Consider the following 57,039-nt stretch of genomic DNA (forward strand, 5'->3'; position numbering starts at 1 on the left):
CCTGGCGTTCGGCGGCCTGCTGGGTCGCCAGTTGCTGGGCGGCCTGCTGCTGTTGCTGCTGCTGTTGAGTCTGGCGCTGCTTCTCCACCTCGGCCTGCTTCTTGAGCTGCTCTTCGGCGGTCAGCTTTTCCTGCTCGGCGCGCTTGGCCAGGGCCTCCTGCGAAGTGCCGATGCTGGCCTTCAGGCGGGCGACCGCCGGATGCTGCGGATCGGCGCGTTCGATCAGCGCGGCCAGGCGCTGGGCTTCGGCGAAGTCCTCGCGGCCCACGCTCTGTTCGGTCGCGATGACCGTCATCGGCAGCAGGTCGGTCAGCGCGCTCGAGGCCACGGCGTCGGCCGGGGCTTTCTCGCGCAGGGCGAGGTAGTACTCGACGGCGTTGTCCTCGGCCGGCGCGTACAGGCGGTTCTCCACATAGGCCTTGCGGGCGGCCTCGCGCAGCTGCTCGACCGACAAGGCCGAGACCTTGGCCGATACGGCGGTCTGCGCCGTCACCGCGGGAGCGGTGGCCGCGGTCGCGGGCGCCGCGTCCGTGGCGGGCGCGGCGTCTTCCTTCTTTCCGCAGGCCGCCAGCGCGCATCCCAGCGCGATCACGGCGGAGACCTGCATTACAGCGGACAGCCGGCTGTTACGCCGGTCATTGTTAGCGACGATCATTGGCAAAAACTCCCCTGAAGTACGCGAGACCCGTCCGATACGGGGCCGGGCGCACGCCCGATAGGACGCGCTACGGAGCCGCGTTTGTCAAGCGTTCAGGTTGGCTGGGGGCCCCGGGATAGGCGTCAGACATGGAGTGTGCCACCCATCGCGGCCCGGACCGATACCGGGTGTGTCGGTTCGCGCCCCTGGCGCGACGAATTGCACAAATTTCGTCACCCGGCGGCGCCCCGGCCGAGGCGACGTCGCGGCGATGCAACATCGTGCGCGGCGCGGGGTTGCGCGGGCCCGGCCGGGACACGGGCAGGCGGTCGCATCGCGTCCACCTTGCCCTCCCCCCGTGCGGCCCCGGTACGGTCCGAACCCGACCCACCGGCCGGGCCCGCCGACCGTCGCTGACCTCACATCGGTCTGCTCCGGATCGGTCTGCTCCGGATCGGCTTGCCCTGGATCGGTCTGCTCTAAAGCGGCCTGCTCTAAACCAGCCTGCTCTAAACCAGCGTGTTCTAGAATCGCCGCACCACAGGCAGGGAGCGGGACATGAGCATTCTGGGTTTCATCAAGGGCGAGCTGCTGGAGATCATCGAGTGGACCGATGATTCGCGCGACACCCTGTCGTTCCGCTACCCGGACGACGACAAGGAGATCAAGAACGGCGCCCAGCTGATCGTGCGCGAGTCGCAGCAGGTGCAGTTCGTCGCCGCCGGCCAGTACGCCGACCTGTTCGGACCCGGCAAGCACACCCTCAAGACCGAGAACATCCCGGTCCTGTCGACCATCCTGGGCTGGAAGTACGGCTTCAACTCGCCGTTCAAGTGCGACGTCTACTTCCTCAACACCCGCCTGTTCACCGGCAACAAGTGGGGCACCTCCAACCCGGTGATGATGCGCGACGCCGACTTCGGCGTGGTCCGCCTGCGCGCCTTCGGCACCTACGATTTCCGCATCGTCGACGCACCCAAGTTCCTCAGGGAAGTGGCCGGCACCGACCAGAATTTCCGCCTCGACGAATTCGCCGACACCATGCGTTCGCGCATCGTCAGCGTGTTCACCGAGGCCCTGGCGACCGCCAACGTGCCGGCGCTCGACGTGGCCTCGCGCTACGGCGAACTCGGCGACGCGCTGCTGCCGATCATCAACCCGGCCATGACCGGCAAGTACGGCATCGAGATCACCGCCTTCGTGCTCGAGAACGTGTCCGTGCCGCCGGAAGTCGAGAAGGCCATCGACGCGCGCTCGAGCATGGGCGTGGTCGGCAACCTCAACGACTACGTGAAGTTCCAGATGGGCCACGCCATGGGCCAGGGCGGCGAAGCCGGCGCGGCTGCCGCGGTGCCGGCGCAGATGGCGGTCGGCTTCGGCATCGCCCAGGAAATGATGCGCAGCATGCAGAGCGGGCAGGCGCAGGCCCCCGCCGGCGCGACTCCGCCGCCGGTGCCGGGGGCGGCCAACGCGCTTGAGGTGCTGACGCCCGAGCAGGCCGCCGCCGCGCTCGGCGTCTCGGTCGAGGACGTCATGGCCGCGATCGCCGCAGGCGAGCTCAAGGCCCGCAAGATCGGCAGCGCCACCCGCATCGCCAAGGCCGCACTCGAAGAATTCCTGCGCGGCTGATGGACAACGCCACCGTCGGCAAGCATCCCTGCCCGGAGTGCGGCGGGGATCTGCAATGGAATGCGGCCAAGCAGTCCCTGGCCTGCCCCTACTGCGGCACGATCGTGCCGTGGTCGCCTGCGCAAGAAGCGCTGGGCGAGCAGGTCGTGGAACTGGATCTGGTCAGCGCGCTCGCCCAGCACCCCAGCGACCAGCGCGGCTACGGCGGCGGCGGCGAACGCCGCGAAGTGCAATGCCAAAGCTGCAAGGCGATCTCGGTGTTCGTCGACGGCAAGGTCGCGCAGCGCTGCGAATTCTGCGGCTCGCCGGCGGTGATCGACCACGAATCGCTCGGCGATGCGATCACCCCGCAGAGCCTGCTGCCGTTCAAGATCAGCGACGGCCAGGTGCGCGACATCATCCGCAAGTGGTACGGCACGCGCTGGTTCGCGCCGAACCGGCTCAAGCACGCCGCCCTGACCGACACCCTCAAGGGCGTATACCTGCCGTACTGGACCTTCGACGCCCACGTCTCGGCGGACTGGACCGCCGAGGCGGGTCATTACTACTACGAGACCGAGAGCTACACCGAAAACGGCCAGCACAAGACCCGCCAGGTGCGCCACACCCGCTGGGAACCGGCGGCCGGCTCGTTGCAGCACTTCTTCGACGACGACCTGGTGCCCGGTACGGTCGGCGTGCACGCGAACCTGCTCGAACAGATCGGCCAGTTCCCGACCACCAGCGACCTCAAGCCGTATTCGCCCGAGTTCGTGCGCGGCTGGATCGTCGAGCGCTACCAGATCGACCTGCGCGCCGCCTCGGTGCTCAGCGAAAGCTCGATGCAGGAACAGACCCGCAGCCTGTGCTCGGCCGAAGTCCCCGGCGACACCCAACGCAACCTGCAGGTCGACGCCACGTATCGCGGCCGCACCTTCAAACACATCCTGGTGCCGGTCTGGCTGGTCAGCTACACCTACGGCTCGCGCAGCTTCCAGGTGTTGGCCAACGGCTACACCGGGCAACTCGCCGGCGAGCGGCCCTACAGCTGGGTCAAGATTTTCCTCGCGGTGGTGGCGGCGTTGATCGCGGCGGTGGTGGTGTTCGGGGTGTTGGGGCGCTGATCGCGCCGGCAACCGGACTCGCGCTGTCGTCGCTGGGTTCGACCGCATCAGAATGAGATCTGTCCTTCCCGTGTAGGAGCGGCGTGAGCCGCGACCACGGGACGCGGTGAGTCGACAAGGCAGATGTCGCCTGTCGAAGCAACGCACTTTCGCCAGGGTAGGAGCGGCGCGAGCCGCGACCGCGCCGTAACAGTCTCGCTGCGTATCGCTCAAGCAAGATCTAGGTCTAGGTCTAGATCAAACGCCAAGAGCTTCCGCCACTAAAGCGGCGGGTTACTTTCTTTTGTCTAAAGCAACAAAAGAAAGGTAACCAAAGAAGTTGCTTTTCTTTGAATCACAGGCCCGCACGAGCGGTGCATCCGCGGGGCTTTTTCATACGGGACATCCCTGTCCCGATGAAAAACAGCGCGCATCCCTGCGCGCCGCCCTCCGGGTCTTCGTTTGCCTTCGCTAGTGCGAATCGGCGCACAGCGACAGCAACCGCTACGACGGCTTGTTCGGGGCTTTGGGGTAGGAGCGGCGCAAGCCGCGACCGCGAATTCGCGGCTGCCGGCGCGGGCAGTCGTGGTCGCGGCTTGCGCCGCTCTTACCCTTAGAGCGAGATTCGCCGTTGCCGTTGCCGAGATGTTGATCTGCTTTGCCGCTTTACCGGTCAAGTAGAGACCCGGAGGGCGGCGCACAAGACGTGCGCCGTTTTCCGATAAGACAGGGACGTCTTATCGGAAAATCCCCGCGACAGCATCGCACTCGTGGCCTGTGCCCTTGCAAGGAAAGCCCTTTTCTTTGGTTACCTTTGACCGAAGGGAATCCAGACGGACTTTTGGGCTTAGCAAAAGAAAGTAACCCGGCCGCGTCAGCGGACGGAAGCTCTAGATGTTGCTTCAACGCTTTGCGGTAAGAAATACAGCACCGGCCAGTTTCGCGGTCGCGACTTGCGTCGCTCCTACCCCTTGCGGCTCCGAGAGCGACGAGGCGAGATCGAGGCAATGCGGTCGCGGCTTGTGACCGAAGGAAATCCAGTAGGACGCCGCTCCTACCCTGGAGCGATGGAAAGCGACGACGAGAACTCAAGCAACGCGATCGGCGGCGACCGGTTCCATGCGCACGCTATTTGCCGATACAAAAACTCGAGAAGATATGCCCCAGCAGATCATCGGCGCGCACCCGCCCGGTGATTTCGCCGAGCGCCTCGTGCGCCTGCCGCAAGGCCTCCGCGGCCAGGTCGAGCATCTCGTGATCGAGCTGCACGCGCGCATCGTCGAGCTCTTCGCGCGCGCGCAGCAAGGCGTCGACATGACGCGCGCGCGCGGTGAAGGCGCCTTCGGAGGATTCGGCGGCGTCGCCCTGCGCCATGGCGCGCAGGCGCGCATGCAGGCCGTCGAGCCCGGCGCCGCTGCGGGCGGAGACGAATACACGGTCTTCGCCGCCGATATCGACCGGCGTCGGCGAGCCGTAATCGGATTCGATCAGGTCGATCTTGTTGTAGACGTACAACCGCGCCGGCACTTCGGCGATCGCCTCGGCGACCGCCTGCAGACCGGTTTCGGGATCGCTGGCGTCGAGCACCACGATGGCCAAGTCGGCGCGACCGAGTTCGCCGCGCGCGCGGCGCATGCCTTCGCGCTCGATCGCATCGCCGCCGTCGCGCAGGCCGGCGGTGTCGACCAGGGTCAGTTCGACGCCGTCGAGCTTGACTGTCTCGTGCAGCAGGTCGCGGGTGGTGCCGGCGATGTCGGTGACGATGGCGCGGTCGCTGCCGGCCAGCGCGTTCAATAAGGAGCTCTTGCCGGCGTTCGGCGGGCCCACGATCACCGCATGCAGGCCATCGCGCAGGCGGCGGCCGCGTTCGGCGGCGGCGAGCAGGTCGTCGAGTTTCGCTGAGGCGGCAGCGAAGCGCGCGAGCAGCGCCGAGCCGCCCAGGGTGTCGAGCGGTTCGTCGGCGAAGTCGATCGCGGCTTCGACGTGGACGCGGATGGCGAGCAGATCGCCGGCCAAGGCCTCGACCCGGCGCGAGAACTCGCCGTCGAGGGCGCGCCGTGCGGCACGCGCGGCGCGGCCATCGGCGGCGGCGATCAGGTCGGCCACCGCTTCGGCCTGGGCGAGGTCGAGGCGGCCTTCGAGAAACGCGCGTTCGCTGAATTCGCCGGGGCGCGCGCGCCGCGCGCCGAGGGCGCAGGCGCGTGCGAGCAGGGTTTCGAGCAAGGCCGGGCCGCCGTGCGCCTGCAGTTCGACCACGTCTTCGCCGGTGTAGCTGGCCGGCGCGGCGAAGTACAGGGCGATGCCGTCGTCGATGGTCTCGTCGCGCTCATCGCGGAAGCGTACGTAATGCGCATGGCGCGGCCGCAGCGCGCGCGCCGCGACGGTCTCGGCGATCGCCAGCGAACGCGGACCGGACAGGCGGACGATGCCGACCCCGCCGGCGCCGGGCGCGGTCGCGATGGCGGCGATGGTGTCGCGGGCGGGGGCGTCGGTCATGGGCGACATGATAGTGGTCCCTCCGTCGTCGTCACGAAAGTAACGCGGTCCGGCTTGTAGGAGCGGCGTCCTACTGGGATTCGCCTGTCGCTGCGATGAGCTTGCGCCGGCCTTTGCGGGACCGCACCCGCGGCTTGTGACCGAAGGAAATCCAGTAGGACGCGGTTGCTCCCCGGCACACCCCACAAGCACGAAGCCCGCCTGGCGGCGGGCTTCGTCGATCGGTTCAGGACGCGAACCGGATCGTCATTCCTTGCCGGTCGCCGGCGTCGCTTCGGCGTAGCGCTTGGTGGTCAGGTACTGCTGCAGCAGGCCGAGGCCGCCGTTGGCCACTTGGTACAGCACCAGGCCGGCCGGCAGGAAGGCCAGGATCACGCCGAAGATCAGCGGCATGAACTGCATCATCTTGGCCTGAGCCGGGTCCATGCCGGTCATCGGCGTGAGCTTCTGGGTCGCCCACATGATCGCGATGTTGATCAGCGGCAGCACGAAGAAGGGATCGCGCGCGGTCAGATCCTGGATCCAGCCGAACCACGGCGCATGACGCAGCTCGACCGACTCGGCGAGCATCCAGTACAAGGTCATGAAGATGATCATCTGCGGCAGCAGCGGCAGGCAGCCGCCGACCGGATTGATCTTCTCCTTCTTGTACAGCTCCATCAGCGCCATCTGGAACTTCTGCTTGTCGTCGCCGTAACGCTCCTTGAGCTGCGCGACGCGCGGCTGGAACTTGCGCATCTTCGCCGCCGACTTGTACTGCGCCGCCGACAGCGGGTACAGGGCGAGCTTGAGCAGCACCACCAGGCCGACGATGGCCCAGCCCCAGTTGCCGAACAGGTTGTGCATTTTCTCCAGCAGCCAGAACAGGCCGTTGGCGAGGGTCGCGAAGATGCTGTAGCTGCTGAAGTCGACGGCGCGGTCGAGGCCGGCCACGTCCTGGGCTTCGATCGCCTTGACCAGCTTCGGGCCGACCCACAGGCGAGCTTCCGTCACGGCCTTGGCGCCCGGGGCGACGTTGACGCCGGGGCCCATGTCGCGGATCAAGTACTGCGGCGCGGCGCCGGCGCTGAGTTCTTCGAGCGAGAACTGGCCCGCGTCCTTCGCGCCCGGGATCCAGGCGGCGAAGAAGTGGTGCTGCAGCATCGCGATCCAGCCGCCGTTGACCTGCTTGTCGAGCTTGCCGTCGTCGCTGAAGTCCTCGAACTTGCGCTTCTCGTACTTGTCGGTCGGGCTGTACCACGCCGCGCCCTGGAAGCTGTACTGCTCGGGGCTGAAGGGCCCCTTGTGGGCGAGCTCGCGCGGCACCCGGCTGAGCTGGCGGTAGACGTAGCCCTGCCACGGCGAGGTGCTGGCGTTGACGACTTCGTCGCGCACGCGCACGGCGTAGTCGCCGCGGCGGAAGGTGTAGGTGCGCTGGATGCTGACGCCGTTCGGGCCGGTCCAGGTGAACGGCACGGCGAGCTCGTTGACGCCCGCGGCCAGGACCAGGTTGCGCTGGTCGCCGGCGTAGCGGAAACCCGACTCGTGGGTCGGCGCGGCGTTGCCCTGGCTGACCCAACCGCTCTGGGCGACGAAGTACAGGGTCGAGTCGCTCGCCAGCAAACGCATCGGCGGGCTGTTCGGCTCGGAGGTCATCGGGTATTTGAGCAGGTCGGCTTCGCTGAGCTCGCCCCCGCGCAGGTTGACCTTGAGCACGTCGGTGGTCACCACGACCAGGGCCTCGCCGGCGGTCGCGCCGGCGGTGGTCACCGTCGAGGCGGGGGCCGGGGTGTTCGGCACCGCGGCGGTGTTCGGAGCGCCCGGCACGCCGGCGGCAACCGCGGGCGCCGCCGTGGGCACGCTGCTGGCCGGTGCGACGGCGGCCGCAATCGGAGCCGGCGGCGCCGACTTCTCCTTGCCCCACTCCATCCACAACAAAGTCGCCACCATCAGCCAGGCGAGGATCAGAAAAGCACGGGTCTGGTTCATGGGCAGCAGGCAGGCTCAGCCGGGACCGGGGTCCGGCAGGGGGTCGGAGGGGGAAGCGGCCGGCATTGTGCCGGGCGCAGGAGTCAGGGGCAATGCAGGCGCAGGCCGGGTACCGGCGCGCTTGAGCAGACTGTGGAAAGCGGTGCGGAGTTCCTCGCCGCTGCAGCGCGAGGCGCCGGGGCGGGCGACGATCACATAGTCGCCCGGCGCCAGTTCGTCCCGGGCATGGCGGAAGGCGTCGCGCAACACGCGCTTGATGCGGTTGCGGCCGACCGCATGCGGATCGACCTTGCGCGACACGGCCAGACCCAGTCGCGGGGCGACGGCCTGATCGGCTTGGAAATGCAAAGCAAGCACGGGCAGCGCCACGCGCCGACCATGCTTGAAAATTCGATCGAAGTCGGAGCGCGCGCGTACCCGCGCGGTGCGCGGGAAGCGGGTCGAATTCATCGTATGCGTACGGCCGCGCGACGCTGGGTCAGCGCAGGCGGCCGAATCGACGCTTAGGCGCAGAGACGCTTGCGGCCCTTGGCGCGACGACGGGCGAGAATCTTGCGGCCGTCGGCGGTCGCCATGCGGGCACGGAAACCGTGGTCGCGCTTGCGCTTGAGGTTGCTGGGCTGGTAGGTGCGCTTGGTGGCCATGATCCGGCTCGATGTAACGACGTAATAGGACCGCCGATTCTAGAGGTCGCCCAGAGTCCGGGTCAAGCCCTTGTTTACTTTGACGTTTGGACCGGCCCATCGACGGCGCCGTCGTGCGCGTTGGCGCGACGCGCGCAGCCTGTGCATGAACCTGTGGATTAGTCCTGTTCCGGACTGGGTCCCGATGGTAGTCTGACCGACCCCCGGCCCTGTCCGCCACGATGTTCGCATCGTGCGCTCGGCCGCTTTCGTCCGCTGCGCCGCCAGGCCTGCCGACCGAGTCAGTTACGCATAAGAAGACGCATTACAGATGGAAGCCTGGCCCCGCTGCCTCGAACGCCTCGAAGCCGAATTTCCGGTCGAGGATGTACATACCTGGTTGAAACCGCTGCAGGCGACGCGACGCGACGACGTCACCGTGCTGTATGCGCCGAACGCGTTCGTGGTCGAACACGTGCGCGAACGTTACCTGGGCCGTATTCGCGAGTTGCTGTCGTATTTCGCCGGCAGCGGCGAGGTCAGCCTCGAGATCGGTTCGCTGCCGCGGGCGGTGCCGGCGGTGGCGCGCGAATCGGAGATCGCGGTCAGCGCGCCGCGTCCGGTCGCGCCGCCCGAGCCGTTCCAGGGCAACCTCGACAATCACTACACCTTCGACAACTTCGTCGAAGGCCGCAGCAACCAGCTCGGCCGCGCCGCGGCCTGGCAGGCGGCGCAGAAACCCGGCGAACGCGCCCATAACCCGTTGCTGTTGTACGGCGGCACCGGCCTGGGCAAGACCCATCTGATGTTCGCCGCCGGCAACGCCATGCGCGACGCCAATCCGGCGATGCGGGTGATGTACCTGCGTTCGGAGCAGTTTTTCAGCGCGATGATGAAGGCGCTGCAGGACAAGACCATGGATGCGTTCAAGCGTCAGTTCCAGCGCGTCGACGCGCTGCTGATCGACGACATCCAGTTCTTCGCCGGCAAGGACCGTACCCAGGAAGAGTTCTTCCACACCTTCAATGCGCTGTTCGACGGCAAGCAGCAGATCATCCTGACCTGCGATCGCTATCCGCGCGAAGTCGAAGGCCTGGAGCCGCGGCTGAAGTCGCGCCTGGCCTGGGGCCTGTCGGTCGCGATCGAGCCGCCGGACTTCGAGACCCGCGCCCAGATCGTGATCTCCAAGGCCAAGGAACGCGGCGCCGCGGTGCCCGAGGAAGTCGCGTTCCTGCTGGCCAAGAAGATGCGCTCGAACGTGCGCGACCTGGAAGGCGCGCTCAACACGCTGACCGCCCGCGCCAACTTCACCGGCCGCGCGATCACTACCGAGTTCGCCCAGGAAACCCTGCGCGATCTGCTGCGTGCGCAGCAGCAGGCGATCGGCATCCCCAACATCCAGAAGACCGTGGCAGACTACTACGGCCTTCAGATCAAGGACTTGTTGTCGAAACGGCGTACGCGCTCGCTCGCTCGTCCACGTCAGGTCGCCATGGCGCTGACCAAGGAACTGACCGAGCACTCGTTGCCGGAGATCGGCGATGCCTTCGCCGGTCGCGACCACACGACCGTTTTGCATGCCTGCCGGCAGATCCGCACCTTGATGGAAACCGACGGCAAGCTGCGTGAGGATTGGGACAAGTTGATTCGCAAGCTCAGTGAGTGAGGCCACCCGGACCGCATCCGCGGTCCGCGCTCACCCGATGGGAACGCAACACCGCTCGATGGCGTCGTCGTAAACCGCGAGAGTTCGGTGCCGACGTTCGTGGTCCGGATGCCCGTCATCCGCCTCGTTCGCCGAAACCGGAACCCTGCCAGGCGGATGCCTGCCTGGAACGCTTGAGTTGTCGCCGCCGCCACCGCTTGCAAGACGGTCCGCGCTGCGACGAGACACAAGGTAATCGGTAAGTGTTTGTTGCGAAAGGCATAACTCGGGGGATGAAAGTCGTACAAACTGTGGACAAGTCAGTGGCCGCCAATCGGCGCCCTTTTTATCCACAGGATGTACCGTATGCCCAGGGCCAGTTCTACCCGCTTTTGAAGTACCGAAAACCGCTTGTAAATCAATTGCTTAAATGACTTCTCCAGCGTTTTTCGCTACACCATCACCACCAAGCTTTTGATTTATACATCTCTTTAGTAATGGGCTTAGGCCCACCGACGGGCAAGGGGTCCGCATGCGTTTCAGCCTGCAACGCGAAGTCTTTCTCAAGCCGTTGGCCCAAGTGGTCAACGTCGTCGAACGCCGGCAGACCTTGCCGGTCCTGGCCAACCTGCTCGTGCAGGTCAAGGACGGGCAGCTCTCGCTGACCGGTACCGATCTCGAAGTCGAAATGATTTCGCGGGTCGCGGTCGACGATGCGAAGGACGGCGAAACCACGATTCCGGCACGCAAGCTGTTCGAGATCATTCGAGCGCTTCCGGACGGCAGCAAGGTCACCGTTTCGCAGACGGCGGAGAAGGTCACGGTCCAGGCAGGACGGTCGCGCTTTACGCTCGCCAGCCTGCCGGCCAACGACTTCCCGTCGATCGACGAAGTCGAAGCCACCGAACGAGTCCGGGTACCGGAAGCCGCCCTCAAGGAGCTGATCGAACGCACCGCGTTCGCGATGGCCCAGCAGGACGTGCGCTATTACCTCAACGGCCTGTTGTTCGACCTGCGCGAGAACAGCCTGCGCTGCGTCGCCACCGACGGACACCGCCTCGCCCTGTGCGAAGCGCCGTACGAAGGCAATGCGCAGACCAAGCGCCAGATCATCGTGCCGCGCAAGGGCGTGCAGGAATTGCAGCGTCTGCTCGAAGGCGGCGATCGCGAAGTCGAGCTCGAGATGGGCCGCGGGCACATCCGGGTGAAGCGCGACGATGTCACCTTCACCAGCAAGCTCATCGACGGCCGTTTCCCGGATTACGAAGCGGTGATCCCGATCGGCGCCGATCGCGAGGTCAAGATCGAGCGCGAAATCCTGCGTGCGTCCCTGCAGCGTGCGGCGATTCTGTCGAACGAGAAGTACCGCGGCGTGCGCATCGAGGTCTCGCCGGGCCAGCTCAAGATCAGCGCGCATAACCCGGAACAGGAAGAAGCGCAGGAAGAAGTCGAAGCCGACACCAAGGTCGATGACCTGGCGGTGGGCTTCAACGTCAACTATCTGCTCGATGCCCTGACCGCATTGCGCGACGAGCACGTGATCCTGGCGCTGCGCGACGCGAACTCCTCGGCCCTGGTGCGCGAGGCTTCGAACGAACGTTGCCGCCATGTCGTGATGCCGCTGCGCCTGTAACGGCAAGCGCAGCGAAACCGGGCCAACCGCCCGGTTCCACGTGGAACATCACACGCCCGGCCAGTCCGGGCGTGTCCGTTTGTGGCTTTCGGATCGCCTGCCCGACTGCCGGCCCTCCCCTTCTGCGATCATCTGCCGATGCATGTCACCCGTCTGGAAGCCCGTGGATTCAGGCGTTTCGCCGAAGTCAGCCTGCTGCCGGCTCCCGGAATCAACCTGATTACCGGCGAGAACGGTGCGGGCAAGACCAGCCTGCTCGAAGCCCTGCACCTGATGGCTTACGGCCGCAGTTTCCGGGGCCGCGTGCGCGATGGCCTGATCCGGGCCGGCGACCCCGCGCTCGAGGTCTTCGTCGAATGGCAGGAGGCGCGGCGCGAGCAGCGCCGCAAGGCCGGACTGCGCCACAGCGGCCAGGAATGGGTCGGCCGCCTCGATGGCGCCTCGGTGTCCCAGCTCGGGGAACTGTGCGCGGCCTTGGCCGTGGTCAGTTTCGAGCCCGGCAGCCATTCCCTGATCACCGGAGCCGGCGAGATCCGCCGCCGCTACCTCGATTGGGGGTTGTTCCACGTGGAACCTGACTTCACTCCGCTATGGCGGCGCTATACCCGGGCATTGAAGCAGCGCAACGCCCTGCTCAAGGCGCGGGCCCGCGACGGCCAGCTCGATGCCTGGAACCACGAGCTCGCCGAGGCCGGCGAGCCCCTGACCCGGCGCCGCCACCAGTACCTCGACGAACTGCAGCCGAAGTTTTCGGCCCTGGCCGCCGAACTGGCGCCGGGGCTCGGCGCGGTGCGCCTGGATTACCTGCCGGGCTGGCGCCGCGACGAGTTTCCGCTCGCCGATGCCCTGCTGCTGGCCCGCGAACGCGACCAACTGGCCGGCTACACCTCGGTCGGGCCGCACCGGGCCGACTGGCGTATCGCCTTCGGCGGCCTACCCGGCCGCGAGGCTTTGTCGCGGGGCCAAGCCAAGCTCACCGCCTTGTGCGCCCTGCTCGCCCAGGCCGAGCACCATGCCGCGATCCGCGGCGAATGGCCGGTGGTGGCCCTGGACGACCTTGCCTCCGAGCTGGACCGGAATCATCAGCAACGGGTGCTGGAACGCCTGCTGGCGTCGAAGGCCCAGGTTTTCATCACCGGCACCGATCCGCCGCCGGCCCTGGCCTCGATGCAGGTCGAACTGACCAGGTTCCACGTGGAACATGGATTGCTCGGCGAGCTGCCGCAGTCGGGCTGAGCCACGGCGCTCGAAACGCCCCGAGAATCCCTATCGGGAGTCGGCGGACCGAGGCCTTCGACACAGAGGGCTCGTGGTTTCGGGCGACCGGGGCTTCGACCGCGCTGGCCCGGAAGTCCGGTGATTGAGGTGCGGCCTTGCTCGCGGCTGCCCGGACCCGGTCGTGCAACCATCGGCCGCTTCGCGTGGCCCCAGCCGAGAATGCTGCCACTTGCGGGGGAGCGGGCCTCCTATTCCCGACGGCCGCCCTCGCCCAACAAGGTCCGCCGAGCTAATACCGTGGCAGCGAAGCCGCTAACGACAAGCCTTGAGCGGCGCCAAAGCCGGTCCAGGACCCAAAACCTTCGTTTCAACCCATGTTCCACGTGAAACATGGGCCTCATCTCCCGCGCCGGCTTTAAAAACCCCGGCTTCGCCACCATCTCAGAGGCCTGGACGGCGCTGTAAGCGCCTCGGAGCCCGTTCCAGGGACGAGCGCCACCCACCCGGCGCTCCGGCGCCGCGTCCGTCGTAGCGCGGGGCCGTACGCCCCGCCTGCTATACTTCGATCACTTCTTTACTGTGTCTCGACGCGTCCGGCGCCCTCGCCGGCAGCGCGTCGTCGGAGCCTGTTGACGCAATGACCAACACCGAGCACGACCCCTCGCAAGATCCGACCTCCGCCCCGGCCCCGCAATCGCAGACCTACGACTCCAGCAAGATCACTGTCTTGCGCGGTCTCGAGGCCGTGCGCAAGCGCCCGGGCATGTACATCGGCGACGTCCATGACGGCACCGGCCTGCACCACATGGTCTTCGAGGTTGTCGACAACGCCATCGACGAAGCGCTGGCGGGTCATGCCGACGATGTGATCGTCACCTTGCACGAAGACGGTTCGGTTTCCTGCTACGACAACGGTCGCGGCATTCCGGTCGACATCCACAAGGAAGAAGGCGTGTCCGCGGCCGAGGTGATCCTCACCGTGCTGCATGCCGGCGGCAAGTTCGACGACAACAGCTACAAGGTGTCCGGCGGTCTGCACGGCGTCGGCGTGTCGGTGGTCAACGCCCTGTCCGAGCACCTGTGGCTGAACATCTGGCGCGACGGTCACCAGTACCAGCAGGAATACGCCCTCGGCGAGCCGATCTACCCGCTCAAGCAGCTCGAGGCCTCGAGCAAGCGCGGCACCCTGCTGCGCTTCAAGCCGGCCGTGGAGATCTTCACCGACGTCGAATTCCACTACGACATCCTGGCCAAGCGCCTGCGCGAGCTGTCGTTCCTGAATTCCGGGGTCAAGATCACCCTGGTCGACGAGCGCGGCGAAGGCCGCCGCGACCTGTTCCAGTACGAGGGCGGCATCCGTTCCTTCGTCGAGCATCTGGCCCAACTCAAGACGCCGTTGCACCCGAACGTGATCTCGGTGTCGGGCGAACAGAACGGCATCACCGTCGAGGTGGCGCTGCAGTGGACCGACTCCTACCAGGAGACGATGTTCTGCTTCACCAACAATATTCCGCAGAAGGACGGCGGCACCCACCTGATCGGGTTCCGCGCCGCCCTTACCCGCACCCTGACCAACTACATCGAACAGAGCGGCCTGGCCAAGCAGGCCAAGATCGCCCTGTCGGGCGACGACATGCGCGAAGGCATGATCGCGGTGCTGTCGGTCAAGGTGCCGGACCCGAGCTTTTCCTCGCAGACCAAGGAAAAACTCGTCAGTTCCGAGGTCCGCCCGGTCGTTGAGAGCACGTTCGGTGCACGTTTGGAGGAGTTCCTGCAGGAACACCCCAACGAGGCCCGTGCCATCACCGGCAAGATCATCGACGCCGCCCGCGCCCGCGAAGCCGCGCGCAAGGCGCGCGACCTGACCCGCCGCAAGGGCGCGCTCGACATCGCCGGCCTGCCCGGCAAGCTCGCCGACTGCCAGGAGAAGGACCCGGCGCTCAGCGAACTGTTCATCGTCGAGGGCGACTCCGCAGGCGGCTCGGCCAAGCAGGGCCGCAACCGCAAGACCCAGGCGATCCTCCCGCTCAAGGGCAAGATCCTCAACGTCGAGCGCGCGCGTTTCGACCGCATGCTCGGCAGCGCCGAAGTCGGCACCCTGATCACCGCGCTCGGCACCGGCATCGGCAAGGACGAGTACAACCCGGACAAGCTGCGCTATCACCGCATCATCCTGATGACCGACGCCGACGTCGACGGCTCGCACATCCGCACCTTGCTGCTGACGTTCTTCTACCGGCAGATGCCCGAGCTGATCGAGCGCGGCCACATCTACATCGGCCTGCCGCCGCTGTACAAGATCAAGCAGGGCAAGAACGAGCTCTACCTCAAGGACGATGCCGCGCTCGACGCTTACCTCGCCGGCAACGCGGTCGAAGGCGCCGGGCTGATTCCGGCCGCCGGCGAACCGCCGATCGAAGGCGCGGCGCTGGAGAAGTTGCTGCTGGCTTACGCCAGTGCGCGCGAAACCATCGCCCGCAACGCGCATCGCTACGATCCGAACGTGCTGCAGGCGCTGATCGATTTCACCCCGCTCGACACCGCGCATCTGCTGGCCAATGTCGACGAGCGCCACGAACTCGACCTGCTCGAAAAGCGTCTCAACCAGACCGGCCTGGGCAAGCCGCGTTACGCGCTGGAACTGCATCCGGCCAACGAAACCCGCCAGGCCGCATTGCTGGTCACGCGCAATCACATGGGCCAGCAGCTGATCCAGGTGTTGCCGTTGTCGGCGTTCGAAGGCGGCGAGCTGCGTTCGCTGCGCGAAGCGGCGTCGATGCTGCACGGCCTGGTGCGCGAAGGCGCGCAGATCGTGCGCGGCAACCGCGCGCAGGCGGTCACCAGCTTCGCCCAGGCCCAGGCCTGGTTGCTCGAAGAAGCCAAAAAAGGCCGCGCTATCCAGCGATTCAAGGGTCTGGGCGAAATGAACCCCGAGCAGCTGTGGGACACCACGGTCAATCCGGAAACGCGTCGCCTGCTGCAGGTGCGCATCGAAGACGCCGTCGCCGCCGATCAGATCTTCAGCACCCTGATGGGCGATGTGGTCGAACCGCGCCGCGAGTTCATCGAAGACAACGCGCTGAAGGTGGCCAATCTCGACGTCTGATCCGGCGGCGTCTGATCCGGTTGCGGATCCGATCCCCGCGTCGTCGCCCTCGCCGGCGACGACGCGCCGCGGATGGTTGGGCAGCGTCGCCGGATTCGCGATCGACTTGCTGCTGTCGGTGATGTTGCTCGCCGCGTTCGTCATGATCGGCGGTGTGCTGTGGGGACTGTTGCAAGGCTTGCGCGGCGTCCCGGTCGAAATGGACGCCGGCTCCGATGCGATGATCGCGATCACCCTGGTCGGCACCGGCCTGGGCGCATTGACGGTTTATCTTTTGCGTCGCCGGGCGACGCGCGAGGAATGCGCCGCCTCGTGGCGCGCCCTGTGGCGAAAATCGACCTGGCTCGCGATCCTGGTGGCCCTGCTCGCGACCACCGGTTTCAGCATGCTGGTCGGCCTGCTCGCGCAGCAGCTGCAGGTCGAGATGACGCCCAGCAACCTGGTGCTCAGCGAAGCGGTCGCCAAACATCCGTTTCTGTTGCTGATCTTCGCCGTGCTGATCGCGCCGGCCTACGAAGAATTGCTGTTCCGGCGGGTGCTGTTCGGCCGACTGTGGGCCGCGGGGCGGCCCGGGCTGGGCCTGACGCTGAGCTCGATCGCCTTCGCACTGGTCCATGAGCCGCCCGGGCTCGGCGCCAGCCAGGGCTGGAACATGCTGATGCTGTGGGCGGTGTACGCCTTCATGGGCGCGGTCTTCGCCGCCACCTACCGGCGCACCGGTACCCTGTGGGCGGCCTTTGCGGTGCATGCGCTCAACAACCTGGTGGCAGGTACGGCGCTTTTTGCAAGCCTTTGAGGCACCCTCGTTGACGAAGTATTAATCCAGGCGGCGCTACAAAGTTAGTTCGTTCTGGGGAATCGTCATGAAACGCATCCTGTTTGCGCTTTCGGTCGCCGCCGTGGTGACCGCCTGCGCCACCACGACTTCGCCGACCGGGCGTACCCAGCACATCGGTGCGGTGTCGCAGGAGCAGCTCAACCTGATGGGCGCCAAGGCCTTCGAAGAGGCCAAGAGCAAGCAGCGCCTGAGCACCGACCCGCGCCAGAATGCCTACGTGCGCTGCGTGGTCAACTCGATTACCCGGCAACTGCCGCAAGGCTGGCAGGCGAACTGGGATGTGGCCCTGTTCGCCGACAATTCGCCGAATGCCTTCGCCCTTCCGGGCGGCAAGGTCGGCGTCAACACCGGCATTTTCACGGTCGCCAAGAACCAGGACCAGCTCGCGGCGGTGATCGCCCACGAGATCGGCCACGTGGTCTCGCGCCATCACGACGAACGCATCACCCGGCAAATGAGCGCCCAGGTCGGCCTGGGCATCCTCGGCAGCCTGGTCGGCTCGCGCTACGGCGAGGGGGCGGTCAACGCCACCAACCAGCTCGGCGGCGCGGCCCTGCAGACGGCGTTCTTGCTGCCGGGCTCGCGCACCCAGGAAAGCGAGGCCGACGTGGTCGGCCAACGGCTGATGGCGCAGGCCGGCTACGACCCGCGCCAGGCCGTGAACCTGTGGCAGAACATGATCGCCGCGAGCGCTTCGCGGCCACCGCAATGGCTCTCTACCCACCCCGACCCGCAATCGCGCATCCAGGAGCTGAACGCTCGCGCCGGGGCCTTGATTCCCACCTTCGAGCAGGCCCGCGCCTCCGGCCGTACGCCGAAGTGTGGATGAAATCCAGGTGAAAATGGCTGTGTTAACCCGTATCGCGCGGCCCCAAGTTTCTGTTAGCGTGACGGCCCCTTGGCCATGCGCCGTTCCGCCACAAGGCCACCCGCCTGCGGCCGCTGAGTCTCTCTGAGGTGAGTACATGAACAAGCAACCCACCCGCCGTAGCACCCTGCTGGCCGCCGCGATGGGCGTGACGCTGGTCTTCGGCGCAGTCTCCCAGGTCAACGCGCAGAGCATGGCCGAGCGCAATGCGCAGCGCCGCGCCAACAAGGAAAGCAGCAAGGGCAGCACCACCAAGGCCGAGAACCAGTTCCCGAACGCGACGCGCACCGCGCCCGACGCGAAGGCTTCGTCGAAGGGCGGCGCCAAGCTGCAGAAGATGATGGAGTTCTACGACAAGGAAAAGGCTGCCGAAGCCCGCGCCGTCGCCGACGAAATCATCGCCAACACCGCCTTCAACGCTTACGAGCGTTCGTTCGCCGCGCAGATCGGCGCCCAGCTCGCCTACGACGGCGACGACAGCAAGGCCGCGATCGCCTATCTCAAGCAAGCGCTGGAATTCAACGGCCTCGACAACAACGGCCATTTCGGCGCGATGTTCATGATGGCCCAGCTGCAGCTGCAGGAAGACCAGTACGCCGATTCGCTGGCGACGGCCGATCGCTTCCTGGCGGAAACCAAGAGCACCAAGCCCGAGCACCTGATCGTGCGCGGCAACGCCTTGTACCGTCTGGAGCGTTATCCGGAAGCGGCCAAGGCGATCAAGCAAGCCATCGACGCCTCGCCCGAGCCGAAGGTCGAATGGCAGCAATTGCTGATGGCCAGCTACATTGAGAACAATCAGGGTGCCGACGCGGCCAAGATCGCCGAGGCGATCGCCGCCAAGACCCCGAACGACAAGCGCGCCCAGATGAATGTCGCCGCGGTGTACTCGCAGGCCGACATGCTCGACAAGGCCGCCGTCGTGCTGGAAAAGGTCCGCGCCGCCGGTCAGTTCACCGAAGACAAGGACTACCGCCAGCTCTACGCCACCTATCTGAATCTGGATGGCAAGGAGAAGGAAGCGGCCGGCGTGATCACCGAGGGCCTCGAGAAGGGCGTCCTCAAGCCGGACTACCAGGCCTACGTGGCGCTGGCCCAGTCCTATTACTTCTCCGATCAGACCGCGAAGTCGATCGACGCGTACAAGAAAGCGGCTCCTCTCGCACCGGATGGTGAGACGTACCTGAATCTCGCCCGTGTTCTGTGGCAAGAGGATCGCATTCCCGAGGCAAAGGAAGCCGCCAAGCAGGCGATAGCGAAGGGCGTTAAAAAGCCCGACGACGCCAACAAGATTCTCGCGCTGAAAGGCAAGTAATTCAGCAAAGAGATGCCCAACCGCGCTTGGAACCTGTGACGCGGTTTGGTATATGCTAGGAGGTTCCCGCGACTGGAAACGGTTGCAGGAACCGAACGATGGCCCGAGGCGCCCTGGCGTCCGGAAACACCTCCCGAGCTGACGGCATGACGCAAGACCTCGAACTCCAAGTTAGGAAAGATGACAACGACCGCGAAGGGTTGAACTGGGCACGTATTGCCGGTATCACCTGCGCGATCGCTGTGCATGCCGCGGCGCTCCTGTTGTTGCTGGCCCCAATGACGCCACCTGCCCAGCAGCAGGACGAAGAGCAGGTGACGATGGTCAACATCATCAAGCCTCCGCCGCCGCCCCCGCCGCCGCCGCCGCCGCCGCCGGAACCGCCCAAGGAGCTCAAGCAGCCTCCGAAGGAACTGTCCCCGCCGCGACCGACCCCGACTCCCCCGCCGCCGGACCAGCCGCCGGTCGAGAATCTGGACCCGAGTCCGATCGACCCGCCTGCGCCGCCGCCGGCTCCGCCTGCGCCGCCGACGGCCGCCAGCGACATCGGCTCCAGCGTCGATCCGTCCTCGCGTCGCCTGAATCCGCCGAAGTACCCGCCGACCGAAGCCCGTCAGGGCGTAGGCGGTACCGTAGTCCTGGTCATCAGCATCGACGCCCAGGGCAACGTCATGGACGTGCAGGTCGAAAAATCCAGCCGTAACCGCAATCTGGATCGCGCGGCCATGGACGCTGCCCGCAAGTGGCGCTTCAACCCTGAAGTGCGCAACGGTCAACCGGTCGCCAGCCGCGTCCGCGTTCCCGTCGATTTCGTCCCGCCGACCTGATCGGGGTCGGCGCGACTGTTGTCCCGCCTGATGAACACCGCTACTTCGTAATACCTTCTTTCCTTTCCACGACATTCAAAGGTAAGCGTCATGCTGCAGCAAACCACCACCGCCGCCGCCGGAGGCTCCAACGCTGAAGCGCTTCAGCAGATGAGCTTTTCGCATCTGTTGCAGAACTTCGACCTCGTCGGCTGGATCGTGTTCATCACGCTCACGCTGATGTCGGTTCTGTCGGTCTACTGGATCGTCATCAATTTCGTTAAGAATCTGCGCCTGCGCGGCTCTTCCGACCGCGTCGTCAGCACGTTCTGGGAAACCCCGAACGCCCAGGACGCGATCCGCTACATGGAAGAACAGTCGCGCAGCGAACCGTTCTCCAAGATCGCCCTCGACGCCGCCCAGGCCGCCGCTCACCACCAGCGCCACGAAGGTTCGCGTCTGGTCGAGTCGCTGAACCGCTCGGAGTTCGTCGATCGCGCCCTGCGTCAGGCCGTGACCCGCGAGAGCTCGCGTCTGGAAGCCGGTCTGACCGTGCTCGCCACCGTCGGCTCGACCGCTCCGTTCGTCGGTCTGCTCGGTACGGTCTGGGGCATCTACCACGCCCTGCTCCGCCTCGGCGCCAGCGGCGAGTCCTCGATCCAGGCCGTTGCCGGCCCGGTGGGCGAAGCGCTGATCATGACCGCGATCGGTCTGTTCGTCGCGATCCCGGCCGTGCTCGCCTACAACTTCTTCGTGCGTCTGAACCGTGTCACGAACAACAAGTTCGACACCTTCGCCCACGACCTGCACGACTTCTTCGCCACCGGCTCGCGCGTCGGCGAACTGTCGAACAAGCGCTAATCAACACTGACGCCTCTCATTTAGCGTAGTTGGAGTTCGGACATGGCCTTCAGTACAGGCAACGACAACGGCCCGATGGCCACCATCAACGTCACGCCCCTCGTGGACGTGATGCTGGTGCTGCTGATCATCTTCATGATCACCGCGCCGCTGATGACCCATAAGGTCGAAATCAAGCTGCCCGAAGCCACTCTCACCAAGACGGAGGAGCCGCCCAAGACTCCGCCGATCACCTTGGCGATCCAGGAGAGCGGCTCGCTGTATTGGAACGACGAGCCGATCACCCGCGACCAGCTGGAGAGCCGTCTTTCGGTTGAAGCGCAGAAGACCCCGCAGCCGCAGATCAACGTCCGCGGCGACCGCACCACGAAGTACCGCGTGGTCAATGAAGTGGTGACCATTGCGCAGAGGCAGGGCATGCGCAAGGTCGGCTTCATCGCGATCAAAGAACGTTAATCGGAGACCGAGCACATGGCTTTCAGCAACAACTCCGATAGCGGCGCGATCTCCGACATCAACGTGACCCCGCTGGTCGACGTGCTGTTGGTGCTGCTGATCATCTTCATGGTCACGGCGCCCACGGTGTCTTACCCGATCGACGTCAACCTGCCGCAACCGACGTTGAACCCGCCGCCCCAGACGCAGGAGCCGCCGCCGCCGATCGCGCTGCGGATCGATTCGACTGGCCAGGTGTTCTGGAACGACAACCCGACGCCGCTGCAGGCGATCCCGGGGATGATGAAGGAAACGGTTCAACGCGATCCCACCAATCAACCTCTGCTAGAAATCGACACCAACGAAGACGCCGAATACGGCATCCTCGCCAAGGTGCTGGCTTACGCCAAAAACGCAGACATGAAAAAGATCGGTTTCGTCCAGAAGTAATTCTTGCGAAACCGACGCTTACCGTCGTGAGAACGCCGCCCACCGGGCGGCGTTTTTTTATGCGCGATCGCCGCCTCTTGCGCGACGAACTGTGACGGGCTTAACGTGAAGCCGGGCGTCCCGCCCCAGGATGGAGGTGCTTATGGCCGGCTCCGCTTACTCCGTTTCCGCGTACCGCAACGACGAGGTCGTCGCTGAAATCAACGTCACGCCCCTGGTCGATGTGCTGTTGGTGTTGTTGATCATCTTCATGGTCACCGCGCCGGTCCTGACCGGGCAATTGAACCTGAGCCTGCCCGTTTCCCGCGACAAGCCGGTGCCGGTGGCGCCCAAGGCGATGCTGATCGTCGAGCAGGACGGAAGCTTCGAGCTCGACGGCCGCAGTCTGTCCGCAACCGAGTTGCCGGCCGCATTGAAGGCGCTGGCGGTGGCCTCGCCCGACACCGTGCTCGAGGTTGGTGCGAACGCCGATGCCGATTACCAGGGATTCACCCACGCGATTTCGGCCGCGCGCGACAGCGGTTTGAGCAATATCTCGACGCGTTGAGGAAGGTCCGCCTGCGTTGAGCGTTCGTATCGACCACGATGGGACGGCCGCCTGCGAGGGCGGCCGTTTTTCATGGCTTCGCGTGGCGACTGCGTTATTTCAGTCCTGCGCCTGCAACGGCGCTAACCTTCTGTAGGAGCGGCGTGAGCCGCGACCAAGGGATTCGCAAAGGTGACAACGCCGTTGTCGCTCGTCGAAACGGTTTACTTTCGCAGGGTAGGAGCGGCGTCCTACTGGATTTCCTTCGGTCACAAGCCGCGACCGCGATGTGATGGTCTTGTGGCGCGTCTATCAAAAGCAAAGCTTCCGTCCGCTGACGCGGCCGGGTTACTTTCTTTTGCTAAGCCCAAAAGTCCGTCTGGATTCCCTTCGGTCAAAGGTAACCAAAGAAAAGGGCTCTCCTTGCAAGGGCACAGACCACGAGCTCGCTGCTAGCGCCGGGATTTTTCGATAAGACGTCCCTGTCTTATCGAAAAACGGCGCACGTCCTGTGCGCCGCCCTCCGGGTCTCCACTTGACCGGTAAAGCGGCAAAGCAGATCAAAATATCGGCAACGGCAACGGCAACGGCAACGGCAACGGCAACGGCAACGGCAACGGCAACGGCAACGGCAACGGCAACGGCAACGGCAACGGCTAAGCAGAAGTTACCGTTGCCTTAAAGGTTTTGCTGTGTCGTTGCTGTGTCGTTGCTGTGCGGCGCCGCGCACTAGCGAAGGCAATCGAAGACCCGGAAGGCGGCCCGCATGGATGCGGGCCGTTTTTCATCGGGACAGGGATGTCCCGTATGAAAAATCCCTGCGTATGCACCGATCGTGCGGGCCTGTGATTCAAAGAAAAGCATTTTTCTTTGGTTACCTTTCTTTTGTTGCTTATGACAAAAGAAAGTAACCCGCCGCTTTAGTGGCGGAAGCTCTTGGCGTTTGATCTTGATCTTGCTTTAGCGAGGCGCCGCGAACCCTCGCAGCGCGGTCGCGGCTCACCCCGCGCCTTCCCCACGCGCCGCTACGAGACTACGAACCGCTCAACGCGTCTTCGCGATCACATCCAGATACCCGCGCACCGTCGCATCCAAACCTTGATACAAGGCCTCGCCGATCAGGGCATGGCCGATCGACACTTCCAGGACATTCGGGACCCCTCGCAGGAAGGCGCCGAGGTTGGCCTGGCTGAGGTCGTGGCCGGCATTGACGCCGAGGCCGGCGGCTTGCGCGCGGCGGGCGGCGGCGGCGAAGGTCAGCAACGCGGTGTCGAGGTCGCCGCCGTCGAAGGCTTCGGCATAAGGACCCGTGTAGAGCTCGACCCGCGCGGCACCGAGTTCGGCGGCGCGCTCGATGCCGTCGCGGTCGGCGTCGGCGAACAGGCTGACGCGGCAGCCGAGCTCGGCGAGTTCGGCTATCAAGGGGCGCAGCCGCTCGCCGTCGCGTTCGAAATCGAAGCCGTGGTCGGAAGTGAGCTGGTCGTCGCCGTCGGGCACCAGGGTGACCTGGGCCGGAAGCGTCGCGCGGCACAGGGCCTGCAGGCCGGGGTAGCCCGCGCGCGGCGGTGCGAACGGATTGCCTTCGATGTTGAATTCGACGCCGCGGCTGCGGGTCAGTTCGGCGAGTGCGTAGACATCGTCGGCGCGGATATGGCGGGCGTCGGGACGCGGGTGCACGGTGATGCCGTGGGCGCCGGCATCGAGGCAGGCTTGCGCGGCGCGGCGCACATCGGGCTCGCCGCCGCCGCGCGAATTGCGCAGCACGGCGATCTTGTTGACGTTGACACTGAGGGCGGTCATGACGCGAAGCGTAGCGCGCCGCGTCAGGCACGGCGAGTGGTCGGGCATTCGGCTAGGCGATGCCGCCGGATTGCGTGCGGTCCGGCGCGGCCGGACTGGCGGCGTCGCGCGGCTTCAGTTCGGCGAGGATTCCGACTGCGACGAAGCGGCGAGCTTGCGCGCCTCGGCCTGCTCGCGCAGGCGACGCAGTTCCATCGGGTCGACGATCGAGGACACGTCGCGGCTGGTGTTGTCCAGGCGCCGTGCGAGCAGACTCATCACGCCGGCGATCATCAGGCCGAGTGCGGCCAACAGGCTGACGGCCAGGATCCCCGGCGAGGTGGTTTTCAACGCCAGCACGAAGGCGGCGGCGGCCAGCAGCAGGTAAACCCAAGGCATTGCGGCGTGCTCCCTGAAAAAATCCCGATCCGGACAGGCGGGTCCCCAGACGGAACTGCCGGCCTGGATCGGCGTTGGAGGGCCGGTACGGAGGGTTCCGGCCGGGTCCAGGCCGAGTGTAGCGCGCACCCGCGGCGGCGGCAGCTGGGGGCGCCGGCGGATGCGACCGGCGGCACAAACGGCTAGAGCAGCGGCGAAACCAGCCGGGCCAGGGCCTCGGGGAGGCGCGCGCGCCACAGCGAACGTTCACGGTCCGGGCGCACCCGCGGGGCCCGCGAGCACTCTTCCTGAATCAGGGTCGCCAACTCGCCGGCGAGCTGCTCGTTGTAGAACATCACCGAGATCTCGAAGTTGAGGCGGAAGCTGCGGTGATCGAAATTGGCGCTGCCGATGATCGCCATCTTGTCGTCGCACAGCAGGGCCTTGCTGTGCAGCATGCGCGGGCCGTACTCGTGGATCTTCACCCCGGCGTCGAGCAATTCGTCGAAGTAGGAGCGCGCCGCATACGTCACCAGGCGGCTGTCGCTGAGCTTGGGCACCAGCAGGCGCACGTCGAGCCCGCCGAGCGCGGCCGAGGTCAGGGCCATGCGTGCGGCCTCGCTCGGCACGAAATACGGCGTGACCAGCCAGACCCTGCGCTGCGCGGCGTGGATCGCGCCGACGTGGACGCGGTGGATGGCTTCCCAGGGCGAATCCGGCCCGGAACTGACGACCTGCGAGGCCACGCGCCCGGGTTGCGGCGGCGGGTGTTGCATCTTCAGTGGCGGCTGGCCGGTGGCGTAGCACCAGTCCTCGGTGAAGACCAGTTCGAGCTCGCGCACCACGTCGCCTTCCAGGCGCAGATGCAGATCCCGGTAGGCGTCCTCGCGTAGGCGCTCGTCTTCTTCGTCGGTGATGTTGATGCCGCCGGTGTAGCCCACCCGGCCGTCGATGACGACGATCTTGCGGTGGGTACGCAGGTTCAGCCACGGCCGGCGCCAGAACCAGCGCAGCTTCATCGGGTGGAACCAGGCCACTTCGGCGCCGGCCTCGAGCAAGGGCTTGAGGAAGCGCCGCGAGGTCTGGCCGGAGCCGACCGCGTCCATCAGCAGCCGCACCTTGACCCCGGCGCGGGCGCGCTCGATCAAGGCATCGCGCAGCGCGGTGCCGGTGCGATCGGGCAGATAGATGTAGTACTCCAGGTGGATGTGCTCGCGCGCCTGGGCGATGTCGGCCAGCAACGCGGCGTACTTGGCGCCGCCGTCGATCAGCAGGCGCACGTCGGTCGCGGTGGTCGGCGGCAGGCCGGTGGTGGCCTGGCCGAGCTTGGCCAGTTCGATCGCTTCCGGCGACGGGGTCAGGCCCGCCGGCGGCGCCGGCAGCGAGGCGCGGGCGCGCACCCGGCGCAGGCGCTGGCGGTGGATGCGCAACGGGCCGAAGAAGTAATAGATCAGGAAGCCGATGTAGGGCAGCGCGGCCAGGCTGATCAGCCAGCTGATCGTCGCCACCGGCTCGCGCTTCTGCAGCACGATCCAGAAGCTCAGCCCGAGCAAGTACACCGCCCAGCCGATCGTCAGATACAGGCCGAGATGGGGAATGGCGAGCAGGTCTCGCCAAAGGTCGGGCAACAGATCCAGCACGTGTCGGAACTCCATCGATGCAGCGGCGCCGCCGGCACGGCCGCGCGGGCCTAGGCTAGCCCGCCGGCCGGGGCCGGCATAGCCCGGGCGCCGCCCGCATCGCGGCGGCGACTGCCGACGCCGGCAAAGACCGGCCGCGACCCGGCGACGTAGGATGCGGCATCGCCCGCCCGAACCACAGGAAGGATTCCCATGATTCACCGGTTCCTCATCGCCGCCGCTTTACTCGCCCTGCCCTTGTCGCCGGCCTTCGCCGCCGAGGCCGAACAACGCAGCATCAACGTATCGGGTTCGGCCGAGGTCAAGGTCGTGCCGGACCTGATCCTGCTCGATGTCGGCGTCGAATCGCGGCATGCCCAGCTCGACCAGGCCAAGCGCAGCAACGACGAGAACGTCGCCAAGGCGCTGGCGTTTCTCAAGCGCAGCGGCGTGCCCGACAAGGACGTGCAGACCGATTTCATCAGCATCGAGCCGACCTACCACTCCGACTATTCGTTCACCAAGCCGCAGATCTACATCGTGCGCAAAAGCATCGGCATCAAGCTGAGCCGCATCGGCGACCTGGAGAACGTGCTGACCGGGCTGCTGTCGAGCGGCGTGCAGTACATCCACGGCATCGAATTCCGCACCTCGCAGCTGCGCAAGCACCGCGATGCCGCGCGCGCTCTGGCGGTGCAGGCGGCGAAGGAAAAAGCCGATGCGCTGGCGGCCGAGCTCGGTGTGCGGCGCGGGCCGGCGCTGAACGTGTCGGAGTCGTACTCCGGCGGCTGGTGGCGCAGCGGCAGCCGTTGGGGCAATGGCATGAGCGGCGGCCAGATGGTGCAGAACGTCATGCAGAACAGTGGCGGCGGCGGCGAATCGGGCGACGGCGAGACTTTGTCGGTCGGCCAGATCAGCGTCAGCGCCTCGGTCAGCACCAGCTTCGCGATCGAATAGTCCGGCATCGAACGTGGTGCGCCGCTCAGCGGGCACCACGCGGCACGGAATGCGGCGCTCGGGCTGCTCCCTGGCGCATTCAGCCGGCAGGCGACGCAGCAGCGGAACCGAGCGATCCGGCGGCGTCGCGAAACCTGCGACGGCGCCGGCGTAGGCTGCGCGGATGGACGCTGCGCGCAAAGCCCGACTCTCGATCCAGCCGACTGCCTTCAAGGGCCGCGGTGCGGCGTCGTACGTGGCCGGGCGCTACGCCGTCACCACCGTCCAGGGCGAGGACGACGGCTGGGGCTCGGTCTACGAAGACGCCGATGCGAACTCGCGCCCGGACACCCAGGTGCGCGAGGAAACCGCGCGCAGCATCATCACCCGCAACGATTCGCCCGACATCGGCTTCAGCCAGTCGGTCAATCCTTATCGCGGCTGCGAACACGGTTGCGTGTACTGCTTCGCGCGACCCTCGCATGCCTACCTGGAACTGTCGCCGGGCCTGGACTTCGAGACCCGGCTGTTCGCCAAGGTCAATGCCGCCGAACGCCTGCAGAACGAACTCGCCCGCCCCGGCTACCAGTGCGCGCCGATCGCGCTCGGCATCAACACCGATGCCTACCAGCCGATCGAGCGCCGTTACCGCATCACCCGCGGCGTCATGGACGTGCTGGACGCCTGCTCGCATCCCTTCAGCATGATCACCAAGAACGCCTCGATCGTGCGCGACGTCGAAGTGCTGGCCTCGATGGCGCGGCGCCGCCTGGTGTCGGTGTATTTCTCGGTCACCACCTTGGACAACCAGCTCTCGGCGAAGATGGAGCCGAGAGCCTCGGCGCCGCATTCGCGGCTCAAGGCCATGCGCACCCTCGCCGAAGCCGGCGTGCCGGTCGGCGTGCTGGTCGCGCCGACCATCCCGATGATCAACGACGGCGAGCTCGAGCAGATCCTCGCCGCCGCGCACGAGGCCGGCGCGCGCGCGGCCGGCTATGTGCTGCTGCGCCTGCCGCACGAACTCAAGCAGGTCTGGCGCGATTGGCTGCAACTGCACTACCCCGACCGCGCCGCGCACGTGATGAGCCTGATCCAGCAGATGCGCGGCGGCAAGGATTACGACAGCGCGTTCGGCAAGCGCATGCGCGGCGAAGGCCCGTTCGCGCAGCTGATCGGACAGCGTTTCCACAAGGCCTGGCGCAAGCACGGCTATGGGCGGCTGCCGGCCCTGGACACGAGCCAGTTCGTCGCCCCGCGCAAGCCGACCCCGCAGTTGGAATTGTTCTGAGCCGGCATCGGCGGCGAATACTGCGGCACGGCCGTACTCAGCACGCGGCTTCGCGCGCCGGTGCCGCTGCACCGATGTCCTCGCCGGCCGCATCCGGCACAGCCGCCGGCTCGTGCGCCGAGGCGTTGCCGAGCAAGACATAGGCGAGCCAGGCGATCGCCGCGGTGACGCCGGCCAGGCCGTACATCAGCCAGGCGAAAGCCTCGTCGTAACTGCGCAGCAGCAAGGCGGGGTCGAGCGCGGGCAACAGCGCCTGCGCGCGCGCGGCGTCGCCGGTGGCCAGGCGTTGCGCCGCCTGGACGAGGGCGTGGCCGTCGACCGCGCCCAGGCTGTGCAGACGCAGCTTGAGCAGGCTGGCCAGGGCCGCGGCGGCGACCGCGATGGCGAGGCCTTCGCCGGACACGCGGCTGGCGCCGAACACGCCGGCGGCCATGCCGGCGCGTTCCTTCGGCACCACGCTGATCGCCAGCCCGTCCATCAGGCCCCAGGGCACGGCCGAACCGGTGCCGATCAACAGCATCGGCGCGATCAACTGCGCCGGCGAGGCGTCGCCGGCGATCGCACCGAGCCAGACCAGGCCGACGGCGGCGAGCGACAGGCCGGCGCCGCATAAGGCGCCGGCGGCGATGCGATGGCTCAGCACCGCGGCCAGGATCGGCACCACCAGCATCGGCGCCGACAAGGCGATCATCAACAGGCCGGCGTCGAGCGCACTGTGGCCGTGGATGCCGATCAAACGCACCGGCAGCACGATGATCAACACCAGGTAGCACAGGCCGGTGCCGATCGGCAGCAACTGCGCGCCGACGAAACGCGGCAGGCGGAACAGGCTGAGGTCGAGCATCGGCCGCGCCGCCCGCGTCTCCACGCGCACGAACAGCGCCAGCAACAAGGCCGCGCCGGCCAGGGCGGCGAGCACCCAGGGATCGCTCCAGCCGCGCTCGGGCGCTTCCAGTACGCCGACCGTCAACAGCGCGAGCATCGCCGTCGAACTGAGGCTGCCGCGCCAGTCCAGGCCGGTCGCGGCGGGATCGCGCGACTCGCGCATGCGCGGCAGGCCGAACACGGTGGCCAGCGCGGCGATCACCAGGCTCGACAGGAACACCGCGCGCCAGCCCTGCGCCTGCACCAGCCAGCCGGCAAGGCTGGGTCCGAACGCCAGGCCGAGGCCGAAACTCGTCCCCAGCAGACTGAAGGCGCGGATGCGTCCGGGGCCGTGGAACTCCTGCGACAGCGCGGCGTTGCCGCCGGCCAGGGCGAGTGCGGCGGCGATGCCCTGGACGATGCGCAGGGCATTGAGCGTCGCCAGGTTCGGCGCCAGCGCCAACAGCAGCGACACCACCGCATAGGACACGATGCCGATGGCGAAGATGCGCTTGCGGCCATAGGTGTCGGCGAGCGTGCCGGCCGCCATCAGGCAACTGCCGAAGGCCAGCATGAAGGCGTTGGTCATCCAGTTCAGCGCGACCGGGCTGCCGCCGAGTTCGGCGGCGATGGCCGGAATCGCCACCGGCGGGCCGGTGAAGCTCAGCGGCAACACCAGCCCGGCCAGGCACACGGCGCCGAGGATCAGGAAACGGTCGAGGCGGCCGGAGGCGTCGGCCGCGGGGTCGGAAGGAGGCATGGGTGAGTCGCGCGAGGGGGCAGGCCGCCAGGGTAGAAGCGCCGCAATCGTGGAAAAACATCGGCCCGATCCGTGCTTTATGGAACAATTGTCCGCAATTGCCGCCACCGGACCGCCCCATGGACAAGCTCGGCAGCTTGCTCGCCTTCGTCCGCACCGCCGAGACCCGCAGCTTCGTCGCCGCCGGGCGCCAGATCGGCGTGTCCGCCTCGGCGGTCGGCAAGAGCGTGGCCAAGCTCGAACAGCAACTCGGCGTGCGCCTGCTCCAGCGCAACACCCGTAACGTGCGCCTGACCGAAGAGGGCCGCATGTTCTACGAGCGCTGCCGCCCCTTGCTCGACGAACTCGACGAAGCCGAAGCGATGTTGACCCATGCGATGCAGGCGCCGCGCGGACGCTTGCGGGTGGGCCTGCCGACCGCGGGCTATCGCTTCCTGGTGCCGGTGCTGGGCGAATTCCGCGCGCGTTATCCCGAGGTCGAGCTGGAGCTGGATTTCGACGACCAACTGGTCGACGTGATCGACGGCGGTTTCGACGTGGTGATCCGCAGCGGCGACATGCCCGACTCGCGGCTGCGCGCGCGCCGGCTCGGCCCGTTCTGCTTCATGTTGTGCGCCTCGCCCGACTACCTCGCGCGGCGCGGCGAACCGCGCCTGCCGGCCGACCTGGAAGCGCACGACTGCATCCACTTCCGCTTCGCCAACAGCGGCAAGGTGCAGGAATGGTCGCTGCGGCTCGAACCCGGCGAAGCGCCGCCGCACCTGCCGCCGGCGTTGATCTGCAACAACAGCGAAGCGGCGGTGCTGGCCGCGGTGCACGGGCTGGGCATCGTCTACACCGTGGATTTCCTGGTCCGCGACCGGCTCGCCTGTGGACAGTTGCGGCGCGTGCTGCCCGGCTTCGAGACCCAGCGCGGGCAGTTCTGGGCGCTGTGGCCGGCGCACCGGCATATCTCGCCGAAGCTGCGGGTGTTCCTGGACTTCATCGACGAACATCTGTTCGTGCACCAGCCGATCGTATGACCGCGAACCGACGGCACGCCGTCGTTGAGGTCATCGCACAGCGCGAATCCAATGCAGCCGCTGGAGAACGACGGCATTCGCGAGCAAGCTGTGTCCGCAAAGGCCGATGGCTTGCGCGACGCCCGTGTCGATGCCGTCGTCGATTCCCCAATATCCCACCCCAGTGCAACCCAGGACCCCATCGCCGTGACGTCACCCGCCCTCGTCTCTTCCGCAGTGCTCGCCGTAACGCTCATGGCTTCGGCATCGGCGTTCGCTGCCCCACCCGCTTCGGCGCAACCCTCTTTCGATTGCGCCAAGGCCGCCAGCGCGGTCGAGAAAGCGATCTGCAGAAACGACGGCCTGGCCGGTGCCGACGCCGCGGTCGGGCGCGCTTACGAGCGCTTGCGCAAATCGCTCGATTCCAAAGCCGCGAGCGGACTGCGCGAGGACCAACGCTGGTTCATCGGCGTGCGCGACGCGGCCTACGACAACGCCAGCGCGGCGAACCGGACGCAGTCGCTCAAGGCTTTGCTCGATGACCGCGCGCGCACGTTGTCGCAGATACGTGCGCAGCCGCCGGTCGGACTGGTCGGCAGCTGGCGTAACCTCGCCGGCGGCATCGACGTGGTCGACGACGGTGCCGGCCGTTTGAAAGTCGAGGCGAATGCCGCGCATCCGCTCGATGGACGCTGGCTCTGCGATGCCAGCGGCAGCGGGCGCAGCGTCGGCGCGGCATTGACCGTGCAGGTCGAGGGCGGCGAGCGCAGTTCCCTGAAGCTGACCCGCGAAGGCGCGGCCTTGCGCGTGCAGGCGCTGGATGCGGGCGGCAAAGCGTTGCTCGGTCCCGACTACTGCGGTCACAACGGCAGTCTCGAAGGCGTGTACTTCGCGGTGCCGCCGAGCGCGGAGTGAGCGGCCGCATCGCCTGATCGGTTCGTCTCGCGACTCGGCAAGGTCGAACTAAAACGGCCCCCGCCGCGCTTTCGCGCGACGGAGGCCGTAACCACTACGAAGCTGGACTACTCAACCGAAGCGGCGCGGATCAGCCCTTGCAGCGCAGACCGCTCGAGCCTTCCGGCAGCGAGACGTTGACCGCTTCCCAGGCGCAAGCCACCGACTTCACCACGCTGGCCTTCAGCAGGCCCTTGTCGACCAGGTCCTGGGCCGCGGTCTGGGTGGCTTCGCGCGCCTGCGGGTAGGACGACTGCGAGGTCAGGTACAAGGTGTTGGCGCGGTACCAGATCTGGCCGGCGGTGTTCGGGGTGATGCCCTTGAGCCCGGTCGCGCCGTTGCAGACCAGGTCGGCCGGCAGCAGGGTCTTGCGATGCGACTTCGGCACCTTCTGCCCTTCGGCAAGCAGATAGAAGAAGTGGTTGCCGACGCCGGAGGTGTAGTGCGGGTCTTCGTCGGTGAAGCCGCCGGCCGGGTAGCAATCGAAGGAACCGCTGCCGTCTTCGGCGACGTCGAGGCTGGGCTTGAACATGTAGCGCAGCGGCGTGCCGTCGAGCATGACGTTCTCGCCGATCAGGTAATCCGGCGGATCCTTCGGGCTGTTGTCGAAGAACTCGACCAGGGTGCCGTGGATGTCGGAGGTGGCTTCGTTGAGGCCGCCGGCGTCGCCGGCATAGGCCAGGTTCGAGGTCGCCTGGGTCACGCCGTGCGACATCTCGTGGCCGGCGACGTCGAGCGCGACCACCGGATTGGAAATGCCGTAGTCGCCGTTGCCGTAGACCATGCGCTTGGCTTCGCCGTCCCAGAACGCGTTGGTGCCGCCGGCGTCGATGAAGTAGAAGATCGAGAAGGTCACGTTGACGAAGCTTTCCACGCCCTTGCTGTCGCCGAAGATGCCGACGCGGTCGTACAGCTTCTTGTAGTAGTCCCACGTCTTGGACACGCCGTAGTGGGCTTCCACGCCGGTGCGCTCGATGTTGGACATCTGCTCGTTGCCCCAGACGTTGTCCTTGTCGAACATCGGCGGTGCGGTGAAATCGCCGCCGCCGAAATACAGATCGACCACCGTGCCGCCGGTGTTGTGCAAGGTGCCGCCGCCGCGCTTGTCGTCGCGCAGCAGATAGCCCGCGCCGCGGCCGTCGCTTTCCTCGGCGCCGACCTTGCTGGTCGAGATCGCGACCTTGCCGCGGGTGATGGTGAAGCCTTCGCCCTGCGCCGCTTCGGCGCTATAGATCTTGCTGTCGCGGCCGAGCAAAGCGCCGTTGTCGGCATCGACATAGATCATGTCGTGGACCGGGCGATCGGCCTTGTTGAGGCCGCGGAAGGTCACTTCATACGCGAGTTTCGGCTGGTTGTCCTTGGCGAAATACACCACGCGCGAGGTCGGCTTATCCATGAAACGGCCGGCGAAATGCACGCCGGCGTCGGTCACCGCCTGCGCCACCGACAGTTTCGGCGCCTTGGCGCCGCCCTGGCCGAGCTTGAGGTCCAGGGTCTTGCTGACCGAGGTCAACAGGCCGTCTTTCATGTGCGTGACCAGATCGCCGCCGATCACCGGCAGGCCCTGGTAATCGCGATTGAAACGCACGTGCTCGCTACCGTCGGCTTCGACGATGACGTCGCGCGGCAGGTATTGCTCGGCGTCGATCGCCTCGCGGTCGGCCTGCGCCGCGGCGCCGCGCAGCTTCTGCGCGAGCAGCTGTTCGCGTGCGCGCGTCACCGCCGGATGCTGGGCGAGTTGTGCGCCGGACGTGGCGCCGGAGACGGTCGGCGCCAGTGCGAAGCCCGGCGTGCGCGCGGCAGCGGCCGCCTTGGCCGATGCCGTCGCCGATGCGTTCGCGGCGTTGCCGCCGGCCTGCGCCGATGCCTTGCCGGCATCGCGGTAGTGCTGCGCGGTGACCAGCGCGGTCGCGGTGGTGCCGGTCACCGCCAGCAGGATCGAAGCGGTCAGGACACGTTGTTTCATGGACATGCGGTTTCTCCGAGTCGTAGATCGAAATAAGAAAAGACCAGCCAAGAGCCGCCGCGCGAACGCAGTCGCGAAGCGGTGTCGTGCATTGCGGCAGAGGTCGTGCATGCCCCGAAGACGATTCGTCGCAGGCGGCGGCTCGTCTTCTTCGGCCCCTCCCCATAGATGGGAACGCGCTCGGGTAACGACCCCCTACCTGCGCAGCAGCGGCGACGCGTATCGCGTATGCGAATTGAGATGCGCGTCAGAGTGTGTGGCGTGTCGCGTGCGGTGCGCGTGGCGTGTGTGTGTGGGTGCGCGCGTGTTCGTGCGCGTGCGCGATGCCTTCGATGACGAGACGGCAGTGCAGGCGGGTAACGAATCGCATGCGGCAGATGGGGGATTCGACCCGTATCTTCGTCGTGGCGTCGGGTTCGCGGTCGCAGCTTGCGCAGCTCCTACAGGAGGCTTCGAAACTCCGAGTCGATCTGCTGCTTCAGGGTAGGAGCGACGCGAGTCGCGACCGCGCAGTCGCCCGTGTTTGCGCCGGTGGCCGAAGGCCCGCGGTCGCAGCTTGCGCAGCTCCTACAAGAGGCTTCGAAGCTTCGAGGCGATCTGCTGCTTCAGGGTAGGAGCGACGTGAGTCGCGACCGCGCAGTCGCCCGTACCTGCGCCGCTGGCCGTAGGTTCGTGGTCGCAGCTTGCGCAGCTCCTACAAGAGGCTTCGGGCTTTCGAGGCGATCTTGAAGGGTAGGAGCGACGCGAGTCGCGACCGCGCAGTCGCCCGTGTCTGCGCTGCTGGCCGTAGGTTCGTGGTCGCAGCTTGCGCAGCTCCTACAGGAGGCTTCGAAACTCCGAGACGATCTGCTGCTTCAGGGTAGGAGCGACGCGAGTCGCGACCGCGCAGTCGCCCGCACCTGCGCAGCTGGCCGCAGGCCCGCGGTCGCAGCTTACGCAGCTCTTACAGGAGGCTTCGAAGCTCCGAGGCGATCCGCGACGCCAGCCCTCAGCGCCGCGGCGCCGGCATGATGTGCGACAGGTAGATGCGGCTGTCTTCGAAGATGCGGATGGCGACCGGCAGGCCGAGCTGCACGGTCAGGTGGAAGGCCTCGGTCTTGGCCGCTTGCGAGGCCTGGATGGCATCGTTGAAGCATTCGTCGGCGACGTCGCAGGAAAGGCGACGGCCTTGGTAATCGGATTCGCTCAGTTGCACCGTGTAACGCATGACCGCGCCTGGATTCGGAGGAATCGAAAGGAAGAAGGGCCCCGGCCCAGCTGGACCGCTTGCTCAAGGCGGCGACCGATCCTTTGCTGAGCGGCTTCCTTGCCAACGCACTCGTCGCGCTGCCGGGGCCTGGGTAAGTTGAGGCAAGCTGTGACCGATTGCTCTCAGTGGATCGCCGAACGTGGCGTAGGAAATTCCCTACCCTTCGAGCGCGAGCGGGCCGCCCATGGCGATTGCGATGTGGCCGCCGGCCTGCGAGGCCGTGGCGCATCGTCGAAACGCAGCCGAAGGATGCGCCGGCGAACGCACCGCCGCCGTCAGGACGACAACGGCCACAACGGCCCGTCGAGCCACAGCCAGCGCGCCATCCAGGCGCTGATCAGGGCGACCATGATGGTCAGCGGCAAACCGATGCGCAGGAAGTCGTTGAAGCGGTATTGGCCCGGCCCGAGGATCAACAGATTGCCGTGATGGCCGATCGGGGTCAGGAAAGCGGCCACCGCGCCGAGCGCGGTGCAGACCACGAACGGCGTCGGCGGCAGACCCAGCGATTGCGCCAGCGAAATCGCGATCGGGCCGAGCAGTACGGTGGTGGCGGCGTCGGAAAGGATCTGTGTCAGCAAGGCGGCGGAGGCGAACATCACCAGCAGGATCGCCAGCGGCGACCAGCCCGCGACCACGTGCAACAGACCCTGCGCGAGCAATTGCGCGGTCCCGGTCTGTTCCATCGCCACGCCGAGCGGGATCACCCCGGCGATCATCACGAAGATGCGCACGTCGATCTCGCGATACGCCTGTTCGACGTCGACGCAGCGCGTGGCGACCATCGCCACGGCGCCCAACAGGAAGGCGAGCGACGCCGGCAGCCATTCGGTGGCCGCGGCGATCACGGTCGCGGCAAGGATCGCCAGCGCCAGCGGCGCGCGGATGCGGCGGCGCGCTTCGCCGGCGAACGGCACCAGCATCAGGAAGCCGTGGTGCGCGGCCAGCTCGGCGAAACGCGAGGGCCTGCCCCACAGCACCAACAGGTCGCCTTCGCGCAGGCGTGCGTCCGACAGGCGCGGCGCGACCGCGCCCTGGCGGCGCCACAGGCCGGCGATGACGGCTTGGAAGCGGCGCGCGAAATCGAGTTCGCGCACGCTGCGTCCGATGAATTCCGAGCCCGGCGCGACCACTGCCTGGACCAGCTGCGGCTCGCCGTCGCCGTGGCCGGTGACGCTGTCGCCGAAGCGCGCGATCGCATTCAGATCGAGCCCGCTGTCGTCGTGCAGCGAGGCGAAGGCGTCGGCCGAAGCTTCGACCAGCAGGATGTCGCCGCTGATCAGCGGACTGCTCGGGCCGAGGTCCTGGCGGCGTTGGCCGTCGCGCAGCCAACCGGTCAGGACGAAGCGGTCGCCGAGGGCTTTCTGCAACTCGGCCAGCGGGCGCGTGCTCCATCGCGAGCCTTCGACGATCAACAGCTCGGTGCGATAACGGTCCAGGCGCAGATAGCCGTCGTCGCCGTGCTCGCCGCTGCGCTTGGGCAACAGCCAGCGCGTGGCGAGCATATAGACCACGCCCAGCCCGACCAGGGCCAGGCCGATCGGGGTGATCGAGAAAATGCCCAGGCCCGGTGCGCCAGTGCGTTCGATGAGGTTGTCGGCGAGCAGGAAGGCCGGCGCGCTGACCAGGGTCAGGGTGGTGCCCAGCGACGCCGCGAACGACATCGGCATGAGCAGGCGCGACACCGACAGCCCGCGCGCCTTGGCGAAGCGGGTCAGGATCGGCAGCATCATCGCCGTGACCATGACGTGGTGGGTGAACGAGGACAGCGCCGCCACCGCGGGCATGGTCACCGCGATCGCGCGGCTCTCGCTTTTGCCGGAGGCGTCGCCGATCCACTGGCCCAGGCGCTCGGTGATGCCGGTCGCGGCCAGGCCGCCGGAGATCACGAACACCGCCGCGACGATGATCGCCGGCTCGCTGGCGAAGCCCGACAAGGCCTGTTTGGAGTCGAGCACGCCGGTCAAGACCAGCGCCAGCAGGGTCAACATGGCGGTCACGTCGACCCGCAGGCGCTCGCTGATGAACAGATACAGTGCTGCGCCCAGTATCAGCAGGAAGGCGATCTGAGGAAAATCCATGCCGGCATTGTGCTCGACTTGGCTGTGTCGGCGCCGTATGCGACCGTCCACCGTGCCGTCACGAGCCGGGCGGATACACTCCCCGGTCACATAATCCGCCGAAGACCCTTGCCCCTGCACCGATGAGCCTACCGCGCGCCACGACCACCGCCGACCACGCCACCGCTGCGGTGGCGTCGAAGATGGGCGACGATCGGTTCCGTCAGGCCATGGCTGCGTCGAACATCGGCATGGCCATCGTTTCGATCGAGGGCATCTGGCTGGAAATCAATCCGGCGCTGTGCGCGATGCTGGGCTATCGCGAAGACGAGTTGCGCGGCCATCACTACAGCGAAGTGACCCACCCCGACGATCTGGCGATCAGCAACAACCTGGTCACCGCGTTGGTCAACGGCAGCCTGGCCTCGGTCGACGAGCACAAGCGCTACGTGCATCGCGACGGCAGCGAGGTCTGGGTGCAGCTCAACGTCGCGGTGATGCGCGACGAGTCCGGCGCGCCGCAGTACTTCATCTCGCACATGCGCGACATCCGCGGCGAGCGCGAGGCCGGCATCGCCCTGAGCGCCCGCATCGAGGAACGCGGCGCCGCGCTCGACGCCTCCAACCGCCAGTTGCAGCTGTTCGCCGACGCGGTCGCCCACGACCTGCGCGCGCCGCTGCGCTCGATCGAAAGTTTCTCGGCCCTGCTCAGCGAACGCGCGATCGAACGCTTGAACGAGACCGATCGCGATTACCTGGGGCGCATCCGTGCCGCGGCTTCGCGCATGACCAGTCTGCTCGCCGCGCTGACCGAGTTGTCGCACGTGACCCGCGCCGAGATGCGGGTCGCGCCGGTCGACCTGAGCCTGCTCGCCGACTGGGTCGGCGCCGAGCTGCAGGACGCCGATCCGCGCCATCGCGGCGAAGTTTCGGTCCAGCCCGGCCTGCAGGTCGAAGGCGACGAACGCTTGCTCAAGCTGATGTTGAACCAGCTCATGCACAACGCATGGAAGTTTTCGTGCGAGCGCGAGGGCCAGGTCGAACCGGTGCGCATCGAGGTCAGCGGCGAGACCGTCGCGGGCCGTCTGCTGCTGACCATCCGCGACCACGGGGCCGGTTTCGACATGCGATATGCTCACAAGCTGTTCGAGCCCTTCCAGCGCCTGCACGGGCCGGACCAGGGCGGCGGTCACGGTTTGGGCCTGGCGATCGCGCGCCGCGTGGTCGAACGCCACCGCGGCGAGCTGCGCGCTCATTCGCAGCCCGGTGCGGGCAGTACTTTCATAGTGGAATTGCCTGTCGCCGCGACAGGCGAGGAAAACCCAGATGCATAAGGAAATCCTGCTGGTCGAAGACAATCCCGACGATGTCGAGCTGACCCGGCTCGCCTTCGACGAGGCCAAGATCGCCAACAGGCTGGTGGTGATGGGCGACGGCGCCGAGGCGCTGGATTACCTGTTCGCCCGTGGCCGTTATTCCGATCGCGACCCCAACGACCTGCCCTCGATCGTCCTGCTCGACCTCAATCTTCCGAAGGTCGACGGCCGCGAAGTGTTGCAGGCGATCCGCGCCCACGAGCCCACCCGCACCCTGCCGGTGGTGGTGCTGACCACCAGCACCGAGCCCTTCGACGTCGAGGCGAGCTACGCGCTCGGGGTCAACAGCTACATCCAGAAGCCGGTGGATTTCGAGCAGTTCGTATGGGCGGTCAAACAAGTCGGCCTGTACTGGCTGGTGTTGAACCACCCGCGCAATCCGTGAGTCGCCGCGGCAGCGGTGGTCGTGGCCGGAACGGCCGGTAGCGACGACTCGGCAGCAGCAAACAGCAACAGCAAATCCCCCCTGCCCCCCTTTTCCAAAGGGGGAATTTGCGCGTGGGATTCGAACCTATACGAGCTATGGCCGCGTCAACTCGTCCTTTTTTAAAGGGGGCTGGCGCCTGCGTGAAACGGGTGACTGTGTAACGGCTGCGCCGGAGGATTTGCTTCACAGCTCCAGGCGATTGCGTCGGACGCGCTGCAGGCGATCTGATCGAGTACGTGCTAGTCGAATGTGCGACGACTTCGTCGAGCACACGTCGATTCGCCCCCTTTGAAAAAGGGGGCTGGCGCCTGGATAAAACGGCTGCCTGTGTAACGGCTGCGCCGGGGGATTTGCCTTTGCGCGCTACCCAACCCGCCTCACGCGTATAGCCTCAGCGCCCGCCGAACAACTGCTCTGCGCGCTGGAACAGAATCCAGCTGGTCGCGATGTATTTGTCGCCGCCCTTGGGCCGATTGCCGCGATGGGTGTGGGTGAACGCGGCCGGTGCGATCAGCAGGTCGCCGGCGCGCGGGACGATCTTGCGGCGCTGATACAGGAACTCGGTCTCGCCTTCCTCGAAGCCGTCGTTGAGGTAGATCGTCCACAGCACGTGGCGGTGCAGGGTCTCGGCGCCCGGGTCGCGCGGGTACAGCTCGCAATGCCAGTACGGATAACCGCCGCGATCGGCGGTGTAGCGCTGCAGGTTGATCGATCCGGGGCGGAACACGGTCTGGGCGATCGGCGCCAGCGCGTTATCGTCCATCTCGGCCATGCGTTCGGGAGTGAGACGGTGGCGCTTGCCGTCGGCCGACGGCGCTTCCAGCATCAGCGGCGCGATCATCGTGTGCGGGTAGCGGCGCAGATAGCTCAGCAGGCCGCGGAACACCGCCAGGTTCAAGGCGATCTCGATGTCCTTCCAACCTTCGCGCCCGGTGATGGTCAGGTCGCGGCTGTCCTTGAGGTCGGGCATGACGCCGCCGCCGACCCGGCCCGGCTCGCTCTCGCGGCTGGCGTCGAACCGACGCAGCAGGTCCGCGCATTGCTCGCGCGTCAGGGCCTCGGGATAGACCTCGATGAAATCGTCCGGGGCGTCGATCGTCGATGACATGGCTTGGGAAGCGAGCGCGGGAAGGCGGCCATCCTCGCACGCGAGGCGCGTTGCAAAAAGGCAACGCCCAGTGTGTGCCTGTTTACACATCTTCCTCGCGAGCCTATACGGCCACTGAATCAAGCCATTGCGCGATTTCGCCGCGCTCGGGACGGTCGCCCGCCTCGGCAAGACGCGTTCCGCGCTTGTAACGTTTTCGTTCAGCTACGCCGGTCACGCCGCTACTGGCTGAATAAATTTCTAATAAATTCAATTTCTTATGTCGTTGGCACGACTCTCGCACTAGGTCCATCACCCGTATCGCTGAAGCGACGCGGCCGTCGACCCCCTAGTCGTCTTGGAGCCCGAGCCATGTCCGCGATCTCCTGCCGCTTTTCCCAGACCTCGCAGCCGGCGGCGGCGCGCGCGGCGGCGTTGGGCCTCGCCACGATGTTCGTCACGTTCGCCGGTGCAGCCCAAGGTCAGCAGGCCGGTCCGGCCAGCGAAGACCCGACCGTGGTCATCGCCCGCACCGTCCACCCGCGTATCGCCTACCGCGCCCTGCCCGCGCAGGAGAACCCGATCCGCATCGAGGCGACGACCTTCCCCGGCCAGGTCTTCCACGGCACCCTGGACCGTTCGCTGGCGCCCCTGATCGGCGACGCCGAGCTCGGCCAGCACGGTTCCAGCGGGCTCAGCCCGAGCGCCGCGACCGGGGCCCTGACCGGCCTGCTGGTGCCGACCGAATCGCTCGGCGCCTCGGGCAACAACGGCTTGCTCGGTCCGTCGGCGACCGCGCCGATGGGCCCGACCGCCAGCGTCGGCGGAGCGGTGACGAATGCGACCGCCGGCATCGCCGACCTGGTCACCGGCAGCGTGATGCAGGCCTTGGCGCCTCAGGGGAACGGCCGATGAGCGCGCGTCTGCGTCCGCTGCGCCTGGCGCCGCTGTGGCTGGCGGTGTGTCTGTTCGCGACCGCCCTGTCGACCGACACCGAGGCGAGCGAAGTCCCGTCTGCGAACGGTGCCGACCATGCCCGCATCGGCGCCGACAGCGGCCGTTCGCTCGATGGCCGCGCCGCGATCAACCAGACCGCGGGCGTGGGCAACGTGCAGAGCAACCTCGCGGCGATCGCGGCCGCGCCCGCGGGCACGGCGCTCGCATCGGCGCAGGCGAACCAGGCCGCGTCCGATGCGCGCAACGAATCGCGCGACGCCTCCGCGCGCATCGGTGCCGGTGCCTTCGCCGACAGTCGCGGGCTGCTCTCGCTCAACCAGAGCGCCGGCGCCGGCAATGCCCAGGCGAATCTGTTCGTGCTCGCGACCGGCAGCGCGCTGGCCGGCCTGGGCGACGGCGCGCTCGACGATGCCGCGCTGGCCGCCATCGCCGGCGAAACCCAAAACGATGCCGCCGCCGACGCACCGCGTATGCGCGAAGCGACGATCGCCGGCGACGCCTTCCGCGGCGGCGAAGGCGTGCTGCAAATCAATCAGACGGCGGGGGTCGGCAACGCGTCGGCCAACGCCATCGTGCTCCAACTGCCCGGGGGCTTTTAAAAAAAAGCGGCAGACGCAAGGCGATATCAACCACCACCAGGAGAGAGATCATGAAAGTTCATTTCACCCTGCTTGCCCTCGCACTCGGCGTGGCTGTGGCTGCGCCGGCTTATGCCGAAGGCGACGACGCCGACATCTACAGCTCCACCCGCGTCAGCAACAGCATCGGCGTGCACGGCCGCGTCTGGGTCAAGGGCAAAATCCGCGTCGCATCCGAATCCGCCGCCACCGTCGACCAGGATCAGACCACTCTGGCCAACGAGTCGCTCGGCGACGGCGACCACACCGCCCACCTCGGCGGCAGCGCCTTGTCGGACGCACAGGGCAACATCGGCGCGAACGTCGCCGCCGGCGTCGGCAACGCCCAGGCCAATGACACCGCGTTGTCCGCGGTCGACGGCGAAAAGGTGTTCGCTTCGGCGATGACCTTCAACAACCAGGAATCGAGCTTCAACTTCGCCTACTCGTCGCAGCAGGACACCGATTACCGCGCCACCCTCAACGGCGACGCGCTGTCCAATGCCAAGGGCAACATCGGGGTGAACGTGACCGCGGGCGTCGGCAACGCGCAGAGCAATGCCATGGCCGCATCGGTCAACAGCTCGGGCACGATCGCCAAGGCCGCCTCCGACAGCGAGCAGGACGCCTGGTTGAACACCCTGGCGGCCGCTTGCGATCTCGATACCTTCGCGACCCTCGCGGGCAACGCGTTGTCGGGCGCGCAGGGCAACATCGGCGCCAACGTCGCCGCCGGCGTCGGCAACCTGCAGCACAACGGCCTGTCGATCGCCACCGCGTCCTGCGGTAGCTGCGACTGATCCGCGCGCGGCCGCGGCGCAGGCCGCGGCCGTTTCGCGCGCTGTTTCGAAGCCTACGGAGACTGGACATGAAACTTCACCACCGCCTGCTGGCGCTTGCCTTGGTCTCGAGCCTCGCCTTGCCGGCCTTGGCCGAGGGGGACGACGCCGAGATCTACAGCAGCACCCGCGTAAGCAACAGTGTCGACGTATCGGGTCGGGTCCGGGTCAAGGGCAAGATCCGCGTCGCATCCGAATCCGCCGCCACCGTCGATCAGGACCAGACCACGGTCAGCAACTGGTCGCTCGGCGACGGCGATCACGACGCCCATCTCGGCGGCGACGCGCTGTCGGATGCGCAAGGCAACATCGGCGCCAATGTCGCCGCCGGCGTCGGCAACGTTCAGGCCAACGACACCGCCCTGTCGGCGGTCGACGGCGAGAAGGTGTTCGCGTCGGCGATGGTGTTCGGCAGCCAGAGCTCGACCGACAACTACGCCACCACCAACACCGACCACACCTACTACAGCGCCACGCTCGACGGCAACGCATTGTCGAATGCCAAGGGCAACATCGGCGTCAACGTCGCCGCGGGCGTCGGCAACGCTCAGGGCAACGGCATGGCCGCGTCGGTCAACAGCTCCGGCCGGCTCGCCATCGCGACCTCCGACAGCGAGCAGATGTCGACGATGAACCTGCTCGACAGCGAAGGCCGCCGCATGAGCCTGGATCTGTTCGCCACGCTCGACGGCAACGCCCTGTCCGGTGCGCAAGGCAACATCGGCGTCAACGTCGCCTCGGGCGTCGGCAATCTGCAGCACAACGGCCTGTCGATCGCGACCGCGTCCTGCGGCGCCTGCGCGCCACCCCCGCCGCCGCCGACCTGCGGCGCGAACTGCGGCGACTGACCGTCGTTGTTGCGTCCATCCGCGGCGACCGTCATCAGGGTCGCCGCGGATGTCCTTCCTCCCGTGCCGGCCGCGACGGCCGGCTACGATCTCAGGGCGGTATCGACATGCGTTCGCTGGGTTTCTGGATGACGGTCTGCCTGGGTGCCGCAACGTGGTGCGGCGCCGGCCACGCGCAAGCGCCGGTCGAACGCAGCAGCACCGTCGACCTGACCCGGCTGGCCGGCACCGGCGCGGTGCCGGTGGTCAAGACCATGCGCACGATGCGCGACCTGCGCTATCGCGACCTGCTCCAGCAGCGCTACGACTTCAGTTGCGGCTCGGCCGCGCTGGCCAGCCTGTTGCATTACGGCTACGGCATGGACGTGAGCGAGCCGGAACTGATCAAGAAGATGATGGTCGGCGTGGATCCCAACGAAGTCGTGCGCAACGGCTTCTCGATGCTCGACATGAAGCGTTACGTCGAAAGCGTCGGTCTGCGCGCGCATGGGTTCCGCATCGAGGCCGATGCCTTGTACCGCTTGCAGATGCCGGTGATCGCCCTGCTCGATCTCAAGGGTTATCGCCATTTCGTCGTGGTCAAGGGCGCTGCCGGCGGACGCGTGTTCGTCGCCGATCCCGCGCTCGGCCATCGGGTGATGCTCGAAGGCGATTTCGTCCGCGGCTGGAACGGCATCGTGCTGGCGGTGGTCGGCGACCGGCCGATGCGCGCCGATTCCTATCTGGTCAGCCATCGCAGTTCGCCGGCCCTGTTGCGGCGCGTGGATGCGCTCGATCGCGCGACCGCGCCGCCGCGGGTGGTCGAGTTCGGCCTGGTGATTACCGATTTGTTCTGAATGTCCGCGCATCGATCCGGTGCGCACGCAAAGCGTTCGAGGTGCCCGATGAACCGTCCATCACTCCCCTGTGCCCTGTTCACGGCCCTCGTGGCAGCGGCGGCCGCGGTCCAACCCGCGGTCGCCCTGCCCCCTCTGAAAGCCGAACTGGTCGACGAGGCCACGCTCGCGACCGTCTGCGGCAGGTACTTCGGTGCGCAGATGTTGGTCGGTCTGCGCGTGGACCTGGTGTCGAGCCTGGCCACCGCCCAACAAGGCGCCGCGGTCGCCAGCGGTTCGCTGCTGATCGAGCGCGCCGGCACCGGCTATGTCGTGCAGGTCGATGCGCGCAGCCAGGCCGAAGCCGGCCTGGACGCGCCGCTCGCGGACAACGCCAGCGCGAGCGGCGCCGAGGCGTTGCAGGTCCAGGGCATCGGCCAGATCGCGCAGATCGCCGGCGACCGCAACCGTTTGTCCAATCTGACTGCGATCCAGTTCGTCGAACAGGTCGACGCCAGCGGCTTCAACGGCCAGACCCAGAGCCAGGCCGGCGCCGGGCCGATGACCGCGCAGGTGACCTTCCTCGACGGCGGCGTGCAGCTGGGCGTCGCCGGCCCTGGAGCGTCCTTGCAGCAACACCTCGATGCCGGCGCGCAGGGCGGCATCGTCCAGCTCGGCCGCATCGCCGGCAACGACCTCAACGGCAGCAACCGCATGCAACTGCAGCTGGTTACCTCGGCGATCACGCCGCAACAGGGCGGCCAGCTCGGCCTGCTGCAGGCACTGGAAAGTCTGCGTTCGTTGCCGCGCTGAGCGGCACGTTTCACTCTTGCTAAGGATGTCGAGACCATGCGTGCCGTGCTGACTCCGTTGACCCTGGCCCTGTCGCTCGTCCTGAGCGCACAGGCGTTCGCCGCCGAAGACGGCGCCGACAGCGTATCCCTGCACCAACGCATGCTAGACATGAGCCGCGAGCTGGCCTCGCAGCGCGCCGAGATCGAGCGGCTGCGCAATCAGGTCGACGAACTCGAACTGAGCCAACGCGGGCGTGGGCTCGACGCACCGGGCGATGCCGGCTACCAGGACAACGCCAGCAAGATCGCCCGCGAGGCTTCGGAGGAAGCGCGGCGCAAGGCCTCGACGACCGCCGCCAACGACGCCCAGGAGCGCGACGGACCGGTCCAGGTCGGCCAGACCCAACGCGAGGAAGACGCGCAACGCCGCGAGCGGGAAAAAGCCCTGGTGGTGCGCGAACACGCGCCCTTGTTCGAGCGCAAGTTCACCCTCGATACCGGCCTGAGTTACAGCTACTACGACCGCCGCCAGCTCGCGCTGAGCGGGTTCCTGGCGCTGGATGCGATCTTCCTCGGCAGCATCAACCTGGACCAGACCAAGGCCACCGTCGCCACCGTCGACCTCACCGGCCGCTACGGTTTCACCGACCGCTTCAGCGTCGAAGCCAGCCTGCCCTACGTGTACCGCGATTCGCGATTCGTCAGCGGCGGCGCCGGCGGCGCCTCCAGCGTGGTCAGCGAGGTCAACATGCGTTCGCAAGGCATGGGCGATGCCAGCGTTGCGGCCTACTACCAGTGGGTCAAGGAGTCGCAGCGCTGGCCCGACATCGTCACCAGCCTGCGGGTACGCGCGCCGACCGGGCGCGACCCGTTCGGCCTCAAGTTGATCCAACCCGACGACGACAACAACAACCTCAATATTCCGGAGAACCTGCCGACCGGTTCGGGTATCTGGAGCGCGACGTTCAATGTCTCGGCTTTGCGCACCTACGATCCGGTGATCCTGTTCGGCAACATCGGCTACACCTACAACCAGCCCAGGGACTTCGACGACATCTCGCCGGTGGCCGAGCAGGTTTCGCCGGCGCGGGTCGAACTGGGCAACACCATCTTGCTGAGCGGTGGCCTGGCCATCGCCCTCAACGATCGTTCCGCGGTCAGTTTCAGCGTCGCCACCGCCGCCACCGGCGCCACCCACACCACCGCGCCCGGCGGGCCGAAGCGGCGCGTGCCGGGCAGTTCCAGCAACAGCACCACGCTCAACATCGGTGCCAGTTATGTGCTGCCGTCGGGGTGGACCTTCAACGGCCAGATCGCCGCGGGCCTGACGCCGGACGCGCCGAACTTCGTATTCGCGATGCGCACTTCGCGCTCGTTCTAGGGGAGTCGTACCGGGGAGTCGCACCAGGGGAGTCGCAACGCAGGCATTGCAACAGGGGAACTGCGCCAGGGGAGCATGGGGCACGAACATCAGGTAGGTTTTCTGCGGGAGAGGCGTCGCTTTCGACGACGCTCGCGCCGGGGCGGAGGTGTGAGGCCTCCGTCCCGATTTTTTGTCCGGCGCTCTTGCTTTTGCTGTTCCTTCTCCGCATCGGGGGCAGGGAACTGCTTGCGTTGCTTGCAATGCATGGCGCCGAACAGCAAATCCCCCGCGCCGAAGGCCGCATCGGACCTCGCGCTCTGCCGGGCGCTCGCCCCCTTTGCCAAAGGGGGCGATGTGAGAAAGAGCGCGCAACCGACGCACTCGGCGCTCACGGATGGCGATGCGGGGCTCAGCCCGCCGCAACCGCGACCTCAGTCAGCGGCCGGGTTTCGCTCGGCCAGGGGTCGGCCCAGGCCGGGATGCGCATCAGGTCGTCGAGCCAGCGCAGGATGTTCGCGAACGCATCGAGCGGCATGTCCGATTCGCGCCAGTAGGTCGCCATCGAGGCGAGTTGGAAATCAGCGATCGTCAGCCGGCCACAAGCCACGTAGCGGCGATTGGCAAGGTGGGCGTCGAGCACGCGGGCGAACCGGATCAGTCCCGCGGTTTCCGCCTTCAACAGCTCCAGGTTCGGCGGGCCGAGTCCGAACGTGCTCTTGACCACGTGCTCGAAGTAGAACGGCGCGACCGCGTTCGCCCAGTGGCAATCGTTCCACGACAGCCAGCGCAGCACGTCGATCTGTTCGTCGGGCGAGTGCGCCGGCCACAGGTCCGAGCCGTGCTTGATGCACAGGTAGGCCATGATCGCCGAGGATTCCCACAGCACCCGGTCGCCATCGACCAGCGTCGGCGCCTTGCAGTTGGGGTTGAGGGCGGCGTAGTCGGCGGCCTTGAGCTCGCCGGCCATCAGGTCTTTCTCGATCAGCTCTGCGTCGATGCCGAGGTGTTTCACCAGCGCCAGTACCCGTCGCGGTGCCTGGGCCTTGATCCAATAGATCCTCATAGCGGTGCTCCGTCGTTTGGGGTGATATCCATCCGACGAACGGCAAGGCGGCGAATCGACGCGGCCGGGCCGCCGCGACCGGCGCGATACGCGTAGGCGACGGCTGTCGGAGTCGATGGCGCGGCCCCGGAATCCGCTATAGGTAGTTGATATTAAAGAACATATCTAATGCTCCGCGGTGGGCGGCAGGCGCGGCGGCAGCGCGCGGTCTGGCGATACGCCGGCCGATCCGATGCGGGTGGACGGTTCCGCCCGTCCGCGGGCCGGCCGTCGCCACAACAGACTGAACAAGGGCCGCGTATCGTGCCGGAATGATGCATGAGTTCCTCACATCGAACCGCGCCGAGCTGATCGCCCGATGCCGGGTCAAGGTTGCCCGGCGCGCGCCGCCGGGCGTGCCGGAGGTGGAGCTGGAACACGGAATCACCGTGTTCCTGGAGCAGCTCATCAAGACCCTGCAGGTCGAACAAACGTCCGAGCCCGCGCGCAGCCGCAAGGTGTCCGGCCCCACCGGCGGCGGCAAGCCGGCTCTGTCGGAAATCGGCGAAAGTGCGGCGCTGCACGGCAAGGAATTGCTGGCTCACGGTTTCAGCATCGATGCGGTCGTCCACGACTACGGCGACCTGTGCCAGGCGATCACCGACCTGGCGTTCGAACGCGGCATGCAAATCGACATCGACGAGTTCAGGACGCTCAATCGCTGCCTCGACAATGCGATCGCCAATGCGGTGACCGAATTCGGCTATCAACACGATTTCGCTCTCGCCGGCCAGCAGGTCGACGTCCTGAACGAGAAGCTGGGCTTCTTCGCCCACAAACTTCGCAACCACCTTTGCACCGCGACGCTGGCGCTGTCGATCATCAAGGAAGGCAACGTCGGCCTGGGCGGCGCCACCGGCGGCGTGCTCGACCGCGCCTTGGTGAGCCTGAGCAACCTGATAGACCGTTCGCTGGCCGAGGTGCGCATGACCGCCGGGATGCCGGTGCATCAGCACCTGTTTTCGCTGGCCGATTTCATCGCCGAGATCAAACTGTCGGCGTCGCTCGAAGCGCAGGTCAGGAACTGCAGCCTGGCCGTCTCGAACGTCGACCCGCTGTTGGCGGTCGATGCCGACCGCGACCTGCTGTTGTCGGCGGCGGGCAATCTGTTGCAGAACGCGTTCAAGTTTTCCCATCCCGGCAGCGAGATCGTTCTCAACGCCTATGCCGCCGCCGACCGCATCCTGATCGATGTCGAGGATCGTTGCGGCGGGCTGCCGCCGGGCGATGCCGAGCGCTTGTTCCATCCGTTCACCCAGGCCGGCGCGGACACCAGCGGGTTGGGATTGGGATTATCGATTGCCCGCCGCAGCATCCTGGCCAACAAGGGTGAGCTCAGCGTCCGCAACCTTCCGGGTTCCGGCTGCGTGTTCACCATCGACCTGCCGCGTCGTTCGCTGGAGGAAGCCAAGCGCTAGGCGAGGGCGCCGCTCAGGCGGTCTCGGCTTCCTCGGGCACGTCCTCTTCGTTGCTGCGCATGCCCAGCTTCTGCATCAGCCGATACAGTGTCACTCGCGATACGCCGAGCTCGCGCGCCGATTCGCCGAGGCGGCGGCGGTTGCGGTGCAGGGCGCGTTCGATCGCTTCGCGGGTGGCGGCGTCGCGCGCTTCTTCCAGGGTCATCGGCTGGCCGTCGCCGAGCGCGCCGATGCGCAGGTCGGCGGCGGTGATGTAGCGGCCTTCGGCCATCACCACGGCCTGGCGCACGCGGTTGATCAATTCGCGCACGTTGCCGGGCCAGGCGTGGCGATGCATGGCCTGGCGCGCGCACGGCGAAAACCCCTTCAGGCCGCGGGTGTTTTCCTGCGAATAACGCTGCAGTGCGTAGTCGGCCAGCAGGTCGATGTCGCCGCCGCGTTCGCGCAGCGGCGGCAACTGCAGGCGCAGCACGCACAGGCGGTGATAGAGGTCGCTGCGGAAACGGCCCTCGGCGACGGCGAGGTCGAGGTCGTGATGGGTCGCGGAGATGATGCGCACATCGATCTTGGTGGGGCCCTGACCGCCGAGCCGGTCGATGCTGCCTTGTTCGAGGAAACGCAGCAGCGAGGTCTGGCTTTCCAGCGGCAGGTCGCCGATTTCGTCGAGGAACAAGGTGCCGCCGTTGGCCATTTCGATGCGGCCGAGCTTGCGCTGCTGCGCGCCGGTGAAGGCGCCGCGTTCGTAGCCGAACAGCTCCGACTCGATCAGGTTGTGCGGAATCGCGCCGCAGTTGATCGCGACGAAGGGATTGCGCTGGCGGCGCGAATGGCGGTGGATCGCCATCGCCGCGAGTTCCTTGCCGGTGCCGGTTTCGCCGGCGATGAAGGCCGGCGCGTCGGTCGAGGCGGCCTTGTTCAAGATCCGGCACAGCGAGCGCATGGCGTCGCTTTCGCCGACCATGCCGTCGACGTAGCTCGATACGGCATCGTCGTTGTGACCGCAGGCCAGCGCGGCCATGCCGTAGGCGTGGCCGATCACCGTATGCAGCACGGCCTCGGGGCAGGGCAGGGTGACGTAGTCGTAGCAGTAGTCGCGAATCAGGCGGCGCACGACCGGGTCTTCGATCTGGTCCGTGGAGACGCCGGCGATCCAGCCGGCGTTATGTGCGCTCAAGGCTGGGCCGAGTTCTTCGAGATCGCGCGCATCGAAACCTTCGCGCAGATCGATCAACACCGCATGCGGCAGGCGCAGGTTGGCGTGCAACATACGCAGCGCGGCGCGCGCATCGACGGCGCGGCGCAAGGTCCAGCCTAAAGTCTGCAACGCCGCCAGGGCGTGCATGCGCCCGGCGCCGCCGGGGCTCAGATAGAGGAGTTCGCGGCCTCCGATGTCGCGCGCTATCGCAAGTTTCGGTGATGCCACGCCGTTGGTCGCGTAGCGACCCCCCAGGTCGCGCCGAGTGCTGTTCGACATTGTTCTTCCCCGCGGGCGCAAGGCGCCGGCAATTACCGCAAGTCTTACTACTAACGCACACTCGAAGCAAAGCCGGTCATCGGACGACCGGTCTGGCCCACGATGCGCGTTTAGGCAGCGGAAAAAAGCCGATTCAGCAATGGGGCAACGTGTTCAGCTTGGTGAGGAATTCGGTGCTGCGCAGCGTACCGCGCGAATCGGGTCCGTCGGCCCGATGGCTCTCCCCGAGAGCGGGGAGAGCCACCGTTTCAGAGGGCGTTCAAGCCTGGATCAAGCCTGTTCAGCATCGTGCTCGCGGTGGTAACGCACCGCGGTTTCGACTTCCTGCTTGCTGCCGATGAACACCGGCACGCGCATGTGCAGGCCGGTCGGCTGCACTTCCAGCATGCGCTGACGGCCGGTGCTGGCGGCGCCGCCGGCCTGTTCGACCAGGAAGCTCATCGGGTTGGCTTCGTACATCAGGCGCAGCTTGCCGCCCTTGTCGGCGCACTTGGCGTCGAGCGGATAGCTGAAGATGCCGCCGCGGGTCAGGATGCGGTGCACGTCGGCGACCATCGAGGCGACCCAGCGCATGTTGAAGTCCTTGCCGCGCGGGCCTTCCTTGCCGGCCAGCAGATCGGCCACGTAGGCCTGCATCGGCGGCTGCCAGTGGCGCTGGTTGGACATGTTGACCGCGAATTCCTTGGTTTCCTCGGGAATGGTCATGTTGCGCGTGGTCATCACGAAGCTGCCGACTTCGCGGTCGAGGGTGAAGGCATGGGTGCCGTTGCCGATGGTCAGCACCAGCATCGTGCTCGGGCCGTAGGTGGTGTAGCCGGCGCAGACCTGTTCGGTGCCGGCCTGGAGGAAGTCCTTGTCGGCGGCCTGGGTCACGCCGTCCGGGCAGCGCAGCACCGAGAAGATGGTGCCGACCGAGATGTTGACGTCGATGTTGGACGAGCCGTCGAGGGGATCGAACAGCAGCAGGTAGTTGCCGCGCGGGTAGACGTCCGGGATCGGGTGCGAGGTGTCCATCTCTTCCGAGGCCAGGCCGGCGAGGTGGCCGCCCCAGGCGTTGGCTTCGAGCAGGATCTCGTTGCTGAGCACGTCGAGCTTCTTCTGTGCCTCGCCCTGGATGTTCATGCTGGCTTCGCCGGGGGTGCCGGCTTCGCCGAGCACGCCGCCGAGCGCGCCCTTGCCGACTGCGATGGAGATGGTCTTGCAGGCGCGGGCGACGACTTCGATCAGCAGGCGCAGGTCGGGGTTGATGCGTCCGGCGCGCTGTTCTTCGATCAGGTAGCGGGTCAGGGAAATGCTGCTGGGAACGGGGGAGGTGGCGGACATGGCGGGGACGGTGGCGGCGAGGGCCGCCATTGTCGCCGATGCCGTGCGCGCGGCGCAGTCCGGCCGGGGCCCCATATTCAGGCGGGGCGCATCAGGCGGGCCGCAATCAGGCGCGGCGACGTCAGTCCGGACGCAGGCTGTCGGCTTCGCGGCGCAGATGGCGCTCGGTCACGCCGAAGGTCTGGGCGACCTCGCGTTGGCTGCGGCCGGCGCGCACCGCGGCGCGGATGCCGACCCGGCGCAGGCCGACGAACACGCCCCAGGCCGAAGGGATCTCGATGGTGCCGGCGGCGCTGGCGCGCTCGAGCAGGCGGCGGTGGGTGGGGGCGTCCAGCTCCACCCCGAGACGGGTCGAGCAGGCCTTGCGGCTGCGCGACAGGTACAGCCGGCGGCCGCCGTGGCGGCGCACCAGCCGCAGCATGGCGTCGAAGCCTTCGAGCGCGGCGACCTCGGCCGCGACCCAGGGCAGCGACGACAGCACTTCGACCCGGTGCGCTTCGCAGAACCGGCACAGGACTTCGAACTCGACCGATTCCGGTTCCGGCAGGCCGGCGAAGCAGGGATGCGACTCGATGGCCGCTTCGTCGGCGTCTGTGCGTAGAGAGATAGTCATGTCCGCCAGAACGCGGCCGGCGCGTGGCCGTGAAGCGGCGATGGCGGTGCGCAGGGCGATCCGCGACGCAGGCGGCGTTTGCGCGCCGGATCCGACGCGATGCCAAAGCCTTTGCGATGCCGGAGCCGACACGATGCCGCGCTGCGGACCGCGTCCGCATATCGCACCGCGGTCGGGGCCGCTAGAAGGAACTCCGGCGCTGCATCCGCTGCGTCCCACCCACAGGAGACTTCAGATGCCTTATCAGATCGCTCGTTGCTTCACCCCGCTCAACATCGGCGAATGCGAATGGGCCAGCGCGCAGGCGATTCTGCCGGTCAACGGCCAGCCCGTGCCGACGGTGCAGTTCGGCAACTTCACTTCCTGCATCGGCATCGTCGCCAGCAATGTCGATGCCACCGAGGTCATCGGCATCCATCTGGTGATGGTGAACGACCAGGATCAGCAGTTCACCGCCGCCGACGTGCCCACCGTGACCGCGTTGCTGGCCGGCTTCCCGGAGAATCAATCCATCGTCGGCCAGATCGAGCTGTGGCAGGACAATGTCCCGGACGCTTTCGCTGCGTTGGTCAACGCGCTGCCGAACGCCGGGCAGGTCGATCGCGGCGACGGCACCTACGGCGCCGGCCTCAACAGCGTCGACCAGCTCGAAGTGCTGTACCAGCCGCTCTGAGCGTCGCGGCGTCGGCGTCGCGCGCTGGAACCGATTCATGCGGATAAGCGCCCGACACGGCGCAAGCAGGCAGGCGGCGAAGCGCTACCATGGCGCGTTCGTCCGTCTGCCCCGGTGCCGTGTCCGAATCCGCGCCCAGCCGCAAAGTCCTGCACGTCGACATGGACGCGTTCTACGCGTCGGTGGAGCAGCGCGATGCGCCGGAATTGCGCGGCCAGCCGGTCGTGGTGGCCTGGCGCGGCGCGCGTTCGGTGGTGTGCGCGGCCAGTTATGAGGCGCGCAAGTTCGGGGTGCGCTCGGCGATGCCGGCGGTGCGCGCCGAACGCCTGTGCCCGCAGGCGGTGTTCGTGCCACCGGACTTCGTGCGCTACAAGGCGGTCTCGCGCCAGGTGCGCGAGATCTTCGCCCGTCACACCGACCTGATCGAACCCTTGTCGCTCGACGAGGCCTATCTCGACGTCACCACCACCAAGACCGGCCTGCCGTCGGCGACCGCGACCGCCGAGGCGATTCGCGCGGCGATCCGCGAGGAGACCCAGCTGACCGCATCGGCCGGGGTGGCTTCGAACAAGTTCCTGGCCAAGATCGCCTCCGACTGGAACAAGCCCGACGGCCTGTTCGTGATCCGCCCGCATCAGGTCGAGGCCTTCCTGGCGCCGCTGCCGGTCGGGCGCCTGCCCGGGGTCGGCAAGGTCATGGAGGCCAAGCTCGCCGAACTCGGCGTCAGCGTGGTCGCCGACTTGCGCGCACTCGGCGCAGTCGCTCTGGAACAGCGCTTCGGCCGCTGGGGCCGGCGCTTGCACGAACTCTCGCTCGGCATCGACCACAACGCGGTCGAGCCGGAGCGGCCGACCCTGCAGGTGTCCTCGGAGGACACCTTCGAGCGCGACCTGCCGCTGGAGCAGGTCGAGGCCGACATCCGCCGGCTCGCCGGCAAGACCTGGGCCGGCTATCAGCGCGAGCTGCAGCGCAGCCCGGGGCGGATCGCGCGCACCGTGGTGCTGAAACTCAAGACCGCCGACTTCCGCATCCTCACCCGCAGCCTGACCGCGGCGCATCCGCCCGCCGACGAGGCCGAACTGGCCGACATCGCCTGCGCGCTGCGCGCGCGGGTCGAGCTGCCGGCGCAGACCTTGTATCGGCTGGTCGGCGTCGGCCTGTCGGGTTTCGCCGAAGACGAGGACGGTGCGGTCCAATCGGATCTGTTCGAACGTGAGCCGCGGTCCGCCTGAGGGGGCAGCGGATCCGCGTTCGAGGCTCAGGCTTCGGCGGTCTCGCTGTCCATCCGCACCACGTAGCGCATCGCGTCCATGCGCAACGCGCGCACCGGGGCGTCGGCACCGCACGCGGCGTCTCTCCAGACCGGCGCCTGGCATTGCAGGTTGAGGCAGCCGAAGCGGCGAGCCGCATCGAGCGCCTGGCGGAACAACTCGGCCTCGATGCCGCGATCGCGCCAGGGCGCGCGCAGGTAGGGGTCGTCGAGCTGCAGGCAATAGGCGCGTTCGAGCATCGAGAAGCCGGCGGTGGCGCTGGCGTAGCCGACGTGCAGGCCGTCGACCTCGGCGATCCAGGCCCAGGCGCCGAACGGCGGCTCGAACAGCACTTCCATCAACTCCAGCGCATCGCTGCGCGGCGGGCCGTAGGGCCGGCGTTCCAGGGCGAGCTGCTCGGCGTGTTCGTTGCACAGCTCGATCAGCACGGCGGCGTCTTCGCGGACCACCGGGCGGACCACCAGACCGGGCAAGGTCCTGGGCGCGAGGGCGGACGGGTCGGGGGCGGCAAGCTGGGGCTTCATGGGCGGTGGATTCCGGGAGGGGGAGGAGGCGGTACGGGCAGGGGCATCGGCGCTGCGTCGTCGTCGCCGCGGCGGCGCGGACGCGGGCGCGTCGATCCGCGCCGGCGGGGGTAGCATCGTCGGCAGCTGCGCGCGCGAGGCGCCGACAGCGGCGGCGAAGAACGGCGGGGCGAGCATGGCGAGGCTCCTGACCGGGATGCACGGGATGCAGCGCATCCTGCGCGCCCGCTTTTAAGAAGTTTTTAATCGTGCCGGCGCACTGTGCGGCCGGCGATGCGACAAGGTGACGCAAGGCGAGGCATGAACATCCTGCTGGTGGAAGACGACGCGATGCTCGCCGAGGCGGTGCGCGCAGGCCTGATACACGACGGTTGGCGCGTCGATTGGGTCGCCGATGCGCCCTTGGCGAAGACCGCCCTGGTCGATCACGACTTCGACGCGGTCCTGCTCGATCTCGGCCTGCCCGGCGGCAGCGGCCTGGGCGTGCTGGCGACCCTGCGCGGCCGTTACGACGCCACCCCGGTGTTGATCGTGACCGCGCGCGACAAGCTCAGCGAACGCATCGCCGGGCTCGATGCCGGCGCCGACGACTACATCGTCAAACCTTTCCAGCTCGACGAGTTGTGTGCGCGTCTGCGCGCGGTGATGCGGCGCAGCCAGGGCCGGGTCTCGCCGGTGCTGAGCTGCGGCACGGTGGTGCTCGACCCGGCGCGGCGCCTGGTCACCCGCGACGGCGAGCCGGTCGCGCTGAGCGGGCACGAGTTCCGCACCCTGATGCTGTTGCTCGAACGCCAGGGCCGGGTGGTCACCCGCGAGCAACTCGAGGAAGCCGTGTACGGCAGCTCCGGCACCATCGAAAGCAACACCATCGCGGTGTACGTGCACCAGCTGCGGCGCAAGCTCGGCGAACACCTGATCGTGACCGTGCACGGCTACGGCTATCGCGTCGGCGCGGGGGCGGCATGAGCGCGCCCGCTGCGCCTGCACCCGCTAAGCCTGCGCCGGCCGCGCCCGCGGCGGTCGCCGACAAACGTTGCCGCGGCACGCGCTCGTTGCGCTGGCGGCTGACCTTCGTCCTGATCAAGAGCGTGCTGCTGGCCTGGTTCGTATGGATGGGCTGCCAGATCTGGCAGCTCGGCCGCGAACACACCGGCTTTCTCGACAACTCGCTGCGCGAGATCGCCGAGCAGGTGCTGGCGTCGATGCCGGAAGGCTTGGAGCGCTTGCCCTCGCGCGATCCCAAGCGCGTCACCGTGCCGGTCGCCGCCGATCGCAAGATGAGCTTCCAGGTGTGGGCGCAGGGCCGCAACGTGGTGTATTCGGCGGCCGCGCCGCTGGAACCGTTGAAGCCGGACTTCCGCGACGGCTTCGCCCGCCGCGAGATCCATGGCGAGCGCTGGCAGGTCTACAGCCTCACCGACCGCCAGCGCGGCCTGGTGGTGCAGGTCGGCCGCACCAAGCAGATGGCGATCCAGGAACTGCAGGGCTGGATCCTCGGCAGCCTGTTGGCCGCGGCGCTGATCCTGGTGGTGTTCGGCCTGGCGATGTGGATGGTGATCGGCCGCTCGCTGCGGCCGCTGACGACCTTGCGCGACACCTTGCGCCAGCGCCCGCCGCTCGACCTGACGCCGCTGCCGAGCGCCGAATTGCCGAACGAATTCCGGCCCCTGGTCGACGCCTTCAACAGCCAGCTCGAACGCGTCGACACCGCGGTCCAGCACGAGCGCCGCTTCATCGCCGACGCCGCCCACGAACTGCGCACGCCGTTGGCGGTGCTGAGCACCCATGCCGAGTTGGCCCTGCGCGCCGACACCCTGGAAGAAAAGAACGCCGCGTTGCTGCGCTTGCGCGCCGGCGTGCAGCGCAGTGCGCGCCTGTCCGAACAACTGCTCGACCTGGCCCGGCTCGATGCCGGCGAGGAATCGGTGCGGCTGGCGCCCTTGGACCTGTCCGACCTGATCGTGCTGGTGATCCGCGACTTCGAGACCCTGGCCCGCGAACGCCGCCAACGCATCAGCCTGCGCGCCGAGCCGACCCGTTTGCTCGGCGACGTCGACCAGCTCGGCATCCTGCTGCGCAATCTGATCGACAACGCGGTGCGCCATGCCGGCGCCGACGGCACCATCGCAGTGTCCTGCCACGCCGATGGCGACGGCGCGGTGGCGCTGTGCGTCGCCGACAACGGCCCCGGGGTCGCAGTCGACGATTGCCAACGCATCTTCGACCGCTTCTACCGCGCCCCGGGCAGCCCGGATGGCGGCAGCGGCATCGGCCTGTCGCTGGTCGCCCGCATCGCCCAGACCCACGGCGCCCGCATCGAATGCGGCGAAGGCCTGGAGCGCGCCGCCGACGACCCGCGCGGCCCTGGCCGCGGCTTCGAAGTGCGGGTGGTGTTTCCGGCGGCCCCGGTGGGTTGAGGGGGCTGTTGGGGCCGGAGCAACGGCAACAGCAACAGCAACAGCAAATCCCCCCTGGCCCCCCTTTTCCAAAGGGGGGAACTCGGAGTGCTGGAATAGCGGTTCCTGGTT

The 57,039-nt window shown here is 67.1% G+C and carries 50 protein-coding genes (1 of these 50 only partly in view); 32 read left to right on the forward strand and 18 right to left on the reverse strand.

Going from position 1 to position 57,039, the window contains the following annotated elements; all coding sequences use genetic code 11:
- Positions 1-607, reverse strand: the 5' portion of a protein-coding gene (locus LC490_RS02125) for an energy transducer TonB (protein WP_152566405.1). Its footprint begins 389 nt before the window's first position; the window shows 607 of its 996 coding nt (coding positions 1-607); its start codon is at positions 605-607; the stop codon falls past the left edge of the window.
- Positions 608-1,195: 588 nt separating this feature from the next.
- Here LC490_RS02125 and LC490_RS02130 point away from each other — a divergent pair.
- Positions 1,196-2,266 carry an SPFH and helix-turn-helix domain-containing protein gene (locus tag LC490_RS02130; RefSeq protein ID WP_031374030.1) on the forward strand — a complete coding sequence of 357 codons (1,071 nt, stop codon included), beginning with the start codon at positions 1,196-1,198 and terminating at the stop codon, positions 2,264-2,266.
- Positions 2,266-3,369 carry a hypothetical protein gene (locus LC490_RS02135; RefSeq protein ID WP_223619141.1) on the forward strand — a complete coding sequence of 368 codons (1,104 nt, stop codon included), beginning with the start codon at positions 2,266-2,268 and terminating at the stop codon, positions 3,367-3,369. Before LC490_RS02130 ends, LC490_RS02135 begins: the two co-directional genes overlap by 1 nt.
- A 1,107-nt stretch (positions 3,370-4,476) precedes the next feature.
- On the opposite strand, the gene mnmE is transcribed toward LC490_RS02135, so the two are convergent.
- The 4 genes from mnmE to rpmH form a co-directional block, all read right to left on the reverse strand.
- The gene (gene mnmE, locus LC490_RS02140; protein WP_223619292.1) at positions 4,477-5,844 is read right to left on the reverse strand and encodes a tRNA uridine-5-carboxymethylaminomethyl(34) synthesis GTPase MnmE; all 1,368 of its coding nucleotides are present in this window, start codon (positions 5,842-5,844) and stop codon (positions 4,477-4,479) included.
- Positions 5,845-6,090: 246 nt separating this feature from the next.
- Positions 6,091-7,812, reverse strand: coding sequence for a membrane protein insertase YidC (gene yidC / locus LC490_RS02145; RefSeq protein WP_223619142.1), 1,722 nt, complete (start codon positions 7,810-7,812; stop codon positions 6,091-6,093).
- A 15-nt stretch (positions 7,813-7,827) separates the two neighbouring features.
- A complete protein-coding gene (rnpA, locus tag LC490_RS02150) occupies positions 7,828-8,262 on the reverse strand; it encodes a ribonuclease P protein component (protein WP_223619143.1) in 435 nt (144 codons plus the stop codon).
- Positions 8,263-8,315: 53 nt separating this feature from the next.
- A complete protein-coding gene (gene rpmH / locus LC490_RS02155; protein WP_031374044.1) occupies positions 8,316-8,456 on the reverse strand; it encodes a 50S ribosomal protein L34 in 141 nt (46 codons plus the stop codon).
- A 310-nt stretch (positions 8,457-8,766) separates the two neighbouring features.
- On the opposite strand from rpmH, the gene dnaA reads away from it, so the two are divergent.
- The 12 genes from dnaA to LC490_RS02215 all read left to right on the forward strand — a co-directional run bounded on the left by dnaA (position 8,767) and on the right by LC490_RS02215 (position 22,157).
- Positions 8,767-10,101, forward strand: a complete 1,335-nt coding sequence (dnaA, locus tag LC490_RS02160; RefSeq protein WP_031374043.1) for a chromosomal replication initiator protein DnaA — start codon at positions 8,767-8,769, stop codon at positions 10,099-10,101.
- 511 nt (positions 10,102-10,612) lie between these two features.
- A complete protein-coding gene (gene dnaN / locus LC490_RS02165) occupies positions 10,613-11,713 on the forward strand; it encodes a DNA polymerase III subunit beta (protein WP_031374042.1) in 1,101 nt (366 codons plus the stop codon).
- Positions 11,714-11,851: 138 nt separating this feature from the next.
- Entirely contained in the window at positions 11,852-12,949 is a 1,098-nt protein-coding gene (recF, locus tag LC490_RS02170; RefSeq protein WP_223619144.1) for a DNA replication/repair protein RecF, read from the forward strand.
- 619 nt (positions 12,950-13,568) lie between these two features.
- On the forward strand, positions 13,569-16,037 hold the full coding sequence (gene gyrB / locus LC490_RS02175) for a DNA topoisomerase (ATP-hydrolyzing) subunit B (RefSeq protein WP_223619145.1): 2,469 nt from the start codon (positions 13,569-13,571) through the stop codon (positions 16,035-16,037).
- 106 nt (positions 16,038-16,143) lie between these two features.
- Positions 16,144-16,833, forward strand: coding sequence for a CPBP family intramembrane glutamic endopeptidase (locus LC490_RS02180; protein ID WP_255610582.1), 690 nt, complete (start codon positions 16,144-16,146; stop codon positions 16,831-16,833).
- A gap of 67 nt (positions 16,834-16,900) precedes the next feature.
- On the forward strand, positions 16,901-17,704 hold the full coding sequence (locus tag LC490_RS02185) for a M48 family metallopeptidase (RefSeq protein ID WP_223619146.1): 804 nt from the start codon (positions 16,901-16,903) through the stop codon (positions 17,702-17,704).
- 136 nt (positions 17,705-17,840) lie between these two features.
- Positions 17,841-19,058 carry a tetratricopeptide repeat protein gene (locus tag LC490_RS02190; protein ID WP_223619147.1) on the forward strand — a complete coding sequence of 406 codons (1,218 nt, stop codon included), beginning with the start codon at positions 17,841-17,843 and terminating at the stop codon, positions 19,056-19,058.
- A gap of 146 nt (positions 19,059-19,204) precedes the next feature.
- Entirely contained in the window at positions 19,205-19,885 is a 681-nt protein-coding gene (locus tag LC490_RS02195) for an energy transducer TonB (protein WP_036149770.1), read from the forward strand.
- 90 nt (positions 19,886-19,975) lie between these two features.
- Positions 19,976-20,725 carry a MotA/TolQ/ExbB proton channel family protein gene (locus tag LC490_RS02200; RefSeq protein WP_031374035.1) on the forward strand — a complete coding sequence of 250 codons (750 nt, stop codon included), beginning with the start codon at positions 19,976-19,978 and terminating at the stop codon, positions 20,723-20,725.
- A 42-nt stretch (positions 20,726-20,767) separates the two neighbouring features.
- Complete coding sequence (locus LC490_RS02205) at positions 20,768-21,181, forward strand: biopolymer transporter ExbD (protein WP_031374034.1); 414 nt, start codon at positions 20,768-20,770, stop codon at positions 21,179-21,181.
- Positions 21,182-21,196: 15 nt separating this feature from the next.
- The gene (locus LC490_RS02210; protein WP_031374033.1) at positions 21,197-21,610 is read left to right on the forward strand and encodes a biopolymer transporter ExbD; all 414 of its coding nucleotides are present in this window, start codon (positions 21,197-21,199) and stop codon (positions 21,608-21,610) included.
- Positions 21,611-21,752: 142 nt separating this feature from the next.
- On the forward strand, positions 21,753-22,157 hold the full coding sequence (locus tag LC490_RS02215) for a biopolymer transporter ExbD (protein ID WP_036149768.1): 405 nt from the start codon (positions 21,753-21,755) through the stop codon (positions 22,155-22,157).
- A gap of 1,023 nt (positions 22,158-23,180) precedes the next feature.
- Here the strand turns inward: LC490_RS02215 and LC490_RS02220 are convergent.
- From LC490_RS02220 to cls, 3 genes are all read right to left on the reverse strand, one after another.
- Positions 23,181-23,936, reverse strand: coding sequence for a pyridoxine 5'-phosphate synthase (locus tag LC490_RS02220; protein WP_031374312.1), 756 nt, complete (start codon positions 23,934-23,936; stop codon positions 23,181-23,183).
- Positions 23,937-24,050: 114 nt separating this feature from the next.
- Complete coding sequence (locus tag LC490_RS02225) at positions 24,051-24,314, reverse strand: hypothetical protein (RefSeq protein WP_031374311.1); 264 nt, start codon at positions 24,312-24,314, stop codon at positions 24,051-24,053.
- A gap of 182 nt (positions 24,315-24,496) precedes the next feature.
- Positions 24,497-25,900 (reverse strand): cardiolipin synthase, encoded by a 1,404-nt coding sequence (gene cls / locus LC490_RS02230; protein ID WP_223619294.1) that lies wholly within the window; start codon positions 25,898-25,900, stop codon positions 24,497-24,499.
- A gap of 225 nt (positions 25,901-26,125) precedes the next feature.
- Here cls and LC490_RS02235 point away from each other — a divergent pair, with 225 nt between their 5' ends.
- Positions 26,126-26,869: an SIMPL domain-containing protein gene (locus LC490_RS02235; protein ID WP_223619148.1), complete on the forward strand. Its 744-nt coding sequence runs from the start codon at positions 26,126-26,128 to the stop codon at positions 26,867-26,869.
- 163 nt (positions 26,870-27,032) lie between these two features.
- Positions 27,033-28,136: a PA0069 family radical SAM protein gene (locus LC490_RS02240; RefSeq protein ID WP_051885465.1), complete on the forward strand. Its 1,104-nt coding sequence runs from the start codon at positions 27,033-27,035 to the stop codon at positions 28,134-28,136.
- A 37-nt stretch (positions 28,137-28,173) separates the two neighbouring features.
- Here LC490_RS02240 and LC490_RS02245 read toward each other — a convergent pair whose 3' ends face one another.
- Positions 28,174-29,760, reverse strand: a complete 1,587-nt coding sequence (locus LC490_RS02245) for an MFS transporter (protein ID WP_223619149.1) — start codon at positions 29,758-29,760, stop codon at positions 28,174-28,176.
- A 119-nt stretch (positions 29,761-29,879) separates the two neighbouring features.
- Here LC490_RS02245 and LC490_RS02250 point away from each other — a divergent pair, with 119 nt between their 5' ends.
- Together LC490_RS02250 and LC490_RS02255 are read left to right on the forward strand one after the other, a co-directional pair.
- Positions 29,880-30,782 (forward strand): LysR family transcriptional regulator, encoded by a 903-nt coding sequence (locus LC490_RS02250; protein WP_223619150.1) that lies wholly within the window; start codon positions 29,880-29,882, stop codon positions 30,780-30,782.
- Positions 30,783-30,968: 186 nt separating this feature from the next.
- Complete coding sequence (locus LC490_RS02255) at positions 30,969-31,676, forward strand: lysozyme inhibitor LprI family protein (protein ID WP_223619151.1); 708 nt, start codon at positions 30,969-30,971, stop codon at positions 31,674-31,676.
- A gap of 130 nt (positions 31,677-31,806) precedes the next feature.
- On the opposite strand, the gene LC490_RS02260 is transcribed toward LC490_RS02255, so the two are convergent.
- From LC490_RS02260 to LC490_RS02270, 3 genes are all read right to left on the reverse strand, one after another.
- Positions 31,807-33,687, reverse strand: coding sequence for a M4 family metallopeptidase (locus LC490_RS02260; RefSeq protein ID WP_223619152.1), 1,881 nt, complete (start codon positions 33,685-33,687; stop codon positions 31,807-31,809).
- A 982-nt stretch (positions 33,688-34,669) separates the two neighbouring features.
- Positions 34,670-34,888, reverse strand: coding sequence for a hypothetical protein (locus tag LC490_RS02265; RefSeq protein ID WP_057971064.1), 219 nt, complete (start codon positions 34,886-34,888; stop codon positions 34,670-34,672).
- A gap of 317 nt (positions 34,889-35,205) precedes the next feature.
- On the reverse strand, positions 35,206-37,011 hold the full coding sequence (locus tag LC490_RS02270) for an SLC13 family permease (protein ID WP_223619153.1): 1,806 nt from the start codon (positions 37,009-37,011) through the stop codon (positions 35,206-35,208).
- Positions 37,012-37,133: 122 nt separating this feature from the next.
- On the opposite strand from LC490_RS02270, the gene LC490_RS02275 reads away from it, so the two are divergent.
- Together LC490_RS02275 and LC490_RS02280 are read left to right on the forward strand one after the other, a co-directional pair.
- A complete protein-coding gene (locus LC490_RS02275) occupies positions 37,134-38,324 on the forward strand; it encodes an ATP-binding protein (protein ID WP_051885461.1) in 1,191 nt (396 codons plus the stop codon).
- Positions 38,317-38,751, forward strand: coding sequence for a response regulator (locus LC490_RS02280; RefSeq protein ID WP_031374300.1), 435 nt, complete (start codon positions 38,317-38,319; stop codon positions 38,749-38,751). The genes LC490_RS02275 and LC490_RS02280 overlap by 8 nt, the downstream gene beginning before the upstream one ends.
- A gap of 433 nt (positions 38,752-39,184) precedes the next feature.
- On the opposite strand, the gene LC490_RS02285 is transcribed toward LC490_RS02280, so the two are convergent.
- Complete coding sequence (locus tag LC490_RS02285; RefSeq protein WP_031374299.1) at positions 39,185-39,901, reverse strand: 2OG-Fe(II) oxygenase; 717 nt, start codon at positions 39,899-39,901, stop codon at positions 39,185-39,187.
- 351 nt (positions 39,902-40,252) lie between these two features.
- On the opposite strand from LC490_RS02285, the gene LC490_RS02290 reads away from it, so the two are divergent.
- The 7 genes from LC490_RS02290 (at position 40,253) to LC490_RS02320 (ending at position 46,131) form a co-directional block, all read left to right on the forward strand.
- The gene (locus LC490_RS02290; protein WP_223619154.1) at positions 40,253-40,795 is read left to right on the forward strand and encodes a hypothetical protein; all 543 of its coding nucleotides are present in this window, start codon (positions 40,253-40,255) and stop codon (positions 40,793-40,795) included.
- Positions 40,792-41,436 (forward strand): hypothetical protein, encoded by a 645-nt coding sequence (locus LC490_RS02295; protein ID WP_051885460.1) that lies wholly within the window; start codon positions 40,792-40,794, stop codon positions 41,434-41,436. Before LC490_RS02290 ends, LC490_RS02295 begins: the two co-directional genes overlap by 4 nt.
- Before the next feature lie 50 nt (positions 41,437-41,486).
- The gene (locus LC490_RS02300; protein WP_223619155.1) at positions 41,487-42,254 is read left to right on the forward strand and encodes a hypothetical protein; all 768 of its coding nucleotides are present in this window, start codon (positions 41,487-41,489) and stop codon (positions 42,252-42,254) included.
- Positions 42,255-42,322: 68 nt separating this feature from the next.
- A complete protein-coding gene (locus LC490_RS02305; RefSeq protein WP_223619156.1) occupies positions 42,323-43,141 on the forward strand; it encodes a hypothetical protein in 819 nt (272 codons plus the stop codon).
- A gap of 107 nt (positions 43,142-43,248) precedes the next feature.
- Complete coding sequence (locus tag LC490_RS02310) at positions 43,249-43,977, forward strand: C39 family peptidase (RefSeq protein ID WP_223619157.1); 729 nt, start codon at positions 43,249-43,251, stop codon at positions 43,975-43,977.
- A 48-nt stretch (positions 43,978-44,025) separates the two neighbouring features.
- The gene (locus LC490_RS02315; protein ID WP_223619158.1) at positions 44,026-44,769 is read left to right on the forward strand and encodes a hypothetical protein; all 744 of its coding nucleotides are present in this window, start codon (positions 44,026-44,028) and stop codon (positions 44,767-44,769) included.
- A gap of 36 nt (positions 44,770-44,805) precedes the next feature.
- Positions 44,806-46,131 (forward strand): transporter, encoded by a 1,326-nt coding sequence (locus LC490_RS02320; protein ID WP_223619159.1) that lies wholly within the window; start codon positions 44,806-44,808, stop codon positions 46,129-46,131.
- A 391-nt stretch (positions 46,132-46,522) separates the two neighbouring features.
- Here LC490_RS02320 and LC490_RS02325 read toward each other — a convergent pair whose 3' ends face one another.
- The gene (locus tag LC490_RS02325; RefSeq protein ID WP_223619160.1) at positions 46,523-47,176 is read right to left on the reverse strand and encodes a glutathione S-transferase family protein; all 654 of its coding nucleotides are present in this window, start codon (positions 47,174-47,176) and stop codon (positions 46,523-46,525) included.
- A 314-nt stretch (positions 47,177-47,490) separates the two neighbouring features.
- Here LC490_RS02325 and LC490_RS02330 point away from each other — a divergent pair, with 314 nt between their 5' ends.
- Positions 47,491-48,633: a HAMP domain-containing sensor histidine kinase gene (locus tag LC490_RS02330; protein WP_223619161.1), complete on the forward strand. Its 1,143-nt coding sequence runs from the start codon at positions 47,491-47,493 to the stop codon at positions 48,631-48,633.
- Between the two features lie 13 nt (positions 48,634-48,646).
- On the opposite strand, the gene LC490_RS02335 is transcribed toward LC490_RS02330, so the two are convergent.
- The 3 genes from LC490_RS02335 to LC490_RS02345 all read right to left on the reverse strand — a co-directional run bounded on the left by LC490_RS02335 (position 48,647) and on the right by LC490_RS02345 (position 52,043).
- Positions 48,647-50,107, reverse strand: coding sequence for a sigma-54 dependent transcriptional regulator (locus tag LC490_RS02335; protein ID WP_223619162.1), 1,461 nt, complete (start codon positions 50,105-50,107; stop codon positions 48,647-48,649).
- Between the two features lie 270 nt (positions 50,108-50,377).
- Positions 50,378-51,430: a class 1 fructose-bisphosphatase gene (locus LC490_RS02340; protein ID WP_031374288.1), complete on the reverse strand. Its 1,053-nt coding sequence runs from the start codon at positions 51,428-51,430 to the stop codon at positions 50,378-50,380.
- A gap of 121 nt (positions 51,431-51,551) precedes the next feature.
- Positions 51,552-52,043: a hypothetical protein gene (locus tag LC490_RS02345; protein ID WP_031374287.1), complete on the reverse strand. Its 492-nt coding sequence runs from the start codon at positions 52,041-52,043 to the stop codon at positions 51,552-51,554.
- A 235-nt stretch (positions 52,044-52,278) separates the two neighbouring features.
- On the opposite strand from LC490_RS02345, the gene LC490_RS02350 reads away from it, so the two are divergent.
- Both LC490_RS02350 and dinB read left to right on the forward strand, forming a co-directional pair.
- Positions 52,279-52,716, forward strand: a complete 438-nt coding sequence (locus LC490_RS02350; protein ID WP_031374286.1) for a hypothetical protein — start codon at positions 52,279-52,281, stop codon at positions 52,714-52,716.
- Between the two features lie 89 nt (positions 52,717-52,805).
- Positions 52,806-53,948, forward strand: a complete 1,143-nt coding sequence (dinB, locus tag LC490_RS02355) for a DNA polymerase IV (RefSeq protein WP_223619163.1) — start codon at positions 52,806-52,808, stop codon at positions 53,946-53,948.
- A 26-nt stretch (positions 53,949-53,974) separates the two neighbouring features.
- Here dinB and LC490_RS02360 read toward each other — a convergent pair whose 3' ends face one another.
- On the reverse strand, positions 53,975-54,511 hold the full coding sequence (locus tag LC490_RS02360; protein WP_223619164.1) for a GNAT family N-acetyltransferase: 537 nt from the start codon (positions 54,509-54,511) through the stop codon (positions 53,975-53,977).
- A gap of 300 nt (positions 54,512-54,811) precedes the next feature.
- Between LC490_RS02360 and LC490_RS02365 the strand changes: the two genes are divergently transcribed.
- Together LC490_RS02365 and LC490_RS02370 are read left to right on the forward strand one after the other, a co-directional pair.
- Positions 54,812-55,477, forward strand: coding sequence for a response regulator transcription factor (locus tag LC490_RS02365; RefSeq protein WP_031374282.1), 666 nt, complete (start codon positions 54,812-54,814; stop codon positions 55,475-55,477).
- A complete protein-coding gene (locus LC490_RS02370; RefSeq protein ID WP_223619165.1) occupies positions 55,474-56,928 on the forward strand; it encodes an ATP-binding protein in 1,455 nt (484 codons plus the stop codon). The genes LC490_RS02365 and LC490_RS02370 overlap by 4 nt, the downstream gene beginning before the upstream one ends.
- Positions 56,929-57,039 lie beyond the last annotated feature (111 nt).

Source organism: Lysobacter sp. ESA13C, from assembly GCF_019970005.1.
GTDB lineage: Bacteria > Pseudomonadota > Gammaproteobacteria > Xanthomonadales > Xanthomonadaceae > Lysobacter > Lysobacter antibioticus_B.

Bases quoted from the DNA above. Each gene is read 5' to 3' on its own strand.
- recF (WP_223619144.1), top strand. From the start codon at position 11,852: ATGCATGTCACCCGTCTGGAAGCCCGTGGATTCAGGCGTTTCGCCGAA.
- LC490_RS02370 (WP_223619165.1), top strand. From the start codon at position 55,474: ATGAGCGCGCCCGCTGCGCCTGCACCCGCTAAGCCTGCGCCGGCCGCG.
- LC490_RS02365 (WP_031374282.1), top strand. From the start codon at position 54,812: ATGAACATCCTGCTGGTGGAAGACGACGCGATGCTCGCCGAGGCGGTG.
- dinB (WP_223619163.1), top strand. From the start codon at position 52,806: ATGGCGCGTTCGTCCGTCTGCCCCGGTGCCGTGTCCGAATCCGCGCCC.
- dnaA (WP_031374043.1), top strand. From the start codon at position 8,767: ATGGAAGCCTGGCCCCGCTGCCTCGAACGCCTCGAAGCCGAATTTCCG.
- LC490_RS02330 (WP_223619161.1), top strand. From the start codon at position 47,491: ATGCATGAGTTCCTCACATCGAACCGCGCCGAGCTGATCGCCCGATGC.
- LC490_RS02215 (WP_036149768.1), top strand. From the start codon at position 21,753: ATGGCCGGCTCCGCTTACTCCGTTTCCGCGTACCGCAACGACGAGGTC.
- LC490_RS02235 (WP_223619148.1), top strand. From the start codon at position 26,126: ATGATTCACCGGTTCCTCATCGCCGCCGCTTTACTCGCCCTGCCCTTG.
- LC490_RS02315 (WP_223619158.1), top strand. From the start codon at position 44,026: ATGAACCGTCCATCACTCCCCTGTGCCCTGTTCACGGCCCTCGTGGCA.
- gyrB (WP_223619145.1), top strand. From the start codon at position 13,569: ATGACCAACACCGAGCACGACCCCTCGCAAGATCCGACCTCCGCCCCG.
- LC490_RS02190 (WP_223619147.1), top strand. From the start codon at position 17,841: ATGAACAAGCAACCCACCCGCCGTAGCACCCTGCTGGCCGCCGCGATG.
- LC490_RS02340 (WP_031374288.1), bottom strand. From the start codon at position 51,430: ATGTCCGCCACCTCCCCCGTTCCCAGCAGCATTTCCCTGACCCGCTAC.
- LC490_RS02130 (WP_031374030.1), top strand. From the start codon at position 1,196: ATGAGCATTCTGGGTTTCATCAAGGGCGAGCTGCTGGAGATCATCGAG.
- LC490_RS02310 (WP_223619157.1), top strand. From the start codon at position 43,249: ATGCGTTCGCTGGGTTTCTGGATGACGGTCTGCCTGGGTGCCGCAACG.
- LC490_RS02245 (WP_223619149.1), bottom strand. From the start codon at position 29,760: ATGCCTCCTTCCGACCCCGCGGCCGACGCCTCCGGCCGCCTCGACCGT.
- LC490_RS02345 (WP_031374287.1), bottom strand. From the start codon at position 52,043: ATGACTATCTCTCTACGCACAGACGCCGACGAAGCGGCCATCGAGTCG.
- LC490_RS02225 (WP_031374311.1), bottom strand. From the start codon at position 24,314: ATGCCTTGGGTTTACCTGCTGCTGGCCGCCGCCGCCTTCGTGCTGGCG.
- LC490_RS02265 (WP_057971064.1), bottom strand. From the start codon at position 34,888: ATGCGTTACACGGTGCAACTGAGCGAATCCGATTACCAAGGCCGTCGC.
- LC490_RS02350 (WP_031374286.1), top strand. From the start codon at position 52,279: ATGCCTTATCAGATCGCTCGTTGCTTCACCCCGCTCAACATCGGCGAA.
- LC490_RS02295 (WP_051885460.1), top strand. From the start codon at position 40,792: ATGAGCGCGCGTCTGCGTCCGCTGCGCCTGGCGCCGCTGTGGCTGGCG.
- LC490_RS02335 (WP_223619162.1), bottom strand. From the start codon at position 50,107: ATGTCGAACAGCACTCGGCGCGACCTGGGGGGTCGCTACGCGACCAAC.
- LC490_RS02280 (WP_031374300.1), top strand. From the start codon at position 38,317: ATGCATAAGGAAATCCTGCTGGTCGAAGACAATCCCGACGATGTCGAG.
- LC490_RS02195 (WP_036149770.1), top strand. From the start codon at position 19,205: ATGACGCAAGACCTCGAACTCCAAGTTAGGAAAGATGACAACGACCGC.
- LC490_RS02305 (WP_223619156.1), top strand. From the start codon at position 42,323: ATGAAACTTCACCACCGCCTGCTGGCGCTTGCCTTGGTCTCGAGCCTC.
- LC490_RS02185 (WP_223619146.1), top strand. From the start codon at position 16,901: ATGAAACGCATCCTGTTTGCGCTTTCGGTCGCCGCCGTGGTGACCGCC.
- LC490_RS02360 (WP_223619164.1), bottom strand. From the start codon at position 54,511: ATGAAGCCCCAGCTTGCCGCCCCCGACCCGTCCGCCCTCGCGCCCAGG.
- LC490_RS02210 (WP_031374033.1), top strand. From the start codon at position 21,197: ATGGCTTTCAGCAACAACTCCGATAGCGGCGCGATCTCCGACATCAAC.
- LC490_RS02290 (WP_223619154.1), top strand. From the start codon at position 40,253: ATGTCCGCGATCTCCTGCCGCTTTTCCCAGACCTCGCAGCCGGCGGCG.
- LC490_RS02270 (WP_223619153.1), bottom strand. From the start codon at position 37,011: ATGGATTTTCCTCAGATCGCCTTCCTGCTGATACTGGGCGCAGCACTG.
- LC490_RS02135 (WP_223619141.1), top strand. From the start codon at position 2,266: ATGGACAACGCCACCGTCGGCAAGCATCCCTGCCCGGAGTGCGGCGGG.
- dnaN (WP_031374042.1), top strand. From the start codon at position 10,613: ATGCGTTTCAGCCTGCAACGCGAAGTCTTTCTCAAGCCGTTGGCCCAA.
- rpmH (WP_031374044.1), bottom strand. From the start codon at position 8,456: ATGGCCACCAAGCGCACCTACCAGCCCAGCAACCTCAAGCGCAAGCGC.
- LC490_RS02205 (WP_031374034.1), top strand. From the start codon at position 20,768: ATGGCCTTCAGTACAGGCAACGACAACGGCCCGATGGCCACCATCAAC.
- LC490_RS02250 (WP_223619150.1), top strand. From the start codon at position 29,880: ATGGACAAGCTCGGCAGCTTGCTCGCCTTCGTCCGCACCGCCGAGACC.
- LC490_RS02220 (WP_031374312.1), bottom strand. From the start codon at position 23,936: ATGACCGCCCTCAGTGTCAACGTCAACAAGATCGCCGTGCTGCGCAAT.
- LC490_RS02285 (WP_031374299.1), bottom strand. From the start codon at position 39,901: ATGTCATCGACGATCGACGCCCCGGACGATTTCATCGAGGTCTATCCC.
- LC490_RS02240 (WP_051885465.1), top strand. From the start codon at position 27,033: ATGGACGCTGCGCGCAAAGCCCGACTCTCGATCCAGCCGACTGCCTTC.
- mnmE (WP_223619292.1), bottom strand. From the start codon at position 5,844: ATGACCGACGCCCCCGCCCGCGACACCATCGCCGCCATCGCGACCGCG.
- rnpA (WP_223619143.1), bottom strand. From the start codon at position 8,262: ATGAATTCGACCCGCTTCCCGCGCACCGCGCGGGTACGCGCGCGCTCC.
- LC490_RS02275 (WP_051885461.1), top strand. From the start codon at position 37,134: ATGAGCCTACCGCGCGCCACGACCACCGCCGACCACGCCACCGCTGCG.
- LC490_RS02300 (WP_223619155.1), top strand. From the start codon at position 41,487: ATGAAAGTTCATTTCACCCTGCTTGCCCTCGCACTCGGCGTGGCTGTG.
- LC490_RS02320 (WP_223619159.1), top strand. From the start codon at position 44,806: ATGCGTGCCGTGCTGACTCCGTTGACCCTGGCCCTGTCGCTCGTCCTG.
- LC490_RS02325 (WP_223619160.1), bottom strand. From the start codon at position 47,176: ATGAGGATCTATTGGATCAAGGCCCAGGCACCGCGACGGGTACTGGCG.
- yidC (WP_223619142.1), bottom strand. From the start codon at position 7,812: ATGAACCAGACCCGTGCTTTTCTGATCCTCGCCTGGCTGATGGTGGCG.
- LC490_RS02200 (WP_031374035.1), top strand. From the start codon at position 19,976: ATGCTGCAGCAAACCACCACCGCCGCCGCCGGAGGCTCCAACGCTGAA.
- LC490_RS02260 (WP_223619152.1), bottom strand. From the start codon at position 33,687: ATGTCCATGAAACAACGTGTCCTGACCGCTTCGATCCTGCTGGCGGTG.